The 57,671-nt window shown below is 33.7% G+C and carries 48 protein-coding genes, 1 other RNA gene and 3 pseudogenes (2 of these 52 cut by a window edge); 28 read left to right on the forward strand and 24 right to left on the reverse strand.

Features of this window, described 5'->3' with window-relative positions:
* The 4 genes from pfkA to ACHRV3_RS14620 form a co-directional block, all read left to right on the forward strand.
* Positions 1-761 carry the 3' portion of a 6-phosphofructokinase gene (gene pfkA, locus ACHRV3_RS14605; protein ID WP_047773389.1) on the forward strand. Its footprint begins 226 nt before the window's first position, so the window shows 761 of its 987 coding nt (coding positions 227-987); the start codon falls outside the window, past its left edge; the stop codon is at positions 759-761.
* Between the two features lie 83 nt (positions 762-844).
* Positions 845-1,849, forward strand: coding sequence for a type I glyceraldehyde-3-phosphate dehydrogenase (gene gap / locus ACHRV3_RS14610; protein ID WP_047773388.1), 1,005 nt, complete (start codon positions 845-847; stop codon positions 1,847-1,849).
* 131 nt (positions 1,850-1,980) lie between these two features.
* On the forward strand, positions 1,981-2,832 hold the full coding sequence (locus ACHRV3_RS14615; protein ID WP_230002462.1) for an N-acetylglucosamine kinase: 852 nt from the start codon (positions 1,981-1,983) through the stop codon (positions 2,830-2,832).
* 10 nt (positions 2,833-2,842) lie between these two features.
* A complete protein-coding gene (locus tag ACHRV3_RS14620) occupies positions 2,843-3,214 on the forward strand; it encodes a methylglyoxal synthase (RefSeq protein ID WP_047773384.1) in 372 nt (123 codons plus the stop codon).
* Between the two features lie 442 nt (positions 3,215-3,656).
* Here the strand turns inward: ACHRV3_RS14620 and ACHRV3_RS14625 are convergent, their stop codons facing one another.
* On the reverse strand, positions 3,657-4,037 hold the full coding sequence (locus ACHRV3_RS14625) for a Rid family detoxifying hydrolase (RefSeq protein WP_395435069.1): 381 nt from the start codon (positions 4,035-4,037) through the stop codon (positions 3,657-3,659).
* An 86-nt stretch (positions 4,038-4,123) separates the two neighbouring features.
* The gene (locus tag ACHRV3_RS14630; RefSeq protein ID WP_395435068.1) at positions 4,124-6,841 is read right to left on the reverse strand and encodes a putative LPS assembly protein LptD; all 2,718 of its coding nucleotides are present in this window, start codon (positions 6,839-6,841) and stop codon (positions 4,124-4,126) included.
* Between the two features lie 82 nt (positions 6,842-6,923).
* Here ACHRV3_RS14630 and ACHRV3_RS14635 point away from each other — a divergent pair, with 82 nt between their 5' ends.
* The 6 genes from ACHRV3_RS14635 to ACHRV3_RS14660 all read left to right on the forward strand — a co-directional run bounded on the left by ACHRV3_RS14635 (position 6,924) and on the right by ACHRV3_RS14660 (position 12,670).
* The gene (locus ACHRV3_RS14635) at positions 6,924-8,051 is read left to right on the forward strand and encodes an N-acetylmuramoyl-L-alanine amidase (protein ID WP_047773754.1); all 1,128 of its coding nucleotides are present in this window, start codon (positions 6,924-6,926) and stop codon (positions 8,049-8,051) included.
* Positions 8,052-8,101: 50 nt separating this feature from the next.
* The gene (locus tag ACHRV3_RS14640; RefSeq protein WP_047773381.1) at positions 8,102-9,067 is read left to right on the forward strand and encodes an MlaD family protein; all 966 of its coding nucleotides are present in this window, start codon (positions 8,102-8,104) and stop codon (positions 9,065-9,067) included.
* A gap of 5 nt (positions 9,068-9,072) precedes the next feature.
* Positions 9,073-10,410, forward strand: coding sequence for a 4Fe-4S dicluster domain-containing protein (locus ACHRV3_RS14645; protein ID WP_395435067.1), 1,338 nt, complete (start codon positions 9,073-9,075; stop codon positions 10,408-10,410).
* A gap of 98 nt (positions 10,411-10,508) precedes the next feature.
* Positions 10,509-11,300 carry a (Fe-S)-binding protein gene (locus ACHRV3_RS14650; protein ID WP_395427091.1) on the forward strand — a complete coding sequence of 264 codons (792 nt, stop codon included), beginning with the start codon at positions 10,509-10,511 and terminating at the stop codon, positions 11,298-11,300.
* A gap of 205 nt (positions 11,301-11,505) precedes the next feature.
* Complete coding sequence (locus tag ACHRV3_RS14655; protein ID WP_047773374.1) at positions 11,506-11,988, forward strand: hypothetical protein; 483 nt, start codon at positions 11,506-11,508, stop codon at positions 11,986-11,988.
* A 235-nt stretch (positions 11,989-12,223) separates the two neighbouring features.
* On the forward strand, positions 12,224-12,670 hold the full coding sequence (locus ACHRV3_RS14660) for a hypothetical protein (protein ID WP_395435066.1): 447 nt from the start codon (positions 12,224-12,226) through the stop codon (positions 12,668-12,670).
* A 54-nt stretch (positions 12,671-12,724) separates the two neighbouring features.
* On the opposite strand, the gene ACHRV3_RS14665 is transcribed toward ACHRV3_RS14660, so the two are convergent.
* Entirely contained in the window at positions 12,725-15,106 is a 2,382-nt protein-coding gene (locus tag ACHRV3_RS14665; RefSeq protein ID WP_230002455.1) for a TonB-dependent siderophore receptor, read from the reverse strand.
* Between the two features lie 76 nt (positions 15,107-15,182).
* Between ACHRV3_RS14665 and ACHRV3_RS14670 the strand changes: the two genes are divergently transcribed.
* The 3 genes from ACHRV3_RS14670 (at position 15,183) to ACHRV3_RS14680 (ending at position 17,894) form a co-directional block, all read left to right on the forward strand.
* The gene (locus ACHRV3_RS14670; RefSeq protein ID WP_395435065.1) at positions 15,183-16,229 is read left to right on the forward strand and encodes a helix-turn-helix domain-containing protein; all 1,047 of its coding nucleotides are present in this window, start codon (positions 15,183-15,185) and stop codon (positions 16,227-16,229) included.
* A 78-nt stretch (positions 16,230-16,307) separates the two neighbouring features.
* Positions 16,308-17,444 (forward strand): N-acetyl-alpha-D-glucosaminyl L-malate synthase BshA, encoded by a 1,137-nt coding sequence (gene bshA / locus ACHRV3_RS14675; RefSeq protein ID WP_230002453.1) that lies wholly within the window; start codon positions 16,308-16,310, stop codon positions 17,442-17,444.
* Between the two features lie 27 nt (positions 17,445-17,471).
* Positions 17,472-17,894, forward strand: a complete 423-nt coding sequence (locus ACHRV3_RS14680) for a protease complex subunit PrcB family protein (protein ID WP_047773369.1) — start codon at positions 17,472-17,474, stop codon at positions 17,892-17,894.
* A gap of 255 nt (positions 17,895-18,149) precedes the next feature.
* Here the strand turns inward: ACHRV3_RS14680 and ACHRV3_RS14685 are convergent, their stop codons facing one another.
* Positions 18,150-18,647: a hypothetical protein gene (locus ACHRV3_RS14685; protein ID WP_047773368.1), complete on the reverse strand. Its 498-nt coding sequence runs from the start codon at positions 18,645-18,647 to the stop codon at positions 18,150-18,152.
* 349 nt (positions 18,648-18,996) lie between these two features.
* Complete coding sequence (locus ACHRV3_RS14690) at positions 18,997-19,821, reverse strand: UDP-2,3-diacylglucosamine diphosphatase (protein ID WP_047773365.1); 825 nt, start codon at positions 19,819-19,821, stop codon at positions 18,997-18,999.
* A 188-nt stretch (positions 19,822-20,009) separates the two neighbouring features.
* Here ACHRV3_RS14690 and aroC point away from each other — a divergent pair, with 188 nt between their 5' ends.
* Positions 20,010-21,068: a chorismate synthase gene (gene aroC, locus ACHRV3_RS14695; protein WP_395435064.1), complete on the forward strand. Its 1,059-nt coding sequence runs from the start codon at positions 20,010-20,012 to the stop codon at positions 21,066-21,068.
* Positions 21,069-21,123: 55 nt separating this feature from the next.
* Positions 21,124-22,404: a dicarboxylate/amino acid:cation symporter gene (locus ACHRV3_RS14700; protein ID WP_395435063.1), complete on the forward strand. Its 1,281-nt coding sequence runs from the start codon at positions 21,124-21,126 to the stop codon at positions 22,402-22,404.
* Between the two features lie 127 nt (positions 22,405-22,531).
* On the opposite strand, the gene ACHRV3_RS14705 is transcribed toward ACHRV3_RS14700, so the two are convergent.
* Entirely contained in the window at positions 22,532-22,654 is a 123-nt protein-coding gene (locus ACHRV3_RS14705; protein ID WP_255663336.1) for a hypothetical protein, read from the reverse strand.
* 387 nt (positions 22,655-23,041) lie between these two features.
* On the opposite strand from ACHRV3_RS14705, the gene ACHRV3_RS14710 reads away from it, so the two are divergent.
* Positions 23,042-25,195, forward strand: coding sequence for a response regulator (locus tag ACHRV3_RS14710; RefSeq protein ID WP_230002451.1), 2,154 nt, complete (start codon positions 23,042-23,044; stop codon positions 25,193-25,195).
* Here ACHRV3_RS14710 and ACHRV3_RS14715 read toward each other — a convergent pair.
* Both ACHRV3_RS14715 and ACHRV3_RS14720 read right to left on the reverse strand, forming a co-directional pair.
* Positions 25,192-26,442, reverse strand: coding sequence for a DEAD/DEAH box helicase (locus tag ACHRV3_RS14715; protein ID WP_047773358.1), 1,251 nt, complete (start codon positions 26,440-26,442; stop codon positions 25,192-25,194). The genes ACHRV3_RS14710 and ACHRV3_RS14715 overlap by 4 nt on opposite strands.
* Positions 26,443-26,575: 133 nt before the next feature.
* On the reverse strand, positions 26,576-27,613 hold the full coding sequence (locus ACHRV3_RS14720) for a formimidoylglutamase (protein ID WP_047773355.1): 1,038 nt from the start codon (positions 27,611-27,613) through the stop codon (positions 26,576-26,578).
* A gap of 96 nt (positions 27,614-27,709) precedes the next feature.
* On the opposite strand from ACHRV3_RS14720, the gene ACHRV3_RS14725 reads away from it, so the two are divergent.
* The gene (locus ACHRV3_RS14725) at positions 27,710-28,588 is read left to right on the forward strand and encodes a hypothetical protein (protein WP_395427084.1); all 879 of its coding nucleotides are present in this window, start codon (positions 27,710-27,712) and stop codon (positions 28,586-28,588) included.
* 70 nt (positions 28,589-28,658) lie between these two features.
* On the opposite strand, the gene hutI is transcribed toward ACHRV3_RS14725, so the two are convergent.
* Together hutI and ACHRV3_RS14735 are read right to left on the reverse strand one after the other, a co-directional pair.
* Positions 28,659-29,897, reverse strand: coding sequence for an imidazolonepropionase (hutI, locus tag ACHRV3_RS14730; RefSeq protein WP_047773351.1), 1,239 nt, complete (start codon positions 29,895-29,897; stop codon positions 28,659-28,661).
* A gap of 6 nt (positions 29,898-29,903) precedes the next feature.
* Positions 29,904-30,953, reverse strand: coding sequence for a glutaminyl-peptide cyclotransferase (locus ACHRV3_RS14735; RefSeq protein WP_395427083.1), 1,050 nt, complete (start codon positions 30,951-30,953; stop codon positions 29,904-29,906).
* An 88-nt stretch (positions 30,954-31,041) separates the two neighbouring features.
* On the opposite strand from ACHRV3_RS14735, the gene ffs reads away from it, so the two are divergent.
* Both ffs and ACHRV3_RS14745 read left to right on the forward strand, forming a co-directional pair.
* Positions 31,042-31,139, forward strand: an RNA gene (gene ffs, locus ACHRV3_RS14740) — signal recognition particle sRNA small type.
* Between the two features lie 275 nt (positions 31,140-31,414).
* Complete coding sequence (locus ACHRV3_RS14745; protein WP_395427082.1) at positions 31,415-32,218, forward strand: SDR family oxidoreductase; 804 nt, start codon at positions 31,415-31,417, stop codon at positions 32,216-32,218.
* 342 nt (positions 32,219-32,560) lie between these two features.
* Here the strand turns inward: ACHRV3_RS14745 and ACHRV3_RS14750 are convergent, their stop codons facing one another.
* The 3 genes from ACHRV3_RS14750 to ACHRV3_RS14760 all read right to left on the reverse strand — a co-directional run bounded on the left by ACHRV3_RS14750 (position 32,561) and on the right by ACHRV3_RS14760 (position 33,885).
* Complete coding sequence (locus ACHRV3_RS14750; protein WP_395435061.1) at positions 32,561-32,932, reverse strand: hypothetical protein; 372 nt, start codon at positions 32,930-32,932, stop codon at positions 32,561-32,563.
* Between the two features lie 230 nt (positions 32,933-33,162).
* Positions 33,163-33,474, reverse strand: coding sequence for an RHS repeat domain-containing protein (locus ACHRV3_RS14755; protein WP_395435236.1), 312 nt, complete (start codon positions 33,472-33,474; stop codon positions 33,163-33,165).
* A 63-nt stretch (positions 33,475-33,537) separates the two neighbouring features.
* On the reverse strand, positions 33,538-33,885 hold the full coding sequence (locus tag ACHRV3_RS14760; protein ID WP_395435060.1) for a hypothetical protein: 348 nt from the start codon (positions 33,883-33,885) through the stop codon (positions 33,538-33,540).
* Between the two features lie 167 nt (positions 33,886-34,052).
* On the opposite strand from ACHRV3_RS14760, the pseudogene ACHRV3_RS14765 reads away from it, so the two are divergent.
* Positions 34,053-34,139, forward strand: a pseudogene (locus tag ACHRV3_RS14765) (short-chain dehydrogenase/reductase); the annotation flags it as partial.
* Between the two features lie 453 nt (positions 34,140-34,592).
* Here the strand turns inward: ACHRV3_RS14765 and ACHRV3_RS14770 are convergent.
* The 5 genes and pseudogenes from ACHRV3_RS14770 to ACHRV3_RS14790 form a co-directional block, all read right to left on the reverse strand.
* Positions 34,593-34,961, reverse strand: coding sequence for a YbbC/YhhH family protein (locus ACHRV3_RS14770; RefSeq protein WP_395435059.1), 369 nt, complete (start codon positions 34,959-34,961; stop codon positions 34,593-34,595).
* Positions 34,962-35,024: 63 nt separating this feature from the next.
* Positions 35,025-35,369: pseudogene (locus tag ACHRV3_RS14775) on the reverse strand (DUF4329 domain-containing protein); the annotation flags it as partial.
* 283 nt (positions 35,370-35,652) lie between these two features.
* Positions 35,653-36,126, reverse strand: a complete 474-nt coding sequence (locus ACHRV3_RS14780; RefSeq protein WP_395435058.1) for a DUF4348 domain-containing protein — start codon at positions 36,124-36,126, stop codon at positions 35,653-35,655.
* Between the two features lie 1,210 nt (positions 36,127-37,336).
* Complete coding sequence (locus ACHRV3_RS14785) at positions 37,337-38,008, reverse strand: hypothetical protein (protein WP_395435057.1); 672 nt, start codon at positions 38,006-38,008, stop codon at positions 37,337-37,339.
* Between the two features lie 142 nt (positions 38,009-38,150).
* On the reverse strand, positions 38,151-38,603 hold the full coding sequence (locus tag ACHRV3_RS14790) for a hypothetical protein (protein ID WP_395435056.1): 453 nt from the start codon (positions 38,601-38,603) through the stop codon (positions 38,151-38,153).
* 949 nt (positions 38,604-39,552) lie between these two features.
* On the opposite strand from ACHRV3_RS14790, the pseudogene ACHRV3_RS14795 reads away from it, so the two are divergent.
* Positions 39,553-39,639: pseudogene (locus tag ACHRV3_RS14795) on the forward strand (short-chain dehydrogenase/reductase); the annotation flags it as partial.
* 141 nt (positions 39,640-39,780) lie between these two features.
* Here the strand turns inward: ACHRV3_RS14795 and ACHRV3_RS14800 are convergent.
* The 3 genes from ACHRV3_RS14800 to ACHRV3_RS14810 are packed head-to-tail and all read right to left on the reverse strand — an operon-like array spanning position 39,781 to position 41,279.
* Positions 39,781-40,218 carry a hypothetical protein gene (locus tag ACHRV3_RS14800; RefSeq protein ID WP_395435055.1) on the reverse strand — a complete coding sequence of 146 codons (438 nt, stop codon included), beginning with the start codon at positions 40,216-40,218 and terminating at the stop codon, positions 39,781-39,783.
* Positions 40,211-40,720 carry a hypothetical protein gene (locus ACHRV3_RS14805; protein WP_395435054.1) on the reverse strand — a complete coding sequence of 170 codons (510 nt, stop codon included), beginning with the start codon at positions 40,718-40,720 and terminating at the stop codon, positions 40,211-40,213. Before ACHRV3_RS14805 ends, ACHRV3_RS14800 begins: the two co-directional genes overlap by 8 nt.
* A gap of 43 nt (positions 40,721-40,763) precedes the next feature.
* The gene (locus ACHRV3_RS14810; protein ID WP_395435053.1) at positions 40,764-41,279 is read right to left on the reverse strand and encodes a hypothetical protein; all 516 of its coding nucleotides are present in this window, start codon (positions 41,277-41,279) and stop codon (positions 40,764-40,766) included.
* A 348-nt stretch (positions 41,280-41,627) separates the two neighbouring features.
* Here ACHRV3_RS14810 and fsa point away from each other — a divergent pair, with 348 nt between their 5' ends.
* Both fsa and ACHRV3_RS14820 read left to right on the forward strand, forming a co-directional pair.
* Positions 41,628-42,284, forward strand: coding sequence for a fructose-6-phosphate aldolase (fsa, locus tag ACHRV3_RS14815; protein WP_047773337.1), 657 nt, complete (start codon positions 41,628-41,630; stop codon positions 42,282-42,284).
* Positions 42,285-42,373: 89 nt separating this feature from the next.
* On the forward strand, positions 42,374-42,868 hold the full coding sequence (locus tag ACHRV3_RS14820) for a hypothetical protein (RefSeq protein ID WP_395435052.1): 495 nt from the start codon (positions 42,374-42,376) through the stop codon (positions 42,866-42,868).
* Positions 42,869-42,944: 76 nt separating this feature from the next.
* Here ACHRV3_RS14820 and ACHRV3_RS14825 read toward each other — a convergent pair whose 3' ends face one another.
* From ACHRV3_RS14825 to ACHRV3_RS14835, 3 genes are all read right to left on the reverse strand, one after another.
* On the reverse strand, positions 42,945-44,420 hold the full coding sequence (locus ACHRV3_RS14825) for an MFS transporter (protein WP_047773332.1): 1,476 nt from the start codon (positions 44,418-44,420) through the stop codon (positions 42,945-42,947).
* Between the two features lie 179 nt (positions 44,421-44,599).
* The gene (locus ACHRV3_RS14830; RefSeq protein ID WP_047773330.1) at positions 44,600-45,301 is read right to left on the reverse strand and encodes a LytTR family DNA-binding domain-containing protein; all 702 of its coding nucleotides are present in this window, start codon (positions 45,299-45,301) and stop codon (positions 44,600-44,602) included.
* Positions 45,291-46,343 carry a sensor histidine kinase gene (locus ACHRV3_RS14835; RefSeq protein WP_230002439.1) on the reverse strand — a complete coding sequence of 351 codons (1,053 nt, stop codon included), beginning with the start codon at positions 46,341-46,343 and terminating at the stop codon, positions 45,291-45,293. The genes ACHRV3_RS14830 and ACHRV3_RS14835 overlap by 11 nt, the downstream gene beginning before the upstream one ends.
* 951 nt (positions 46,344-47,294) lie before the next feature.
* On the opposite strand from ACHRV3_RS14835, the gene ACHRV3_RS14840 reads away from it, so the two are divergent.
* The 5 genes from ACHRV3_RS14840 to ACHRV3_RS14860 all read left to right on the forward strand — a co-directional run.
* Positions 47,295-50,327: a SusC/RagA family TonB-linked outer membrane protein gene (locus ACHRV3_RS14840; protein ID WP_395435051.1), complete on the forward strand. Its 3,033-nt coding sequence runs from the start codon at positions 47,295-47,297 to the stop codon at positions 50,325-50,327.
* Between the two features lie 12 nt (positions 50,328-50,339).
* The gene (locus ACHRV3_RS14845; protein ID WP_395435050.1) at positions 50,340-51,920 is read left to right on the forward strand and encodes a RagB/SusD family nutrient uptake outer membrane protein; all 1,581 of its coding nucleotides are present in this window, start codon (positions 50,340-50,342) and stop codon (positions 51,918-51,920) included.
* Between the two features lie 113 nt (positions 51,921-52,033).
* Positions 52,034-53,971 carry a glucosamine-6-phosphate deaminase gene (gene nagB, locus ACHRV3_RS14850; protein ID WP_047773744.1) on the forward strand — a complete coding sequence of 646 codons (1,938 nt, stop codon included), beginning with the start codon at positions 52,034-52,036 and terminating at the stop codon, positions 53,969-53,971.
* A gap of 157 nt (positions 53,972-54,128) precedes the next feature.
* Complete coding sequence (locus ACHRV3_RS14855) at positions 54,129-56,213, forward strand: beta-N-acetylhexosaminidase (protein ID WP_395435049.1); 2,085 nt, start codon at positions 54,129-54,131, stop codon at positions 56,211-56,213.
* 471 nt (positions 56,214-56,684) lie between these two features.
* Positions 56,685-57,671 carry the start of a glycosyl hydrolase family 18 protein gene (locus ACHRV3_RS14860; protein ID WP_395435048.1) on the forward strand. It continues 4,008 nt past the right edge of the window, so the window shows 987 of its 4,995 coding nt (coding positions 1-987); it begins with the start codon at positions 56,685-56,687; its stop codon lies off the right edge, out of view.

Here is a 57,671-nt window from a genome sequence, read left to right on the forward strand (position 1 = left end):
GTTCTGTGGATTTTAGAACGCCGGAAGGCAGAAAAAAAGCACACGAAAATCTTGTAAAATCCGGAGTTGATGCTTTGGTTGTCATAGGTGGCGATGGAAGTTTTACCGGAGCATTACTTTTTAATACAGAATTTGGTTTTCCTGTAATGGGAATTCCGGGTACAATTGATAACGATATTTTTGGAACCAGTTTTACTTTAGGGTACGATACGGCTTTAAATACAGTTGTAGATTGTATTGATAAAATTAGAGATACTGCCAGTTCACATAACCGATTGTTTTTTGTAGAGGTTATGGGTAGAGATGCAGGTCATATTGCTCTTAATGCCGGAATTGGAGCCGGTGCAGAAGAAATTCTTATTCCTGAAGAAGATTTAGGTCTAGAGCGACTACTTGATTCTCTTCAAAAAAGTAAAGCTTCAGGAAAATCATCCAGTATAGTAGTTATTGCGGAAGGCGATAAAATTGGTAAAAACGTATTCGAATTAAAAGATTACGTTGAAGCTAATTTACCTGAATATGATGTAAGAGTATCCGTTTTAGGACATATGCAACGTGGTGGTTCTCCATCTTGTTTTGACAGGGTTTTAGCAAGCCGCTTGGGAGTAAAAGCGGTGGAGTCTTTAATCGAAGGAAAATCAAATTACATGGTTGGATTGCAACATGACAAGGTTACTTTGACGCCTCTGGAACAAGCAATTAAAGGGAAATCTGAAATTGATAGAGAGTTATTGAGAGTGTCTGATATCATGTCGACATAAAAAAATAAGTGAGAAAGAAATGAAGTTTATTGTGAGGAAATTAGACTTTAAATTAGCGTAATAAAAAACAAAAATTAAGTAAAATGTCAAAAGTAAAATTAGGAATAAACGGATTTGGACGTATTGGAAGAATCGTTTTCAGAGAATCTTTCAACAGAGATAATGTAGAAGTAGTTGCAATCAATGACTTATTAGATGTAGATCATTTAGCTTATTTATTAAAATATGATTCAGTTCACGGTCGTTTCAACGGAACTGTAGAAGTAAAAGAAGGAAAACTATACGTAAACGGAAGAAATATCCGTATTACTGCCGAAAGAGAACCAGCAAACCTGAAATGGAATGAGGTTGATGTAGATGTAGTGGCAGAATGTACCGGTTTCTTTACAACTCTTGAAACAGCAAATGCACATATTACAGGTGGTGCTAAAAAAGTAATCATTTCTGCTCCGTCTGCAGATGCTCCAATGTTTGTAATGGGAGTAAATCATGAAACGGCAAAAGCATCTGATACAGTTGTTTCGAATGCATCTTGTACAACGAACTGTTTAGCTCCTTTAGCTAAAGTTATTCACGATAATTTCGAAATTGTTGAAGGTTTAATGACTACGGTTCACGCAACAACTTCAACTCAAATGACTGCAGATGGTCCATCAAGAAAAGACTGGAGAGGTGGACGTGCAGCTTCAATAAATATCATCCCTTCTTCTACCGGTGCAGCAAAAGCAGTAGGAAAAGTAATTCCTTCTTTGAACGGAAAATTAACTGGTATGTCTTTCCGTGTTCCAACGGCTGACGTTTCTGTAGTTGATTTAACGGTAAAAGTAGCTAAAGAAACTACTTACGAAGAAATTATGGCTGTTTTGAAAAAAGCATCTGAAACTACTATGAAAGGTATTTTAGGTTATACAGAAGATGCGGTGGTGTCTCAGGATTTTATTTCTGATTCAAGAACATCTATCGTTGATGCTACTGCCGGAATTGGTTTGAATTCAAGCTTCTTCAAATTGGTGTCTTGGTACGATAATGAGTACGGATACTCTAGTAAATTAATTGATTTATCTGTGCATATTGCAGGTTTAAAATAATAAATCCTATTTTTGCAAAATCCCGTTATGTCAAAGTAACGGGATTTTGTTATATTGTTATTTCTTTAACTAATGTAGAAAGTGCACTTTTTTAATTGTTTGAAGAAAAACTAATCCAAAAACTAAATAAAATGAAATTAATAGTTGATAGTGGATCTACTAAAGCCGATTGGATTGCAATTGATGATAATGGAAAAGTATTATTCACAACACAAACCCTGGGGTTAAACCCTGAAATTCTTGACGGTCCGGAAGTTATTGCCAGAATAAGCGATCGTTTTGATATTTTGCAAAACAAAAAAAATGCTACACATTTGTTCTTCTATGGAGCAGGTTGTGGAACGGAAAGAATGCAGTCAGAATTATCGCGAATTTTTCGTGAGTTTTTTGAAAATGCAATTGTTGAAGTTCACGAAGATACCTATGCAGCGGTTTATGCAACTACTCCAAAAGGAGAATCTGCTATTGTAAGTATTCTGGGAACAGGTTCTAACTGCAGCTATTTTGATGGAAAAGTATTGCATCAGAAAGTACAATCTCTAGGGTATATTGCTATGGATGATTGTAGTGGAAATGTTTTCGGAAAAGAACTGATCAGGAAATATTATTTCAATAAAATGCCTAAAGATTTGGCAATTGAATTTGAAAAAGAATATAATTTAGAACCTGATTTTATCAAAAATAAATTATACAAAGAACCTAATCCAAACGCGTATTTAGCGACTTTTGCTAAGTTCTTAATCAAACATAAAGATACTGAGTTTTGCAGAAAAATCATTTTTAAAGGAATGAAATCGTTTGTTAAAAACTATATTAAACAATTCGATAACTGTAAAGAAGTTCCGGTACATTTTGTTGGTTCAATAGCTTTTTACTTAAAAGACGAATTGCAGGAAACATTTAATAAGTATGAACTTCAGCTAGGTAACGTATTAAGAAGACCAATCGATGGTTTGATCGCGTATCACGTTGCCAACCAATAGTTCTGTATTTATGGAGATCGCAATAATTGCACACGATGGAAAAAAAGCAGACATGGTTCAGTTTTTAAATAAAAATAAGAATCTTTTGCTTCGGGAAAATATAAAACTAATTGCAACCGGAACAACAGGAGGTAAAGCAGAAAAGGCTGGATTTAAAGTCCGAAAAATGCTTTCAGGTCCAATGGGAGGTGATGCCCAGATTGCAGCGAGAGTTGCCGAGGGTAAAACGCAGCTGGTTTTCTTTTTTAAAGACCCGTTAGCAAGTCACGCGCATGAAGTGGATATTAATATGTTGATTCGGGTTTGTGATGTACATAACGTGCCATTGGCGACAAATGAAGCTACAGCGCAATTGTTGTTAAATGCAGTTACATTGCTATAGTTTCTCTAACATAAAAGAATAGTGCAAAATTTATTTGCCATTGAAACCGTTTCATTTGTGAGGCGGTTTTTTTATGCTTTGACTTGTAATGAATCAAGTCCAAAAGATGCGGGGATGTAAATCTCGCAGAGTTGCAAAGTTTTAATGAAAAAGCAGCAAAAAAGACTTTGATACTCCGTTCCATTTAGAGTAACCCAAAGTAAGAAAGCAGAAAAGACAAGCGTAAAGCTTAAAAGTAAGAAGAAAAAACTTTGCGACTTGGCGTCTTTGCGAGATTATCAAAGCGAGAAGTTAGGAGATATAAACTTAAAAAGCCGTGATAAAAAAGTATAAGACCTGCTACTTCTGAAAAAAGAGAATAGAAAAAACAACTATTTCTGGTTGGAGTATACAAATGTGCCGCTGGTTATAAATAAAGCAACGGCACAATTGTTATTGATTGTTATTGCACAGCAATTATAGAAATTTCTACATTAACTTTTTTTGGCAAACAAGCTACCTGAACTGTTTCACGAGCCGGAGCGGTTTTTTCGTTGAAATAAGAACCGTAAACCGTATTTATCGCAGCAAAATTATTCATGTCCATAATAAAGATAGTGGCTTTCACTACGTTCTCGAAAGTCATGTCAGCTGCTTCTAAAATAGCGGCAATATTTTGCATAACCTGCTCGGTCTCGTCATTGATATTCGCAGTAATCAGTTCTCCTGAAGCAGGATTGATTGCAATCTGACCAGAAGCATAAAGAGTGTTTCCAGATAATACGGCCTGATTGTAAGGACCGATTGGAGCTGGTGCTTTTTCAGTAAAAATTATTTTTTTCATAATAGTTGATTTTAAATGCTGAAAAGAGATTTTTTGAGCAGCCTATTCCTGAGTAATAGTGTTGCTGCATCTCTTTAAATATGATTTTATCGGGTCGAAACGCTTCGTTTGTTCCATTTGATATCACTAAGAACACCTGATTTAATTCCGATGAAGAAATTCCAGTTTGCATTATCTCCAAGTGGGTTCCAGTTGAATGCCATTCTCCAGCTTAATAAATCTCTTTCAAAACGGAATTGAGTAAACGTGACTCCTTTTTGTACAAAATCGTAACCCGTAGAAACTCCACCCTTCCATTTAGGGGTAATGTCCATATTGGCAGAAATCATGATAGAGTTTCCGCTAATTTTGTTTTCACGATTGGCATTCGTATAGGTTAAGGAGTACGCAAGTGTCATGTCCCACGGAATTTTCGACTTAAAAAATTCGGTAATTACATTTTCTCCATCGTCTTTTTCGTTTGCAAATTGGCTGTTTCTACTATCATTTAGATCCGTATTGGTACCAAATAAATCATCTTTACGACCACCATTCCGTTCACTTTGCTGGTTTTCTTCTTTTCCACCCTTGTTACTGAACGAGTAATTCATCGTTACATTTGCACTGGTCATTCTGAATAAGCTTCCGCCATTGTCAATGTTAAAAGTGTTTATTTTGGTTCCGGAGTTGTCTATAGCATAAGGATCAAGAGTAGCTCCAAAATTGACATTCATTTTATTATCAAAAAATTGCGTTCCTCCACTTACAAGTACAGGCTGCCAGGCTAAAACCTGTTTTCCGTCGGCATTAAAGTTGTAACTGGTGCTAAAGTTTAAGTTGTTTAACAGCATGATTTTTTTAGCTTCTGTCTTCGTGCTGTCTTTGTCTCTTACTTTGGCTTCAAAAGTATTGCTTAAAGAGAATCCTACAATATTAGAATTGTCTTTAGATGGAGCACCGTAAACACCATTGTCAAATCGACTGTATTGAGTGGTAATAAGACCGGAAGCATCAACAGCATAACTGTCATAGTATTTTTCGAAACTTGGGGTGTAAGCGTAAGTTATCGAAGGACGCATGACGTGACGTATCGATTGAATTTTTTTATCTGCACCAAAGTTAAATGTTCCGTAAATGGTTGTTCCTAAGTTTGTGCTGAAATTATAAGTTCTGAATGAGTCAAAACCATTAACGGTTTTATCTACAACTTTACTTTGGCTTGTATCGTAACTTTTATCAATTGTTTTGGTTACCCAAGTTTCCTGATAGTTGGTAGAGGCACCGGCACTAAAATATTTAAATAACTTAAAGTTAGTGCTTAAAGGGATGCTATGTTGCATACCGATCTTGGCATCTCTGAACATTTGCGGTTTAAAAAACAGAGAATCCGTTGTTACGATTTCATTTTTACCACTTAAGTTGTATTGTAAATTGATGTTTTTAATGAATCCTTTTTTCACGCCATCTTTTCCAACAAAAGGATATACACGATCCACACTTGCCTGTAAAGTAGGTAATGTCATGTTGATTTGTTCCGTTTGCGTGTTCTGAGAGTGTGTAGCTGTCAACGAAAGACGAGCTTGCGGAATCGTATTAAAGGTTTTGTTGTAGGAGATCGATGAACTTAAGGTATTGTTCAGATTCGACCCAACGTTGGCCTGATTTATCGATTGTTTGAAGTATTTACTACTTCCCATATTTACAGAAGCAGAAAATGTTGAATTTGGATTTGATTTAGTGTCTTTTGAATGGGACCACTGAATGTTGTAAATGTTTTGTTTCGAATAATCAGGGTAACCTCTTTCGCTGTTTATTAAATTTTCAAAACGTACATTTATATTTCCTCTGTACTTGTATCTTGTGGCATATGCCGATTCGAAACGCATGGCATAACTCCCGTTGGTGTAATAATCTCCTAAAACCGTTAAGTCGTAATTATCGCTTAAAGCAAAATAATACCCCATGTTTTGGAGCGAAAATCCACGAGTATTGGAGTCATTGTAACTTGGTATAATAATCCCTGAAACACTTTTTTCCTGACTCATCGGGAAATAAGCAAAAGGTAAGGCCAATGGAGTAGGTACGTCAGCGATAACCATATAAGTTCCGCCCACTATTACTTTTTTTCCGGGAATGAATTTAACTTTGTTGGCTGTGAAATAATATTCAGGGTCGTCTATGTTTTTAGAGGTTGTAAAACGAGTATTCTTTAAAAAGTAAACAGAGTCATTTTCTTTTTTAGTAATAGAAGCCTTTACTTTAAACTCTCCTTGTTCTGTTCTTGAATTGAAGATTAAAGCTTTTTGCGTTTTAAAATTAAATCGGATAGAATCGGGCTGTACTTCACTTGCACCTTGTTTAAAGTTTGGGTATTGTACTAAAACTCCTGTAGAATCTTTTATTCTTCCGGCATATACTTCGTCTTTATCGTAATTCAGTACAATTATACCGGCTTTCAGTTCAACATCTTTGTAGTATAATTCGGCTTCGTTAAAAAGCGTAATGGTTTTCTTCTTTTGGTCAATCTTGGCATAATCTTTAGCAACATACCTTACTTTGCCATCTAAAAAAGTCTTTTTAGGTTTTACAGTATCTAATTTAATAGTGTCTGTAACAACTGCATTAGGTTTCTCTGTTTTTTTCTCGGTTTTAGTTGCTTGTTTTACAGCTGGTAACGAGTTTTTTTTTGATTTTATCTCTTGGGAATATAGATTACCACATCCTAATGTTAGGAAAAATGATATTAAAACGATATTAAATAAGTTTGTATGCAAAGGTTTAAATGCTATTTTTGTAAAAGTATGGCTTGTTTTTTGACGTGTCAAACTTACATATAATTTTTTGTCAAAAATAATCAATTATAAAAATTATAGCAGTTGCATTTTATTAAAATTAACTTTTAGATTTATGAATATATTTAACAAAACTAGACTAATATTTAGTTTTTTTCTAACGATAATTACTTTTTGTTCTTACAGTCAGTCGAATGTGTTTAAAGTAACACTGGATGCCGGACATGGAGATCACGATTTTGGGGCGGTTTATAGCGGGAGAATAGAAAAAAATATTGCTTTGGCGATTGTGTTAAAAGTTGGAAAAATATTAGAACTTAATCCAAATGTTAATGTTATCTACACCCGTAAAACCGATGTTTTTATAGATCTTGTCGAAAGAGCCAATATCGCAAACCGTGCAAATTCCAATATTTTTGTTTCTATACATTGTAATGCAAACAAAAATACAGCGGCAGACGGAACAGAAACGTATGTAATGGGTTTGAGTAAAGTAGCATCAAATCTGGAAGCGGCGAAGAAAGAGAACTCGGTAATTACGCTGGAGAAAGATTATAAACGTAAATACGAAGGTTTTGATCCGAATTCTCCCGAATCAATGATCGGAATGACGTTAATGCAAGAAGAATACTTGGACAACAGTATCTCATTGGCCAGTAAAATCGAAGATAATTTTGATAAACTTGGAAAAAAACTGCGTCAGGGAGGTGTAAAACAAGCGCCTTTTATGGTACTTCATAAAGCATATATGCCAAGAGTATTAGTAGAAACCGGTTTCGTGTCTAATCCGACAGAAGGTAATATTTTAAATTCGGAGGAAGGACAAAATGATATCGCCAGAGCTATTGCTGAAGCTATTTTAAGTTATAAAAGAGAATATTTTGGTTCAGGAGTACCTGAAATGTCAGATGTAAGACCTGCAAAAGATACGTCCAGCGCGACAAAACAAAAGGCAGTTGAAACTCCGGTTGCGAAAAAAAATGCACCTAAAGGGACTTTCTTTAAGGTACAACTTATAGCAAGTATCAAAAATACACCGTTGGAGCCTAAAAACTTTAAAGGACTGAAAAATGTAACAATGTTATTTGAAAACAATATATATAAGTACTACTATCAAGAGACTTTAAGTTATGACGCAGCGCAAAAATATCTGCAAGAAGCTAAAGATAAAGGATATGGAGCTGCTTTTTTGATTGCATATAAGGACGGAGAAAAAATCAATATCCAGGACGCAATTAAATAATAGTCGCAAGTTCGAATATTTATATTAATTTTGTACAAACACTTAGAATTTTGAAACTAACAAGAGAAATTAAAACGGCTATTTTAGTCATCGCGTCAATTTTATTATTTATTTGGGGCTACAGTTTTTTAAAAGGTAAAGATCTTTTTACGAATTATAAAACACTATACGCAGAATACGATAATGTTGAAGATTTATCAGCTTCGGCACCTGTTACTTTAAACGGGCTTGTAATTGGTAAAGTAAGTAAGATTACAATTAATGAAACCACAGGTAAATTATTAGTTGAACTTCAGTTAAAAACAGATTTTCCTATTTCTAAAACCAGTAAAATATTTTTATATTCTCCAAGTTTAATTGGAGGAAAGCAGATTAAAATTGTACCCAATTTTGCTGATAAAGAACTTGCTGAAGACGGTCAGACCTTATCTTCATCTGTTGAATTAGGATTAACAGATTCTTTAGGAGGTAAAATAGAACCAATTCAGCAAAAGCTGGAAAAAATGTTGGTCAATATTGATGTTTTAGTTTCAGGACTAAACAATGTATTGGACAAAAAAGGTCAGGATGACATCAAGAAAACGCTGGCAGAATTAAGCCAAACTATGGAGCAGTTTCATAAAGCGGCCGGAAGTATGAATTCTATTTTAGATACTAATAAAGGACAAATTAACGGAGTTGTAACTAACTTTAATAAAATGTCAAGCAACTTTGTTAAGATATCAGATTCTTTAAATAAAGCAGATTTAGGAAAAACGGTTAAAAATCTGAACCAGACTTTAGCTAAAGTTGATGGTTTAATGAGTAATCTGAATTCCGGTAAAGGGACAGCAGGTAAATTATTAAATGACGATGCGTTGTACAATAATCTGGCTAAAACTTCAAAGGAATTAGAACTATTACTTCAGGATGTACGTCTTTATCCAACTCGTTATGTAAATGTTTCTCTTTTTGGAAAGAAAAACAAACCTTATGTAGCGCCTACAGAGGAGACTAATTCAACCACTAAAAAATAATTAGAATGAGTTATTTAGATAATATTTTATTCGCCATACTTCTTATAGTTGGTTTCGGTTTTTTTGCAAGGAGTGTAAAAAAGATCATCCGAAATATTAATTTGGGAGTAGATGTAGATCGAAAAGATAATTCTAAAGCACGCTGGAAAAACATGGCTATGATTGCTCTTGGGCAATCAAAAATGGTGAGACGCCCTGTTGCCGGAATACTTCATATTTTTGTATATGTAGGTTTTATAATTATTAATATCGAGTTACTCGAAATCATTATAGACGGATTATTTGGAACACATAGAATTTTTGCTCCTTATTTAGGAGTGGTTTATGATGTTTTGATTGCCTCTTTTGAAATACTGGCACTTTTGGTTTTAGTAGCCGTAATCGTATTCTGGATCAGAAGAAATATAGTAAGACTGAAACGTTTTATCAATCCGGATTTAAAAGGATTTCCTAAAAGTGATGCCAATTACATCTTGTATTTTGAGATGGTATTAATGACCTTATTTTTATTGATGAATGCGACTGATTTGCATTTGCAAAACGTTCCGGGAGGGTTTTCGCACTTTCATAAAGCAGGAAGTTTTCCGGTAAGTCAGTTTATCGCGCCGATTTTCAATGGTATGTCGAATGAATTGGTGATGTTATTGTGTGAAGCTTTTTGGTGGTTGCACATTGTAGGGATTTTGATTTTTATGAACTATTTGTATTTCTCAAAACACTTACACATTCTTTTAGCATTCCCAAATACGTATTTTGCGAACCTGAATCCTGAAGGGCAATTTGATAATTTAGAGTCGGTTACCAAAGAAGTAAAGTTAATGATGGACCCTAATTCAGATCCGTTTGCTGCTGCTCCTGTTGATGAAAATGCTGCTCCGGCTAAGTTTGGTGCAAGTGATGTTCAGGACTTAAACTGGGTACAATTGTTAAACGCCTACACTTGTACAGAATGTGGTCGTTGTACTTCTTCATGTCCGGCAAATCAAACCGGTAAAAAATTGTCTCCTCGTAAAATTATGATGGATACAAGAGACCGTTTGCAGGAAGTAGGAAACAATATTGATGCGAATAAAGGTGTTTTTGTACCGGATAATAAAACATTATTAAACGATTATATTACAGCAGAGGAATTATGGGCCTGTACTTCTTGTAATGCCTGTGTAGAAGAATGTCCTGTAAATATTAGCCCGTTATCTATTATTATGGACATGCGTCGTTATTTGGTGATGGAACAAAGTGCTGCTCCAATGTCATTAAACGCGATGATGACCAATATTGAAAATAACGGAGCACCTTGGCAATACAGCCAACAAGACAGATTGAATTGGAAAAATGAGAATTAATTTAGGAAACTAAAAAGACTCAGGAATAAATTAAGAATTCAGATTTCAGAGTAATAAATGAAACTTTGAACTTTAAACTTTAAACAAAAGAGAGAGAAATGTCAGAAAGTTTAGTAGTGCCAACAATGGCAGAAATGCTAGCCGAAGGAAAACAGCCGGAAGTGTTGTTTTGGGTAGGTTGTGCAGGAAGTTTTGATGATAGAGCAAAGAAAATAACAAAAGCATTTGTACGTATTTTAAACCGTACCAATGTGTCTTTTGCGGTACTGGGTACAGAAGAGAGTTGTACCGGAGATCCTGCGAAGCGTGCCGGTAATGAATTTTTGTTTCAAATGCAGGCCATGATGAATATTGAGGTTTTAAATGCCTATGAAGCTAAGAAAATAGTTACTGCTTGTCCGCATTGTTTTAATACGTTGAAAAATGAATATCCTGAATTGGGTGGTCAATACGATGTAATTCATCATACGGAGTTCTTAAAAGGGTTAATTGACGATGGAAGATTGACCGTTGAAGGAGGGCAATTTAAAGGAAAACGTATTACTTTTCACGATCCTTGTTATTTAGGAAGAGCCAATAAAGTATACGAAGCGCCAAGAGAATTAATTCAGAAGTTAGACGTTGAATTGGTCGAAATGAAACGTTCTAAAGCCAATGGATTATGTTGTGGAGCAGGTGGAGCACAAATGTTTAAAGATGCCGAACCGGGAGACAAAGAAATCAACGTAGAAAGAACAGAAGATGCTTTGGAAGTTAAGCCTGATATCATTGCAGCCGGTTGTCCGTTTTGTAATACGATGTTGACTGACGGTATCAAACATCAGGAAAAAGAAGCTTCTGTAAAAGTAATGGATATTGCGGAGCTAATCGCTAATGCACAGGATCTGTAGACTAAGAGGCTAAGTTTCTGAGATACTGAGGGGCTAAGTTTTTTGAACTTGGAACTTTTTTCTTGAGGAACAAAGGTTTGAAGTTACAGAGGTTCAAAGGTTTTGGAAACGGGGATTGAAAGTTGAAATTTTAGAAAATCTAAAATCAGCAATCTAAAATCAGTAATCTAAAATCTACAGTCTAAAATCTAAAATAATAATAAAAATGTATATCCCTTTTGAAAATTTACCTGGTGAGTCTAGAATTTGGATTTATCAATCAAACAGAAAATTTTCTGATGAGGAATTTTCTGAAATAGAGTCTGATCTGAAAACGTTTGTTGAAGGTTGGGCCGCACACGGAACTAGCTTGGAAGCTTCGTATGAGATGAAATACAACCGATTTATAATCTTGGCTGTAAATCAGGACGTGCAAGCGGCAACTGGATGTTCTATTGATAGCTCAGTTGAGTTTATCCAAAGTTTAGAAAAAAAGTACAATGTTGATTTGTTAGATAAAATGAACGTTACTTTTAAATTGGGTGAGCATATTGCGCACAAACCATTAATTGATTTTAAGAAGATGGTTAAAGATAAATCGGTATCAGAGAATACGATTGTGTTTAATAATCTTGTAAATAATATAGAAGAATACAACGAATCATGGGAAGTTCCGGCAGCAGACAGCTGGCACAGTCGTTTTTTCTAAAAAAGTATTTTTAAATTATAAAAAGGCATTAAATGTATATTTTGTGCCTTTTTTTGTGGTAACAAATAAAACTGTTAGCTTAGATTTGAGTTTAAAGGGGTCAAGTTCAGAAGTTGTGGAGAAACAAAAATTTAGCAGAACTAAGAAGAAAAAACAGTGTGAAAACAGGGTCTTTAAAAGAATTAGTTAGTGAGATTTTTTTGTTTCTCTTAATTTTAAATAAATGATATTATAAATGAAAAACGATCTTGTAGGCTTCCGTTGGATGAAATATAAGAATGGAAAATCTTATTTTGCTATTGTTAATTTGGATATTAAAAAGAACGGCATTAAAAACGAAATAGTAGAGAATTATTCAGGAACAGGCTTTAGTAATCAAGGAATAGATGTGGGGGCTGAAGGAATGGGTACCTGGAAAAAAGGATTACGAAATGGTTTGGAATTTATTGTCTCGAAAAGTTCATGTTTTTGGACAATTACCATAAACGGATTGTATGGAAAACCTGTTACGGATACAAATCCTGCAATTATTGGATATACAGGTATATTGGCCTTTTTAGAAAAAGCAAAAGTTGTAATCGATGAAGTAGATCTGGAAGAATTAGAACGTTTTGTATATCATAGTTGGGATAGCGGGAATGCAGAGAAGATTCCAAATTTTGAAGAGAAGCTTTTTTTATAATTTTAAATAAAAAACAAGCCCGACAGGTTTTTAAAACCTGTCGGGTTTATTTTTTTATAAATTGTAAACAAGATTCAATCTAAAACCTTGAGGATTTACAACTCTCCATCCATAATGTTTGTACCCCCAGGCTCCCGGGTAGTAACCAACATAATTGTATCTGTTTGTTACGTTGTTTACCAATAAAGATATTTGGTATTTACTTCGCTTATAAGATATTCCGGAATCTAGTGAAAACAAATTATCCGGTAAGTACTTTTCTTTGGTTACCGGCCACGCAGCTCTTTTGGCTTGATATTCGTACCCTAAAGTAAAACCTAAACCTTCTAACGATCCTTTTGTAATCGTGTATTTAATCCAGGCATTACTGATGTGTTTAGCTGTGCCGTACAACATCATTCCTACTTTACTACGATCATTGTCTTCAGTTACTTTTGCATCTGTAAAAGCATAGTTGAACATCACGTTCCAGTTGTTACCGATTGTTCCATTCAAATCAAACTCAATACCTTTTGATAAACTCTCACCTGTTTGTTCAGACATTCCCGGATTTTCAGGACCCGCAGATGTCAACATATTGGTTTTTGTTAAATGATAGAATGTTAAACCTGTCATTAATTTGCTGTTGAACCATGTTTTTTTGGTTCCGATTTCAGTGTTTTTTCCATAAGAAGGATCAGCGCTTCCGCCACCCACTAGCATTCCGGTTTGTTCCTGAAAACTTTCGTCGTATAAGGCATAAGCTGTCCAGCTTGGAGATAGTACTCCCGTTACACTGAATCGTGGTGTAATGGCATCATTTTTTACACGTTTACCATTGTCAGCACCACTCGTTTTGACGGTATTGGTGTATCTTAAGCCTCCTGCAATTCGTAATTTATCATCCAAGAAACGTGCTTCGTCCTGAATGTGAAGTGACGTATAGCTGTAATTGGTAAGGTAGTTTGCGCCACGCTCACGTAACGATCTTGATCGGTCATAAGAAGGCAAGTCAGACTTTCTTAATTTACCATAAACAGGATTGTAAATATTAAATACCGGGCCAACTGGTTGATTTATAACAGTCCAATCGGCAACGTAGAATTTTTCTCCCATATCCAATCCTCCTAAAACAGCATGATTGACACTTCCGGTAGTGAATTTACCTCTCGTAAAAACCTGTCCTACTGTTGAAGTATTTAAGGCATCGTTTATACTGATTCCTCTTTGTACATCCCCTTTTTTCTTGTTGTTGGCAAGATCATCCACCAAAACAATGTTATTGTACATTCCGTACAAAGATTCCCCTTCCATTTCCGATTTTACATAACCAAATTGTCCAACAAGTAACCAATCCTCGTTGAAGTTATGGTTGATTGTTCCGAAAATATTCGTTTCTGCAGACTTTGTAGGATCCACAATAGGATCAGCAAAGTTAAATTCTTTTGGAACATCTTTAAATCCGTCTATTCCGTAAGAATATTTAGCAAATCCTCCAACAAATGAATTTTGAGATAAAATATACTCTAAAGTAACATTTGTGTTTTCAGAGAGATCGTATTTCAAACTAGGATTAAAAACATATTGTTCATGCTCAACATATTGTTGAAAAGATTGTTTTTTGGTTCCCATTACGTTCAGCCTTCCGGTTAATTTCCCGTCTTTGCTTAGTATCTCATCAATATCTGCCGAAGCTCTGTACAAATTGTAACTTCCTAAAGTCATTTGGAATACTTTTTTCTGAGTTCCCATTGGTTTTTTTGTGACAATATTGTAAAAACCTCCGGGTTGTGTATTTCCCATCATGAATCCCGCAGGGCCTTTTACAAACTCGATACGTTCAACAAAAGAAATGTCTTCGCGGAGTGGTCCGAAGCTTCCGCTGACGTCCATTCCGTTTCTTAAATTAGAAGCTGCAAATCCGCGAACGGCAAGTCCAACGCTACCTTCTTCCTGATGCGTAATGGTTCTTACACCACTAATATTTCGGCTAATACCGTCGGCTGTGGTTAGAATTTGTTGGTCACTTAAAACTTGTCGGTCAATTACCTGAATGTTTTGTGGTGTAAGCAATAAATTTTCACCGATTCGCAAAGTAGAGGATGGAATGGTCCTGCGGTTTGCCGACACATTCACAGTTTCTAATTCATATAGATAAGAGGACTGTGATAGGTTATAGACTAAATGTTGGTCGGTTTCTATAGTAACCGTATATGTTTTTACAAAAACCGGATTTTCTACTTGTATTTCGTATTTCCCCTTTGGTAAATTGTCAAAAATGTAGATTCCTTGTGGGTTAGTGTATGTGGTTTGTTGGCCCTGATTCAGAATTACTTTTAAGGCGTCTAGTGGTTTTTCGTCAAAATCTGTGATTTTACCTTTTATTTGTCCGGAATTTTGTGCCCAAGTCATCATTGGAAAGATGATTAGGCTAAATAAAAATATTTTAACACGCATGTTTTCTTATTTAGAATTAGTATAATTAAATTTGTTCGGCAAAAGTAGCCTTTGACTTCATTAATTAATTTTGCAATTGGCACAAAAACTATTGAATTTGGGAGTAAATAAAACAGTAGAAGTATTAGAAAAAGAAATAGTAGCTTTCTTTAAAAAAGAATCTGATGTCACCGAAAAAGACTTTTTAGAGAATGCTTTGGGGCGTTTCAAAATCAATAATATTTATGATAGCAAGGAATTTATTATCAAGGAATATTCCTGTACTTATTTTATAGACTACGATTTAAAATTCAAAACAGAAGCGTCTAATTTTATCCAGATTGCATTTTTTCTCAATGACAAAGTGTTGAAAGACAAGATTAATAATCAGGTTAATGAATATTTGCCGTATCATAACTATATCTATTATACGGAGGAGGATGCAGATGTTGACATTTATTTTAAAAAAGATGTAGAATATCGCAACCTTGATATCTATGTAGCCGAAGATTATTTTCATCACCTCGTTAATACTTCAAACGAGTTTGTTAAAAAGTTTATTCTTTTAATCAATCAGAAAAAATCCTGTAGTTTATTTGAAAATGGTATTCCGGTAAACTCGCAAATGATGAGTGCTTTAGCAGAAATAAAAAGATATACCAAAAAAGGTATTGCTAAAGATTATTATGTAAAAAGCCGTATCATGACACTTTTGCAACTAATTTTTGAGGAAGAAGAAAACAGAAGAAGCATTATTGGCGACAAAAAGCACCATACAGTAAAGGAGCAGGAAATTGAAAAAATACATGATATCAAGGATTTTATAAATAAAAATCTGCATGAGTTTTATACCATTGAAAACCTTTCAACACTTTTTGAAATTAACGATTTTAAAATTAAAAAGGGATTTAAAGAACTTTTTAATATGGGGGTTTTTGAGTACAGTACTAAAATGAGGATGAAGTATGCTCAGAATATATTAAAGACCACTAAGTTGTCTATTAAAGAAATAGCTTATAAAATTGGGTACGGATCTCCTTCTTCGTTTTCGGCAGCCTTTAAAAAAGAGTGCTTTGTAAGTCCAAATGTTTATCGGGAAAAAATGGAGTTGCCTTCTACAGACATAGTGACTGCTCCAGTTTAAGTTTAGTTGCTTTTTAACTTAATTTTCACTTCTACTAAAGGCTATTTTTGAGTACTTTCGTAATACTAAATTTAATACATGAAAATAGCTATAGTTTGTTATCCGACCTTTGGCGGTAGTGGTGTAGTAGCCACTGAGTTAGGTCTTGAATTAGCCAGACGCGGACACGAAATACATTTTATCACTTATAGTCAGCCCGTTAGACTGGCACTTTTGAATCCAAATGTACATTATCACGAAGTGAATGTTCCGGAGTATCCTCTTTTTCACTATCAGCCTTATGAATTGGCTTTATCAAGCAAATTGGTTGATATGGTGAAATTATACAAGATTGAAGTACTGCACGTGCATTACGCCATTCCACATGCTTATGCGGGCTATATGGCGAAACAAATGCTGAAAAACGAAGGGATTAATTTGCCTATGATTACGACACTTCACGGTACAGATATTACCTTAGTTGGAAATCATCCGTTTTATAAGCCGGCGGTGACTTTTAGTATCGATAAATCCGATTATGTGACTTCGGTTTCCCAAAGTTTGAAAGACGATACCTTAAAATTATTCAAAATCAAGAATAAAATAAAGGTGATTCCGAATTTTATTGAGTTGGATAAAATGGTAAAAGATCCGCAAGCACCTTGTCATCGTTATGTGATGGCGAAGGAAGACGAACGAATCATTACCCATATCAGTAATTTCAGAAAGGTAAAACGCATTCCGGATATCATTAAGATTTTCTATAACATTCAGAAAGAAATCCCTGCTAAACTAATGATGGTTGGTGATGGACCGGAAAAAGAAAAAGCCGAGATTTTGTGTCAGGAATTAGGGATTTTGGACAAAGTAATCTTCTTTGGAAACAGTAATGAAATTGATAAGATTTTGTGCATGACCGATTTGTTTTTGCTTCCATCTGAAACAGAAAGTTTCGGTTTGGCAGCACTAGAAGCAATGTCTTGCGGAGTTCCTGTAATTTCAAGTAATTCAGGAGGTCTGCCGGAGGTGAATTTTGATGGCGTTTCGGGTTATTTGAGCAATGTAGGTAATGTAGAAGAAATGGCTGCCAATGCGCTAAAAATTCTAAAAGATGATGCAACTTTGAATCAGTTTAAAGCAAATGCTTTAGAGGTGGCAAAAAAGTTTGATATCAAAAATATATTACCTGTATATGAAGCGTTGTATCAAAAAGCGATAAACGATTATAAAAATTAGAGACACTAATCTTAAAAGTAACCTTAGATGAAAAAAGTAATTTCAATTGTAACCGTTTTTGTTCTGATTTCGTGTGGAACAACAAAGACAACAGATTCGAAAGCGCTATTTGAAATTTTGACAGCGCAATCTGACGGTGGTGGAAATATTAAATTCTTTGAAATTTTGACGGAGCCCAACGAAATCAAGATGCTTGAAAATGATCCGCTTTTGAAAGATAAAATGAAACAGGATGATATTAATACTTCTAATTATATTATTCTGAATATGGGTGAAAAAAATACAGGAGGTTACTCTATTGGAGTTGAAAAAGTAGAAGAAACCGATAAAAATATTATTATAACCGTAAAAGAAAATAGCCCGGCTCCCGATGCTATGACTGCGCAGGTGATTACGTATCCGTATACAGTGGTTAAAATTCATTCGAAGAAAGAAATTATCATCAAATAAATTTCTTTTTTGATTGCCATAAAAAAAACCTGTCCTTTTGAAGAGACAGGTTTTGTTTTTTACAATTTTTTTTAGGGGCTCAAATAAAATTTTGAGCGATGTTTTTAGGGGATTTTGTTATAGCCTCTAAAAATATTTTTGCCACAGATTAAAGGATTAAAAGGATTGGATAATCTGTGAAAATCAATTTAATCTGTGGCGTTTTTTTTTAAATTCGGCCTTACAGGCTTTTAGTTTATAAAAATTTCGTTTTTATTAAAACTTAAATTTAACTGCTAAACCTACGTCAAAACCAAAGTTATCATCGTCATAATATCCTGAACCAATTTCCGGTCTTACATCTAAAGACAGTAAAATAGGCACTTTATCAAAACCATATTCTATTCCAACATCTCCGGCTGCAAAAACATAAGTACCACTATCGTTGTATCTTGAATTGTAATAACGGTAATCATATTCCCAAGCAGCTAAACCACCACCAACACCAGCATACCAGTTAAAACCACCCTCAATGTTCCAAACCCATTGATAAAGAGCTACGGCCTTAACAGCATCTACGTTGTCGCTGTTTCTCCAACCTAAATCAAATTCTAATCTGTTGTTTTTAAATAAACCGCGTTGGTAGGATACTTCTCCACCAAATCCGTTGTTATCTCCTAAACGAACACCAATTGCATTTTTGGCGATTTCCTGAGATTGAGCCGTAAATGCTAAGCCTAATAGCATAATGGCTGATAAAATAATTTTTTTCATAAAAAGGTTATTAATTTTTTCAAACTTACAAGTATTGTTTAGGCTAAGAAGTATAAGATTATTGCGAATTGTTATATAATTCACATTTGGGCTTTTTTTTTGAGGTTCAGAGATACAGAGGGGTAGAGAGGCAAAGGTTTGTGGGCCTAGAAAAAAGCTTTGAAACTTTTTTCTAATTAAAAATAAGTTTTGTCAAGTGTTAGTGCTGTCTTTATAGATTTTCTACTATTGTCACCCTGAGCGAAGTCGAAGGCTAGTTGGGTAAAAAAGGGCTTCGACTTCGCTCAGCCTGACAATTATGGTGGGGCTTTGCACCTTGATATAAGAAAAAATATTTCCGGAGGGCTGTTTATTTGGTTTTTAGAATTGAAGTAATCAAATGATTGCTTAAGTTATCTTCCATTTCAAAAAGGTTTTCCTCTTCTGCAAAATTGCTTTCGGAGTAGGAGAATAATTTCCAGCGTTTTTTATGGTATTCTAAAGCCGTTAAATTTTCGACCCAGTCCCCGGAATTCAGGTATAAAGTAGATCCGTGTTTGTTTTCTTTCTCAATTATTTTGGGTTCGTGAATATGCCCGCAGATGACATAATCGTATTTTTTTTCGATGGCCAAATCAGTGGCTGTTGTTTCGAAATCCGAAATAAATTTTACCGCTTTTTTGACACTGGCTTTTATTTTTTTAGAAAAAGAATAAGGTTCTTTTCCGAGTTTAGATAAAAACCAATTGACAAAACGGTTCATGAGAATGAGGTAATCATATCCTAAACCACCTAGTTTTGCGATCCATTTAGAGTGTTGTACGGAAGCATCAAAAACGTCTCCGTGGAAAATCCAGGCCTTTTTACCGTCAAGTTCTAAAATTAATTTATCTACCAAGGCAAAATTCCCCATGTTCATGTCGCTGAATTTCCTGAGAATTTCATCGTGGTTTCCGGTAATGTAATACACCTTAGTGCCTTTAGAAGCCATTCCGATTATTCTTTGGATAACCCTTAAATGATTTTTTGGAAAATAAGATTTTCTAAATTGCCAGGCGTCTATAATGTCACCATTTAAGACTAATATTTTGGGCTTTATGCTTGATAAATAGTTGTTTAGTTCTTTGGCGTGGCTACCGTATGTTCCTAAGTGGACATCTGAAATAATGACCAATTCAACATTTCTTTTTTTCAATTTTTCTTGATTTGAAGTTTTACAAATGAAGCAAACTCAAACCGATTTTGTTTTATGGAAAGGTTATCAATTCGACCTCAATTTTAACAAATTGTGATTTTTAAACAACTTAGTCTTTATTTAATATTACCAATTTTAAATTTTTTAATTTAATTCTTAAAACTTACATTTGCTCAAAACTAATTACAATGGCAGGAAATAGCTACGGCACCTTATATAAAGTTACCACTTTTGGGGAATCCCATGGTGAAGCTTTAGGTGGAATTATCGACGGTTGTCCATCTGGAATAGAACTTGATCTGGAAGCAATTGAAGTTGAAATGTCCCGCAGAAAACCAGGACAGTCCGCAATCGTAACACAAAGAAAAGAACCGGATAGCGTTCAGTTTTTATCCGGAATATTTGAAGGTAAAACAACCGGGACTCCGATTGGTTTTATTATTCCGAACACCAACCAAAAATCAGACGATTACTCTCATATAAAAGACAACTACAGACCAAGCCATGCTGATTACGTATACGATCAGAAGTATGGTTTTCGCGATTATCGTGGAGGAGGAAGAAGTTCTGCTCGTGAAACAGCTAGCAGGGTAGTAGCCGGAGCAATTGCAAAACAAATGTTGCCGGAAATTAAAATTAATGCTTACGTTTCTTCTGTAGGGCCAATTCACTTAGATACTCGTTATCAGGAATTGGATTTTTCGAAAACAGAAAGTAATCCCGTACGTTGTCCTGATGAAAAAGCAGCGGCAATAATGGAAGAATATATTCGTGATATTCGCAAGCAAGGAGATACCGTAGGAGGTATTGTTTCCTGCGTAATTCAGAATGTACCAGTTGGTCTGGGAGAACCTGTTTTTGATAAACTACACGCAGAATTAGGAAAAGCAATGCTTTCTATCAATGCTGTAAAAGGTTTTGAATACGGAAGCGGTTTTTCAGGATCAGAAATGAAAGGTAGTGCACATAATGATTTATACAATCCCGACGGAACTACCCAGACAAATCGTTCAGGTGGTATTCAAGGTGGAATCAGTAACGGAATGGATATTTACTTCAGAGTAGCTTTCAAACCTGTTGCGACTATCATGCAGACTCAGGACTCATTAGATAATAAAGGAAACATTACACCAATGACCGGAAAAGGACGTCATGATCCGTGTGTAGTACCTCGCGCAGTGCCAATTGTGGAAGCAATGGCGGCGATTGTTTTGGCCGATTTTTATTTAATCAACAAAACATATTAATAAATTGTAAGGCAGTGAGGGCCTTATGTTTTAATTATAAACAAAAAATAAATTAATGCAAAGTACAGAAACCAAAAAAAAATCATTTCTTTCAGGATTAACAGGGCAGATTTTAATTGCAATGATTCTTGGAGCAGTTTTAGGGATTATTTTACACAATTATATTTCGCCTGAGGCTGCGAAATCATTTAGTGTAAAAATAAATATGCTTGCAACCATTTTTATCCGTTTGGTGCAAATGATTATTTCTCCTTTAGTTTTTACAACACTTGTGGTTGGAATTGCTAAATTGGGTGATATAAAAGCAGTTGGAAGAATTGGAGGAAAAGCTTTAGGCTGGTTTTTTACAGCTTCTTTTATTTCTCTGTTAATTGGATTGTTTTATGTGAATCTTTTAGAGCCTGGATTGGGTTTGAATTTGGGACATGTTGATTTAGCAACTGCTCACGAAGTAACAGATAAAACGCAATCGATTACTTTTGAGAATTTTATCGTACACATCGTTCCTAAAAGTGTTGTGGAAGCAATGGCAACCAATGAAATTTTACAGATTGTAATCTTTTCTATTTTCTTCGGTTTGGCTGCTGCATCATTAGGAGATACGGTAAAGCCGGTTGTAAACGCTTTGGATAAGATTTCTCATATTGTTTTAAAAATGGTTAACTATGTAATGAACTTTGCACCAATAGGAGTTTTTGGAGCTATTGCAGGAGTTTTTGCAGTGAAAGACTTTCAGGAACTAGCCGTTTTCTATTTCAAATTCTTCGGATCATTTCTAATTGGAATCAGCACCTTATGGGTTGTATTGATTGTTGTGGGTTATATTTTCTTAAAAGGAAGAATGAATGAGTTGTTAAAACGCATTATAGGGCCATTAGTAATTGCTTTTGGAACAACTAGTAGTGAAGCGGTTTTTCCTAAATTAACAGAAGAATTAGAGAATTTTGGAGTAAAAGATAAAGTAGTATCGTTTATGTTGCCACTTGGTTATTCGTTTAACCTTGACGGAAGTATGATGTATATGACATTTGCGAGTATTTTTATCGCACAAGCTTATGGTATACCTTTAGATTTAGGAACTCAGATGGTAATGCTTTTGGTTTTAATGTTAACCAGTAAAGGTATTGCAGGTGTTCCAAGAGCAAGTTTGGTTGTTGTGGCAGCTACTTGTGGAATGTTTGATATTCCTGCTGCAGGTATCGCGTTAATATTGCCAATTGATCACTTCTGTGATATGTTTAGAAGTGCTACTAATGTTTTAGGGAATGCTTTGGCAACATCAGTGGTTGGACAATGGGAAAATGATAAAGAGGCTGAAACTCCGTTAGAGAATTAAAAAATAAACGAAAATAGTTATAATTAAAAAAGCCGTAATAATCACTTATTACGGCTTTTTTGTATGTTTTGGTTTTCTCCGGTTTTCTTTGAAGTTGGTTATATCGTAAAGTAAACCTTAGAAGAACTTATGCAGCAACTTTTCCTTTTCTGCCTTCTTCGGGATCTGGGACATCTCCGCCTAGAATTGTTTTTTGTTCTGCTTTACTTAGTTTTTCAATCTCGCTCAATTTTAAAAAATTTTCTATCATGTTTTTTTGGTTTTAAATGCCCCAATCTTATAAAAACACTTGGGGCTTGTGTTTATAAGGTTTGTTAAAGATAAAATTATTTTTCATTAATTATCTTAAATTACTGATTATTTTTTAATGAAATGTGTTTTTGTTAGGTTAAATATCGTAAAGCCTTGGTTTTGTTCGTGTGACCTTTATTTGTTTTTGATTTTACAAAGACGGGAAAAAAAGAGGCCGTAAACTGAAAAATACTAGTGTGGATAGTTTAAAAAGTGGAAGAAATAAGATCATTCCGGATCAAATTAATGTTGTAAAAATCAAGATATTATTTTCTGTTTTAATAATGTATATTTGAATAAATATTTTCAAATTATGTTTCGATTTCGAATCTTTTTATCATGTTTTTTGGTATTTAATTTTTTTTCATTCAATGCATTGGGACAAAGTGATTTGTCATCAGTTCAGATCGATAAACTTATACTGGAAGCACTGTCTGATTTAAGAGAATCTAATTTTGAAAAATCATTAATTCATTCAAGAGTTGCGCTGGATCATTCCACGAAAACCAAAAACGATTATTTTATTGCCCGTTCTTATAATATTATAGCAGCCAATTACAATGAATTAGGAGAACTTGATAAGGCGATTTTCTTTTATAAAAAAAGCCTGCTATATGCTTACAAAGCTAAAAATGATAGCTTTAAGAATATGTTGTATAATAACCTGGGTAATATCTATTGTTTTGAAAAGAAAGAATATAGCCGTGGTGTTGAATTTTACAAAAAATCAATTGAACTTAGTTTAAAAATTAAGGATTCAACGCAGATTTATTTTACTTATGTGAATATTGCGTGGTCGTATTTTGATGTGGGTCAGTTTAAGAATGGATATCCTTATTTGCAGTTTATCAATGCGAATCAGAAGAAGTTTCAGTTTGATGATACCATTGTTATTACAAATATGTTAAACGGAATGTACTGCAGTCATCAGGGAGACATTCAAAAAGCAGATGACTATTTTAATAATGCGATACGATTAGGAAGAAATTATATAGAAAAAACAGATTTGTCAAATGCACATCTGGAATACTCGAAATTTTTGAGTGCAAATGGCAGGTATAAAGAAGCCTATGTTAATTTAGATGCATACAATAAAATAACAGAACAGATTTACAATGATGAAAAGATTAAAAGTGCTTCTATAGCAGGTTTTAACTTGGAATTAGACGAGTATAAAAGGCAAATAGATAAAATTGAGATTGAAAAAGATTCCCAATATCAAAGTCTTAAAAAATCAAGAATTATTGTGGTTTTGTTTGTGATGACTTCCTTTGTTCTTTTGTTATTAATCATTACGCTGGTTAAAAATATCAGATTTAAAAAGAAACACAATTTAGAGCTCTTAGAGGCAAAAGAAATAGCCGAGGAGGCCTCGCTACTTAAAACGCAATTTATTTCGACTATAAGCCACGAATTGCGCACTCCGCTCTATGGTGTTGTGGGGATAACCAATATGTTACTTGAGGAACATAAAGAATTGTCAAATAGCCAGCATTTGAGTTCGTTAAAATTTTCTGCCAGATACCTGCTGTCATTGGTAAATGATATTCTTCAGATTAATAAAATTGAAGAAAATAAAGTGGTATTGGAAAGTTTAACATTCAATATCTCAGATGAAATTGCGATGATCAAAAATTCGCTTTCTTTTTTATCACAAAAGAACAACAATAAAATTTCTACAATTATTGATGATGCTATTCCGGAATATTTAATTGGTGATAAATTAAGGCTGGCACAAATTCTGATGAATTTGGTGAGTAACGCACTGAAGTTTACCAAAGAAGGAGAGGTTGAAATTATAATCAATCTGGTAAAAGTAGAAGGGAAGATGCACTTTTTAGAATTTCGAATAAAGGATAACGGAGTAGGAATTGCAGCAATAGATCAGACGAAAATTTTTGAAAAGTTTGTTCAGGTCGGAAGAAAGGATGAAGATTATCAAGGTACTGGACTTGGTTTGAGCATTGTAAAAAGACTGTTAGGGCTCTTTAATACTACGATCGATTTGAAAAGCAAGATAGGCGAAGGAACCTTATTTACCTTTACAATCCCTTTTGAATACGATCCCGAGAAAACGAAACGTATTATAGATGAAATTCAGGTTGACCTGACATCAAATGAAGTTTTTAAAATTTTAGTTGTTGAAGATAATGCGATAAATCAACTTGTTACAAAGAAAATCATTGAGAAGAATAATTACATCTGTAAAGTAGTTGATGATGGTTTTGGGGCTCTTCAAATACTGGACAACGAATATTTTGACCTTATTTTGATGGATATTAACATGCCGTTAATGAACGGTTTTGAGACTACGAAAAGAATTCGTCAATTGGGGATCAAAACGCCTATTGTGGCGCTGACTGCTTTTGATAAAGATGAAATAACAGATGAAGCAATTTCTTCGGGAATGAATGATATCATTATTAAGCCGTTTGAACCCGTTAAATTGTTCAAAATAATCAATTACTTAGTAAGTGAAACAAAAAGCGTTGGTTGTTAATACCAACGCTTTTTGTTTTGTTTAGAAGCATTTGACTTTCTTGATTTATGAGCACCACCGCTTCGGTTTGAATTTTTAGGTTTCTCTGCCGTTGCGTCCGGAGTTCCTGAATGCCAAGGGTAAGGATGATCGGTAACAATGTTTACATCTACTTTTATCAGTTTTTTGATGTCTTTCCAATAAGGCTCTTCATCTTTACTGCAAAAAGAGATGGCAATTCCGCCGTTTCCTGCACGTCCTGTACGCCCAATTCGGTGTACGTAGGTTTCAGGGATGTTTGGTAAATCAAAGTTAATTACGAATGGTAATTGATCAATGTCAATTCCTCTTGCAGCAATATCAGTAGCAACAAGAACACCCACTTCTTTGTTTTTAAAAGCGTCCAAAACACGTTGTCTGGCATTCTGCGATTTATCTCCGTGAATGGCTTCTGCAGGGATTTCTTTTTTGCGTAATGCTTTTACGACATTATCAGCACCGTGTTTGGTTCTTGAAAAAACTAATACGTTTGATAAATTTTCGTTTTTTATTAAATGATAAAGTAAATTTCTTTTTTCTGTTTTCTCCACAAAATAAATACGTTGTTCTACATTTTCAGCAGTTGATGAAACTGGTGAAACTTCAACCTTTGCAGGATCTTGTAAAAACATTTCGGCCAATTCGCGAATGGCAATCGGCATCGTAGCAGAAAACAATAAGGTTTGACGGTTTTTAGGTGTAAGTTTTACGATCTTTTTTACATCGTTTATAAAACCCATATCCAACATCTGATCCGCTTCATCCAAAACCAAAGTGTGCAAATGGTCTAAGTCAAGAAAACCTTGTTTTTGTAAATCCAATAATCTTCCCGGAGTAGCAACCAATATATCGATTCCTTTTTTTAAGGCATCCACTTGTGGATTTTGTGAAACTCCACCAAAAATCGTTAATTGTGTCAGATTGGTATATTTTGCATAAGTGTCAAAACTTTGTCCAATTTGAACCGCAAGTTCACGGGTAGGAGTAACTATAAGCGCACGGATTTGTTTGGCTTTTTTAGAAGAACCAACAATTCGGTGTAACTGATGTATGATAGGAATAGCAAATGCAGCTGTTTTTCCGGTACCGGTTTGGGCACAACCAATCAAATCTCTTCCGGCCAAAACAATCGGAATAGATTGTTCCTGGATAGGAGTAGGATTTAGGTAGCCTTCTTCAAATACGGCTTTTTGTATACTTTTTGAAAGTGATAAATCTTCGAATAACATATCTTAGGTATTAAGATTTTAGTTTTAAGTACTAAAATTCTGTGCAAAGATAGCTTTATTCAGTCAATCGTTTATTTGAATCGGGTTTTATTTGGTAAATGGTTTAATTTTCAGCTGCTCGGGTCTTTTTAAATTAAATATTCTCGTTGTTGGCTTTGATGAAATCGGTGATCAGGTACCCGATTAATTTTCCAATTAAATGATTGTTTGGAGATTGATCTAAGTCCGGTGCTCCTTCGCAGATATGCAAATAAGTAGCGTTTTTATGTTCTCCGAAAAAGGAAATAAACTGACGCAATTCTTCTATCGAAAATCCGCTGATAGTCATAGCGCTGCTGGCAATGTTAGGGATGGCGTCGAGATCAATTTCAATTCCAAAAGGATCCGATTTGACAAAATCCAAAGCATAAATCATCTCTTTGTAGAACTCTTTTTCTTTTCGGATGTTAACACTGTCATAGGTGTTATAACGCACACGGTCTTCTATCTTTTTGATGATATCCAAGACACTTTTGGAAGTGTAATTCTCGTGTAATCCAAAAATAAAATACTTTTTGAGGAAACCTTCTTCATAAGCATAAGAGAATCCATTTCCGCTGTGACGCCCTTCCAGGATTCTAAAATCAGAGTGCGCATCAAAATTAATCGCGTTTACCGGTTTTCCTTTGGCCAGAGCAGAACCTTTTATATTTCCGTAGGCATTATTGTGGCCTCCGCCAATGATAATAGGGATTTTTCCGGCTTTAACAATATTAAAGATGATGTGAGAAACTTCTTTATCAATTTTTTCTACCAACTGGCTTAATTTCGAACGATCGTCAATATCATTAAAATCCAGATGTTCTACGTCACGCATTTCCTCCGTAACATTGATTTGGCCCAAAACAATAATCTGACTGCCTTTTGCGAAACGATTGTGTTGAATGTTGGCGATGCTTTTTATCGCACTTTCCCAAGCCGATGCTGCACCGGGTCTGCCATAATTAGCACGGATGCCGATATCTTCGGGGATTCCCAGAAGGACATACTTAGCCTCGCTCTCTTTTAGGAAATTAATTTTATCAGCTCCCTTAGGAATGATAATCATTTTTTCTCCAAATTTGATTTCGCCACTTCTATGATTGGTGACTTTAGCTAAATCGTTTATTGTAAATGGTATTAATTTCTCCATAAAAAAAAATATTGTTCAAAAATAATATAATTGTATTAACTTACGTTATTACGATATATTAATTCTTAAATTTGTTTTTAAAGAAAATTATTAAATATGGAAAACCCAAAGAACAACAACTCAAGTCTAAAAGCGGTAATCGCAGTTTTAGCAGTCCTACTGATAGGTAGCTTAGTGTATATTTTTAAATTATCTTCTGATACAGAGGTGGTTAAAACGGAGCTTACAAGCACTTTAACAGAGAAAGAATCTGTTATGAAAGATTTACAGGAATTGAAAGCAACCTATGATGCTGCAATTGCGGAAAACACTTCAATGTCTGATGAATTAATTCAGGAAAGAGATAAAGTAGTAGCTTTGATGGATGATTTGAATAAATCTAAAGGAGATGTATCTAAATACAGAAATCAAGTACAGGGGATGCAGACTAAAATGAAGACTTTAGTTGCTGAAAACGACGAATTGAAAAAACAAAATGGTGTTTTGACAGTTCAGAGAGACAGTACTATTGTAGTTTTAGGTGAATCAAAAAAATTCAATGAAGTATTAGTTGGTCAGAATGAAGAACTGTCTAAAACAGTTGAAAAAGGTTCTAAATTATCAATTCTGAATACAAAAACGGCAGCTTACAAATTGAGAAGCTCAGGTAAACAAATTGAAACTGATAAAGCAAGTCGTGCAGATGTTTTGAAAGTAAGTTTTACTATTGCTGAGAATCAAATTGCTAAATCTGGAGATAAAACGTATTATGTACAGGTTATTGACAGTAAAAACAATGTTTTAGGAGATAAAAAAACAGAAAGTTTTGGTGATAAATCATTGACTTACAGTTTTAAAACAACAGTTCAATACGAAAACAAATCGGTAAATGTTGTTGAAGATTTGCCAGGTAAGAATTTTGAAAAAGGAACTTACTTTATCAATGTTTTTGATAATGACGAATTGGTTTCTAAAACAAGTTTTAGCTTGAGATAAGACAATTCAGTTTTGAATAAAAAAAAGGTCTGTGAAATTTCACAGACCTTTTTTTATGGATAAGATTTTTTTAAACTAAAATTTTACCATCCAGAAATACACTTTCGATCAAATTGCTTCCAAAAGCATAAGGAATCTGGTAGTAAGATGAAATAGGCTTTGTGAGGATTAAATTGGCTTTCTTGCCTTTTGTGATACTTCCGTGGCTTTCTGAAAGTCCCATCGCATAAGCACCGTTTATTGTAGCGGCATTGATGGCTTCTTCAGGAGTCATTTTCATTTTGATGCAGGCTGTGGCTACAACAAAATTCATGTTTCCGGATGGAGTAGAGCCCGGGTTGAAATCGGTAGCTAAAGCCAACGGTAAACCTGCTTTTATCATTTCACGTGCCGGCGTGTAGGGGATGCTAAGGAAATAAGAACAAGATGGCAAAGCTACAGGCATTGTTTCGGTGTCTTTTAAAGCCTCAATGTCTTCCGGGTTCATAATTTCAAGATGATCAACTGAAAGAGCCTTAAATTTGATTCCGGCCTGAATTCCGCCTATCGAATTAAATTGATTCACATGGATCTTCGGAATTAAACCATGTTGTATTCCTGCTTCCATGATTTTTTCGGTTTCTTCAACAGAAAAATAACCCGTTTCGCAAAAAACATCGACATAATCGGCCAGTTTGTTTTGTGCAATTTGCGGTAGCATCTTCGTTATGATCTCTTCAATATAACCCGCTTTGTTTTCTTTGTAATGTAATGGAAATGCATGAGCACCTAAGAAAGTCGATTTTATTGTGATAGGATAATTTTCTGCCAGTTTTTTAATAACGCGAAGCATTTTTAATTCGCCTTCAATAGTTAGCCCGTAACCCGATTTGATTTCTACGGCTCCGGTTCCTAAATGCATTACTTCTTCTAAGCGAACTTTAGATTGATTGTAGATCTCGTCTTCTGAAGTTTCGTTGAGTTTTTTAGCTGAATTTAAAATTCCGCCACCACGATTTGCGATTTCTTCATAAGAAAACCCATTGATACGGTCTACGAACTCTTGTTCGCGGTTACCTGCGTACACAATATGGGTGTGACTGTCGCACCAGGAAGGTAAAACGATGCGTCCCGTTGCGTCAATAATTTTGTCAGCTTTGATTTTAGGAAGTAATTCCATTTCTCCAAAATCGGTGATTAAACCGTATTCTAAAATCAAAAAGGCATTTTTGATTGTGGGAAGAACAGCCATCTCCGCTCCGGATACTTTAGTAATTGAAGTTTCACGAACCTGTAGCAGCTCTTTTATGTTGGTAATTAGTGTTATCATCTATTTTTATTCAGTAACGGTTATTTCGAACATTTTGTTCCAATTTTTACCCGTTACAAAAATAGTTTTTGTTGCAGGGTTGTAGGCAATACCGTTTAAAACATCATCTGTTTTAACGTTCACTAATTTACGAAGACCAGACATGTTCAGGATTCCTTCAACTGCACCAGTTGCGGGGTCTACAACAGCAATAGCATCTTTTAGGAAGATATTTGCATATAATTTTCCGTTGATTAATTCCAATTCATTAATAGCTTTGATTTTTGAAGTTCCGGAGTATACATTAATATAGTCGATCATTTTTTGAGTAGTAGGATCCATCTTCCAGATTTTTTCCGTTCCATCTGATTGATAAATGTATTTTCCGTCATTTGTCATTCCCCAGCCTTCAATTTCTTTGTCGAATTCAAAAGTTTTCTCCAGTTTTAAAGTTTTAGCATCATAAATGAAACCGGTTTTTTCCTGCCAGGTCAATTGAAACAATTTCCCGTTGATGAAAGTAATTCCTTCTCCAAAATATTCACTAGGAAGAGCAATTTGTTTGATTACTTTTCCGGTTTTATAATCCAGCGCTCTAAAATAAGAGTCTCCTTTTTGTCCGGTGCTTTCGTATAAAGTACCATCATGAAACTCTAGGCCTTCAGTAAAGGCAGCAGTATCGTGCGGATAGGTGTTTATGATTTTATAGTTTAGTGCTTTTGGTTCAACATTAGAAACTATTTCAATTCTTTTAGTAGCGTCCGAAGAATCTCCGCCAAAATAAATGGTAGCTTTTAAGTATTGGTACCCTAATTTTTGATCTTTTAATTCAAATTTGAATTTTTCAGCACTTTTAGTGTTACCCACTTTTTTGTCGTTTACAAAGTAAACAATGCTATCGATTTTTTTTAAATTGGGGTTTAAAATAGCAATCGAAACCGCTTCTTTTGACGTAAAATGGGCTGGAAAAGCAGCATCATCAATAGTAAATAAAGAATTTTCATCTTTTTTTATACCGTTACATCCAATTAATGTAATTCCTAATAAAATGACAGCTAGGAAGTTATGTTTTTTCATAGTTTAAAATTTGAATAAGCCAATATACAACGATAATTTTATAGCAACAAAGCTCTTGCAAAAATATAAAAAGATTGTATATTTGCACCGGCAAGTCCTACACGACCAGCTCCTGCAGACTCCCCCAGGATGGGAACATAGCAAGGGTACGTGGTTGAGCGGTGCGATGTAGGTCGCTTGCCATTTTTTATTTTATCGCATTTCTTTTTTTAGAATTAATACAAAAGTAGTCTTCCTTATGGAGGATTTTTTTATTTTTGGACCTTAGGGAAATGGGAAATGTAATGTGTGATAAGTGAAATGTGCTCACAAGATGCAGAAGGATTAATGAATATCATTTGACTTGTAAGGCCTACAATATTTTACGATTAACATATTACAATTAACATTTCACATCTCGCAGTTAACATTTCACAACCAACATCTTACATTTCATAAATAAACATTTCACAAAAAAAGCAATGAGTAAAGTCGTTTTAATTACCGGAGGATCATCAGGAATTGGAAAATCTATTGGTGAATTTTTACACCACAAAGGTTTTATAGTGTACGGAACAAGTCGAAATCCTGAAAAAGTAGTAAATTCTGTTTTTCCACTTGTAGCTTTAGATGTTCGAGATGTGACGTCGATAAAGAATGCGGTAAGCAGTATTATTGCGACAACCGGCCGTTTGGATGTTGTGATTAATAACGCAGGAGTTGGAATTACGGGACCTTTGGAAGAAATTCCGATGGAAGAAATTAAGAACAATTTCGAAACTAATTTTTTTGGGCCCATTGAGGTCATGAAAGCTGCTTTACCCCAAATGAGGGAACAGAAGTCAGGTTTGATAATTAATATTACTTCGATTGCCGGTTATATGGGTTTGCCTTACAGAAGTGTTTATTCGGCCTCAAAAGGGGCGTTGGAGCTTATCACGGAGGCCTTGCGTATGGAAGTGAAATCGTTTGGTATCAACATCACGAATGTGGCACCGGGTGATTTTGCCACTAATATTGCTGCCGGTCGTTATCATGCGCCTGTAATTAAGGGATCTGCCTATGAAAAAGTCTATGGTGAAACGCTTTCGACGATGAATGAACATGTTGATGCAGGAAGTAACCCTAACGAAATGGCGGAAGCTATTTACAAAATCATACTGACCAAAAAGCCTAATGTTCACTACAAAGTTGGAGTTTTTATGCAGAAATTTTCAATTGTATTAAAACGAATTCTTCCCGATACGGTTTATGAGAAGATGTTGATGAATCATTATAAGTTGTAGGGATGTAAAAATCTCGTGAATTAAAGCTGACAGGTTTTTAAAACCTGTCAGCTTTGGTTTTTTAAGGTATTTAATTCTTGCAGGTGCCTTAGTTTTTGGATTTAATGTTTTAAGTATCAGCCTGGTATTCTTTTGATCTTCATAGATAGTAATCTTGTTGTTTTTGCCTTCGAAGATTTTTAGTATACTTCAAGGAGCGGGGGCTTTTTTATTGTAAAACATACAAATGCCCAAGTAGATCTACTTGGGCTTTCTTGTTTTTGTTTCTGTGTGTTTGTCGTTGCGGGTGCTAAGTCAGGGACATTCGACCTCTCGCTCATTGGAAACTCTTCTGAAAATGTATTAATTCAGTTTTTTTAAAACTATTTTGTTATTAAATAAGAGCTCATTTTTGTTATTAATTTTTATTTCCTGAGTGCGAACACTCATATACCCGCTTTGTAATGTCTCATTAACATTGCTTGGTTCATCGCAGGATAATATTATTAATTTTATACTCTTGGCATATTTCCATTTTCCATTACAACCAGATTTAGCCTCTAGAGATTTAATTTTAAATTCGAAAGTACTATCAATATTTAAGAAAAGTTGGTAGTTGTAATCTTTTCCCGTTGCCATATAAGTTCCGGATAGATTATCAGTATTACTTTTAGTGATTTTACAAGAAGTTAATAAAATCATCAACACTATTGAATAAGTTATACTTTTTATCATTATTTCTTTTTTAAAGTTGTAATAGAATTATATGTGAAATTACTTGGTAGACTTTGCAATCCGGTATTATTTGGATAACCTCGTATAATATCTGCTCTTGTGGAATTTGTATTTAAAGGGGAAACAGCAGTATTTGCTGTACCTCCTCGGGCATAAATTTTATTTCCAGTAGAATCATTTACATTTTGTAGCCTATCTCTAGTACTAATAACAGCAGATTTTTGTCTATTTTATTCTTGTTGACTACCAGGTGTTACGATCATACCATCTGGGTCTATGAAAAATACAGGATTGTTCATTGCATATGCATAGGGGCTAAATCTACACGATTTTTCAGCTAAAGGGTCAATATTCATCCAACGACCAAGCGCAGGGTCATAATTCCTTGCACCATAGTCGTACAAATTTAATTTATTGCCTGAAATATCATCATCTTGCAGTTCTTTTCCATTGTCCTTATATTTATTATCTATCCCATTTACGATACCGTTGTACCCCTTTTGAGCTAATCCAAAAGCATAATAATTATTCTCCTGAACAATTTCAGCAGTATTTACAGCACCGTTATTGTCTTTGTCCCGATAACTTAATTAACCTATTCAAAATTATTTATAAATTTTGCCATTACAATCGAAATTAAAGTTTAAAATACTATCTTTTTTGTGGATACTAAAAATAAGTTCTCCTTTTCTTTTGATAATAGTGTCACCTATTTCTATGTATTCTTTATATTTAACCCACCATCTATCACTTCTAGAGGAATTGCAATTACACTCATTTTTTGTAATTGGATGAATTCCTTTATAATTGAATCTACTATCTGTATTGCTTGGTATTTTGTAGACAATCAAAAGACATTCATCTCTCTTTAAATCTTCTGCTGAAGCATCACAATCATAAGTAGGGCCGCATGAAAACAAACACATACACGCGATAATAATTTTATATTTCATAATTATAATTTCAAATAGTCTTTTTGTTTTGGTGACTCTATAATTTGCCCCAATACCGGGTTTTATATTATAGTTCAGGCTATGTGTTATGTCTCTTGGTGAAGATGTATATGTTGATTACTCCCTTTGCCAAATATAACACTTTACGAATGTGAAAGTTCCTAGTTTTTATGCAGAAATTTTCAATTGTATTAAAACGTATTCTTCCCGATACAGTTTATGAGAAGATGTTGATGAATCATTATAAGTTGTAGGGACGTAAAAATCTTGTGAATTAAAGCTGACAGGTTTTTAAAACCTGTCAGCTTTGGTTTTTTAGGGTATTTAGTTCTTGCAGTTGCCTTAGTTTTTGGATGTAATATTTTAAGTATCAGTCTGGTATTCTTTTGATCTTCATAGATAGTAATCTTGTTGTTTTTGTCTTTGAAGGCTTTTAGTATACTTTAAGGAATGGGGGTCTTATTTTATTTTAAAACATACAAAAGCTCAAGTAGATCTACTTGGGCTTTCTTCTTTTTGTTTGTTTTTGAGTGTTTGTTGTTGCGGGTGCGAAGTCAGAAGACATTCAGTTCGCTCATTAGAGCTCTTCGGATAGTTGGGGAAAAGAGGTAATAATGCACCCTTAGCCTTGTCTTCATATTTATAAATACAAAATCTAATCAATAGTTAAGAAACATTTTATCTATTTAATTATAGACAGTACAATTTTATTTTCCATGATAAATTTTTAATATTTTACAATCACTTTTTTGTATTTCTATATATGCGACACCTCCTTTAGTTCCTAGATTAGCATTTTGTAAAGTTCCTTTGATAATCCATATCCCTAAACTAGTAAGTTCTGCAGTAAATGGTTTCTCGTTATATATTTTTTTTCCGTAGATTGGTAGCCAAACTGCTTCTGCAATTTTTATAGCTGTCTCTTTATTTGGTACTAAATCATTTGGAAGAGGATCATCAGGATATGAATCTATTCTTTTGTAAACGATCTTATTTTCATCCTTTTCTTGTGCACTTACATGATAACTTACAAGTAACAAGAAAGGTATAAAAGCTAAAAAAAAAATCTTTTTCATAATTTACAAATTTAATAATTTATATTCTGTTTTTAATAACACTAGTGACATAGGATTTCTTTATTATAAACGTGGCGTATCTGGAAAATGAGTTGGCGGTTTTGGTGTTGGACTTGGCACTATCGGCATTGGAGCCAAAGGCACCACAGGCATTACAGATGGAGGCGAACTAGAATCATTGCGATCATTTTCTAAATTGTTATTAATTATGAACTCACCATCCCCATTTGGAAAGAGTATTAGCAAATTTCCACTAGGAGTTGTAAGATAACCAGTATTTCCTGATTTCCTATTACCCACTTTATTCTCATCCGAAAACCGATCATTCCATGTTTTAATGCCTCCATCATATGAACCATGACTATGAATATCTGCCGTCCTAGTTGTTTCTTTGGGTGCAGAGTTTGTAAGAACTGAGACATTCGCTACAGAATTGCATTAGAACTCTTTGTAGAGCAGGATAAACGAACTCCAGATAAGCAATGTTGTACTTTTAGAAGATAATAAGACTTTGCAAATTAAGATTAAAAAATTGGAAGAGTAAGTTTTTGATTTAGAAAATAAAAAAAGAGACAGTTTCATGGTTTTTGAAACTGTCTCTTTTTGTTTGTCCATCGTTGCGGGTACGAAGTCAGGAGACGTCGCACAACATCTCTGTATTTTAGGAAACACTTTGAGGAGCGGGTTAATCTTATGAAGACTCATCTTTTATTTTAACTAAATACCAACATCCATTTATTAGATTGAATTCATACGATATATATATACCATTATCATAGCCAAATCGAGTGTAAATCACTTTGTTTTTAGTAGTTTTTTTCTTGATAGTAAATTTGCCTGTTTTCGAATTCATTGCTTTTGAGTCATCTGCAAAATTTATATATCTGAATTCAGATTCATTTCTAATTAACTCGGTCTTTAATTCTTCATAAGAATCTTCTCCGTAATACTGTGACTTTAATGGATAAGCAATCATTCTTTTTTGATAAACACTATCCTTTGCAAATTTTTTGAAAAAAGTTTCAAAATCAGAAATACAATTTTTATTTGATATTTCCTTTACATCTACAATTTTATCTTTTGGAAGTGCTTTAGTGTTTTTATTGAATTCTTTGCAACTAAGAATTAAAGTTGCTGTTATTAATAATATAGAAGTTTTTCTCATGTTTTTATCGGTAAATGGTTTGGAATTGTTGGTAATAGTGCTGGTCTCGGAATTGGCATACGTAGTAAGCCAGGTATAAGAATTGACATAGGTAATGAGTTAGGTATCGGAGCAGGGAGTAAATAATATGGCAGATAAAAAAATGAAGTCATTATTACAATGTTCGCTATGACAACATTAAAATGCGATCCACAATTAAAGGAATATTACAATAAGAAAAGAAACTCCTTATATCAATTCTTATAAATTTGCATCTTAATTTTTTAATGATATTATTTGTTTTTTATCATAGAATGCATAGCATCCCGATTTTTAATAATATATGTTTCTTAAAGAAGACTTCGCAGAGCGGGGATATTAAGTAACTAATCCAATGATAACAAAATATACAAAAAAAGATATATGAATAAATAATGTAATATAAACTCCTTTTCTTAAAGCTTCTGTTTTAAAAAAATAAAATAAAGAGCAAATTATTGTTAAAACAAATAACCAACAAAGAGAATAGAAAATTAAAATATCATCTAAGGAATTGATTATTAATGGGGTGTTTTTTTTAGAATAAATAAGCTTATATATGTATTTAGATAAATCTGAAAATAAAAATCTAAATAAAATGATTTTAGAATCGCAAAAATAAAAAAGTATATAAAAAAGGGGTATAATTAATATTGTAATTTTTTTTAAAAGAGTTTTCATATAGTTATTGATATTTTGATAAGATGATTAAAAACTTGCGTTAGCAGAATAAACTTTTCCTTTATACATATAAACATTTTATTTTCAAAAAAAATAAATGAATTATGAAACGTTCCGTCATTAAATGTAATTTTCATTGTAGGTAATCCATATGGTGTTACTTTTAAGCCAGTCATTATACGATTCTTATCTGGTGATATATGCTCTTTTTTTTCGATAATAAAACCTACATCTTTATCAACTAAAAATCTACCATCCAAGCTTCTTTTAATTTTAAATTTTGTTTCAGAAACTCTTTCTATATTACTAATTGCACCTTTGGCTATCGAAGGTATAATATCCTCAAAATCGTCAACGTCAATTTTTGCTCCTACTTTTTCTTTTAGTACTTTTCTAGTTTTGCTTTCAACAGTTGCTCTCTGCTACTTTAGACCTTCACCATTTTCAGGATCATCTTTTGTTTCTCCTAAACTTTAAGTGTCATAGATTTAGTGTGTTGTTTCTCTGTGTTTTAGGGAACGCTTTGAGGAGCTGAGCCTTCTAAAATGTCATTAAGTTTTGAAGACATTTCATCTTTGGAAATAATTTCTCCTTTTAAAGATTCTTCATTATTAAATTCAGCGTAAAAAGATTGAAAAATTCCAAATTCCAATTCAACTTCTCCAATATCTTCAATGCCTAAATATTTTATAGATTCAATTTTTTCAATTGAGTTAGTCTTTATTTTTTCGATAAAAGAGATATCATTTGCTATATGATTAGCATCCCTAATTACAGAAGAAGTTAAAGAATCTAAAACTGTAATTATCGAAATTGCAAATTTATCATTATTAAAATTTTTGCAAAAATAAACCAAAGAACAATTAAACTGTTTTGATTTTGATGATTTATCAAAAGAAAATTCTGTGGAAACAATTGATTTTGCTTTAGAGAAACTGTCTAAGTCATAATCAGTAGTTCTCCCTAAAATTTCTCCTTGCAACATTTGCCCTGACACAAAAAAAACATCATTAATTCCAATAAATTTATAATTATAAAGTTTAGAAATTTCATTTGCCCGATTGTCAATGTTATTTTTTAAATCTGCTTTAGTTGATGTTACAACTGTAGATTTTAAAATTCCAGATACAACTTTTGTATTTTTTTTAAACAATAAAGTTACGCCAATGTTTATTTCTTCCATTATTTCTTTTTATTTGGATTTTGAGTCCAAGTTGAACCTTGTCTTTTTTTGCGTGTATTAACATGTTGTTTTCTTGCTTGTCCAACTTGATGCTTATTCTCGGTACTTTTACGATCTTCTGCTGTCGGACTTGGGACTATTTTCAAAAGACTGCTTTAGTTTTTTTTAAAGCAATGTTGTTAATTATCCAAATTCCTTCTTTCGTAAATTCCAGTGTATACTGAATACTTTTAATTTTTGCTTTTTGTTTTTTTGCAGCAAAAGTTATTTTCGCTTTTTTATCTTTAATTTCTTGAAGAAATTCATAATTATGAAATTTAAAGTTATTGGTATACTTTTTATCATTTCCTAAATTGTTAAAAAAAAACATTTGATTTATCCAAACGGCATGGGCATTCACATTTTGACTATCAATGTAACTGTGGAATGTCTTTTCTATATCAATGTATTTCTTTGCTTCAATTGTATCACTGCAATTCTCAGCTGATATATATTTTATTACAACCACAAGAGGTGAAGGTGTGATTATTTGTTTATTTTCATGATTTTTACAAGAAACTAACATTAACAATGGTATAAGGTAGTTAAATTTCATAATTTTTATGGTCTATTTGATTTACAGAAATATTCTAGATATGGTTTAGCAGTCACACTTGTTGAGCCTTTCAAATTTGTTGCTCCTTTAATTTTTAAGAGCTGCATTATAAAGACTATTAGGTGCTACAGTTTATGAATCATTATAAATTGTTCTTAAAAAACCGGACGGTTTTATAGTTTGCGAAGCATTAAGGCTCGGATAAACAGAATTTATAACCCTTTGAGCATAAGTCGAACAATTGTTATTACATCCGTTGTACTTATTTTATTATATGTTCCGTTTATGATACCGTTGTATCCTTTTTGAGTCAATCCAAAGCATAATAATTATTCTCCTGAACAATTTCGTTGGTGTTTACAGCACTATTATTGTCTTTGTGCTGATAACTTTAATTATCTTTTATTTTAGAGGATTCAAAATTATCTATAAATTTTACCATTACAATCAAAGCTAAAGCTTAACACTGTATCCTTTTTATGAATATTAAAAATTAATTCACCTTTTTTTTTAATTATGGTATCTCCAATTTCGATATGTTCCTTATAATTTGCCCACCATCAGTCACTTGTTTGTGAATTACAATTACATTCATTTTTATTAAATAAATGTATTCCCTTATAATCAAACTTTCCATCTCTTTTTCCTGGAATTTCCTTAACAATTAACAAACATTCGTCATTCTTATATGCGTTAGCGACTAGATCGCAATCATAATTAGATCCACATGAAAACAAACACATACACGCGATAATAATTTTATATTTCATAGTTATAATTTCAAATAGTCTTTTTGTTCTGGTTACTCCATAATTTACTCCAATACCGGGTTTTATATTATAGTTTAGATATGCGTTATGTCTCTTGATGAAGGTGTATATGTTGATTACTCCCTTTACCAAATATAACACTTTACGAATGTGAAAGTCCCTAGTTTTTAAAAGTAGTTTTTATGCAGAAATTTTCAATTGTATTAAAACGAATTCTTCCTGATACGGTTTATGAGAAGGTGTTGATGAATCATTATAAGTTGTAGGGAAGTAGAAAACTCGCGAATTAAATCTGACAGGTTTTTAAAACCTGTCAGATTTGGTTTTTAAGGTATTTAATTCTAGCTTAAAATTAGATTTAATGGAAGATAAACTGGAGTATAAAAACTACAGAGCAATAAACTAAACTATATTTTTATTCCCAACCACCATTTAAGTGTTTGTAATTTATCCTCTTCTATTGTTGATAGTTTCTGATTTTCGATTGCTATGATTGTTCTTTTTAAAGTCTCATTACCATAATTTTCTCTAAGCCAAAACGGGAGTTCTTCAACACTTTTATTCCAGTTCTCAAGAACTCGGTGCAGTATTGATTCTGCACTCATTTTAGTTTTTGGATTTAATGTTTTAAGTATCAATCCAGCATTCTTTTGATCTTCGTAAATTGTAGTTCTGTTGTTTTTACCTTCAAAGACTTTTAATATTCCCTCAATGATTATCTCATCGTTTGTATCTGATATGACTTTGATTAGTTGTCTAACTCTTAAATCGCCAATTTGAGATAGTTTGTTAACCGAACTATATATTTCGTTTTCGAGATCTTCGGGAGTTTTTGGTTTATGCATTTACTTTGTTTTTGCAAAGTATAATCAATTCTTCAATTTGTTGTAGTGGCATTTTAACAGCACATTCTATTTGATTTTTTTGATTGTCTATAAGTAACACTCCTTCGTTGTCTTCTTCGTAACCAATTGGAGAAATGACGTAATTGATATTTTTATTTTCAATTATTGTTCGGGCATCTTTAAACCAGCCATAATTTGCTTCGTAAATGATTTCTTCTTTAGAGAATAGTATAAGTTCTTCTCCATAAGTATTCCATAGTGCAATTCGTAGTAGATAGAATCCTAAAAGAGAAAATATTCCGATTCCTATTAGAAAACCAAAATGTAAGCCGTGGCCGGAGGTAATTGAAATCACCATGCCGGTTGTTGGAAAAATGAATGAGGCAAAAGCAACTATAAATAATATTGCTCTAATGACGAATGGCGATTTTTTAACTCTGAGTCTTAATAGGTTGTTTTCGAATGTAAAGGAAGGCATTTGGAGTGTATTAGTTTGTTTCATAAATCTATGTATTGTCTTTTCAAATTTTTACTATGACAACGAATTATTTTTTATTCACTTTAAAAATCATACGATCATTGGCCTCCCAAATATAATCTTCTGAACAAATGTATCCCCGTAGCCAAAGTGTGCCATTGGTATTTTTTATGTAAAAACCTTTTGGAAAATCGTCCTCTTCACTTAATGGTTTTGAGAAAAAGGTTATGGATCCGGGTGGGGTTTTGTTGGATTTTTTTTCGTCAGATTCTAATTGATCCTTGAATTTTAGTCTAACATAAATGGCTATTTCTAAAGGGCAATGCGATAAGTTGAGTGTTTTTAGGTGTTTTTTTATGCCTTCAAAATTCCCTCCGTTTTTAAGACCGATCTCAGACATTGATAATTCTATTAAATTGACTTCAGAACTCAAAAGTGATGGCTGAAATAAGTCACTATTAAATAACGTATGGGCATATTCGTTAAGTCCGATTTGGGCTTCTTTTAATTTTTGAAGTAATTGCGCTTTGTTTAGCCCTTCATTTTGAATAAGAGAGATGTCTTTTTTTTCAGTCCTGTCCATATGCTGTTTCTTCCGGAAGTAGTTTTTAGTTGTAAAGATAGAATTATTAAGATTAGTTGTATTCTGTTGTCTTGTGAAGTCTTTACAAAGCTGCTTTTATTTTGAATTAAAAATATAAACCTTTACTTTTACCAAGCAATTATCAGAATTGTCAAACGTTGTCTTCTGATGGATATAATCTGCAATTTTATATTGTAGTTTTTTGATATTTTGCATGAAGGAAGATTCTGTTGCAAGTAGGATCAGATTGGCTGATTCGATTTCTATAAGGAGCCAATTGAGGATTTCCGGAATATATTTTTTAATGGGACTATCCCGCATAACGAACACAATTAAATTTAAATAAATATGAAATTTTTTATCGATACAGCTAATTTAGCTCAGATTAAAGAAGCACAGGCTTTAGGAGTTTTAGATGGTGTAACTACAAATCCGTCATTGATGGCGAAAGAAGGTATTACCGGAAAAAACAATATTTTGAAACATTACGTTGACATCTGTAACCTTGTTGAAGGGGATGTAAGTGCTGAAGTAAATGCACTTGATTTTGACGGAATGGTTAAAGAAGGTGAGGAGTTGGCTGAATTACACGATCAGATCGTGGTAAAATTGCCAATGACAAAAGAAGGTGTTATGGCTGCTAAATATTTCTCTGATAAAGGGATTAAAACAAATGTTACTTTGGTGTTTTCTGCTGGCCAGGCTTTATTGGCTGCAAAAGCGGGAGCAACTTATGTATCTCCGTTTATTGGTCGTTTAGATGATGTTTCTACAGATGGTTTGAATCTTATCGAAGAGATTAGAGAAATCTATGATAACTACGGGTATGAGACTCAGATTTTAGCGGCTTCAGTACGTCACACAATGCATATTGTAAACTGTGCTAAAATTGGTGCAGATGTTATGACAGGACCACTTTCTGCAATTTACGGTTTATTAAAACACCCATTAACTGACATTGGATTGGCACAGTTTGTTGCTGATTTTGAGAAAGGTAATAAATAGTTTTTTACTAAATAATAGTTATAAATCGCTGTTTTTCATTAGAAAGACAGCGATTTTTTTTATATTTAGCTACCTTAAAATATCTATATATGAAAAAATTAATGGCAGTTTTAGTGTTTTTAATAGCGAGTTCGCAGGTAAGTGCGCAGGCTAAAGTAATAACAAGTGTAAATGATGTGGGTGATGTAGCAACGTTTGAACTGGATTGTTCTGAAAAGTTTCAGACGCTGGCAAAAGGTTTGCGCTACAACATTACACGACACGAATTTAAAGGCCCGGAAATGAAAAACTCCTATCGCCTGATGTTGGTGATGGATGGCTTTTATTCGAAAACATTAAATAAAGAAATGACTATTTCTGCAGTATTAAGTGATGGAACTGTAATGCAGGCAAAAAAAGTGATCGAAGATGATGGTTTTTTTGATGGTGCTTGTACGCTAAAGATAAAAGATCCTAAAGGGCTTTTAGCGCTTGATATTGTCAAGGTTATTGTTCATGCGGACAAAGATGTGGTTTATACTTTGTCGGATAAAAGCAAGGCAGTTTTTAAAAAGAATCTGAGTAATATTATAGCGGCGAAATAATGTACCTGTTTCATAAAAAAAGTCCCGTTTTACATTTTGTAAAACGGGACTTTTTTTATGTGATTTTTAGAAGATTTTAATGACCTCCTCCTTCACTTGCCACATGACTAACACCTTGTCTTTTTAGTATTTTAGGGCAATAGAAACCATAAAATGCTAAGTAAGCAAAACCAAGTAATGGTACGATATAAGAGAAGTGTGTGTATGTAATTCCGAATATTCCATTTGGATTGGTTAAATCTAAATCACAGATACTTCCTTGTATCAATGGAATTACCCCACCACCCAAAATCATCATGATTAAGAACGACGATGCTTTTCCTGTGTTTTTTCCTAAACCTGCAATCGCCAAATCGAAAATAGACGGCCACATGATAGATAAGAATAATCCACCCGAGATAAAGAAAAATTTAGCAATATCAGTATCCGGACAAACTAATCCGGCAAACATCATTGCGATACCTGACAGTCCGAAAAGCATTAATGTTTTACCTGCGTTTTTACCACCTACAAAACTTACGGCGATGAATAGTAAAATCCAAAGAGGGTAGATGTAGAAAGAAGAAACATCATGTGCAGCAAATACATTCGCTCCGATAATTACACCAAAAGCCAAAGCTGGAACGATAAATTTAAGAGCGGTGTTTATAAGATTTGAAGTATTGAAAACATTGACTCCACCATTCCAACGACCAATCATTAAACTTCCCCAATAAAGTGCGATAAAAGGAGAAATGGCATCTTCCAGTATGTTACCAAATTCATGGGTGTGTAAAAGTGCCGGAAGATTACTAATGATCGTAACTTCAGTTCCAACGTAAATAAAGATACCCAACATTCCTAAATACAATTGAGGGTAGTCTAAAATGCTGAATGAGGCATGTTTATGTTCGATTTTAGCCTCTTCTTCATTTGCTTTTGCCGGATCTTCGATTTTAGAAAAATACATGAAAATAGCCACTATAATAAAAGCAAGTCCTAGTATGATAAAAGGTAATTTGATATCTTCTAGAGAAAGGTTTGTTTTTTTGTTATCTCCCATTCCAAAAAGAGCAATTCCTAATAGAATTGCGCCAATAGTGGTTCCGAAAGAGTTTACACCTCCAGCCAGAGTTAAACGGTGTGCTCCGGTTGTCGGGCTTCCCATTTTAATTGCCAATGGGTTTGCTACAATTTGTTGAATAGAAAAACCTAAACCTACCGTAAACAAAGCAGTCAAGAAGAAAGGGAAACTTTCCATTGTAGCCGCCGGAACGAATAAAAAAGAACCCACTGCTGAAAGAATTAATCCTGCAGAAAGTGTTTTTTTATAGCCGAATTTTTGTAAAACGTCTGACTTTAAAGAGATTAAAAAGAAAATCATCGACCCTACAAAATAGGCAGCATAAAATGCCCAAGCCACTAATTGTGATTGAACTTGTGATAAGGTAAATACTTTTTTGAATACTGGGATGAGGATGTCATTTGCTGATCCGACAAAACCCCAAAAAAAGAAGACGATTATCAGAGAGATAAATTGCCCCCATTTGGTTTGTACATTTTCTGAACTCATAATAGTAGTAAAGGTTAATTTTTTTATTTATGTTTTTTGAAGACCGTAAATATATTTGTTAAGTAAATCAAAAAAAAATAAAATGACACAAATAATGTTAAATTTAAACCAACAACACTATTTTTTCAACAAAGTGTTAATTTTTATGTTTTTGAAAAAGGACCTTTCTAAGACTGATTTTACTCTAAAATCTTGTTTTTAACCTCTTTACTATAGTTTCGGCCAATTGGAATGGTGTAGGATTGGATCTGAATGCGATTTCCTTCAATAGATTTTACTTTATTCAAAGCAATAACATACGATTTATGAATGCGTAGAAAGCGATCGGAAGGTAATTCTTCAGATAAAGAAGTCAAAGATTTATGCGTAATATAGGTTTTGTCGGGAGTGACTACCTTGATGTATTCTTTCATGCCTTCAACAAACAGAATTTCCTCAATATTAATTTTCATCATTTTTTTATCAACTTTAATAAAAATATGAGAGTCCCCTTTGGTGGTTTCTACTTTAATATTGTTTTTTAAATTGTATTCGGTTGTGATTTTGTTAATGCATTTTATAAAGCGCGGTAATGGAATTGGTTTTACTAAATAATCTAACACATCAAGATCATAACTTTCGGCAGCAAATTCTCTAAAGGCAGTGGTAATAATGACCTTGGTTTTATTTTCAAGCAGGCTGATTAATTCAAAACCGGTCATCATTGGCATGTTGATATCCAAAAAGATAGCGTCAACAGAAGTGCTGTTTATAAAATCCAGTGCTTCCAAAGAGTTAGTGAATGTACCGATAACTTCAAAGTCTGTAAAATTAGCGAAATAATTTTGCAGCACTTTGATTGCTAATGGTTCATCATCAATCAACACGCATTTAATTTTCATTATGAATAGGTATTTGCAAACGGATTATATAGTAATTCAGTTTAGTTGCATGTGTTAGACTAAAATCGTTTTTATAAATTAATTTTAATCTCTTTTTGGTATTTGTTAATCCAATTCCACCTTTTGAATTTAGATTTTGTGAAATTACAAAATTATTTAAGATTTCAAAATCTAACTTTTTGCCATCAATAACTTTGCAGTTGATCTTTATTTTTAAGTTGCGATTGTTTAAGCCACCATGTTTAAAGGCGTTTTCTACCAATGAAATAAATATTAATGGCGGGACTATAATATCTTCTATGTTAGATTCTAGATTTATGGTGACTTCTACATTCTCAAAACGTAGCTTTTCAATTTCAATATAATTTTGAATATAGTCTATTTCCTTTATTAGTGGAACAGATTTAGTTCCTTTTACATCATACAATACATATTCCATCAAATGAGACAATTTGATAATCACGTCCGGAACTTTGTCGGAGGATTCTAAGGATAAGGCGTATAAATTATTTAAGGTGTTAAAGAAAAAGTGAGGCTGGATCTGGTTTTCAAGGTATTTTAACTTGATTTTGAATTGATTTTCTCTCAATGAACGGTTTCTTTCCCGCTCTCGCAACCAGGTTAAAGTAAGATAGACAGAAGAGGCCATGGCCACGACATACAATTCACCAATGCAAACTGCCAGAATATGATTGATGTCAAAAGGATGGTACTCGCGGTTGGCTTCCGGCCAGATATTTTCAGATATAATATAATAGGTAAGGGCGGTTTTTATTAAATAAATTCCGAGGAGACTCACTATTAAGGATAAGGTGAATTGAATGTATTTCTGTTTTAATACCAATTTTGGTACTAAAACAAACAAATTAAAATAAACCAGTGGAATGTGTAGGGAGAACTCAATAAGATTCGATTTGAATGAATAAGGATAATCATTGAAATAAGCACCCCATCTTAAAAAATTAAGAGTAAAATAGCTTCCCCAAAACCAAACGTGATTTTGAAGTTTAATATCGAATTTTAATTTTCGGATTTCGTTCAACTTTATTTTTAAAAGGTTAATGGTATTTATCCTTTGGAATAAATATTCTGCAACTTTAAACAATTAGTTGTTAAAACACAATTCTTTTAAATAAAATTTTCAAAAAAAAGAAAAGTAGCGCTTTGTTTTTGATGAAGAACGTTTTCGTAAAACAAAATCTGTAATATTTTTTAATGTTTGTTTTTGAGTGAAAGTATAGGAGTGAGGTATTAAAAGTAAAATGATATAAGTGAAATGTTAAGAGTGAGATTTTAAAAGTAAAATGTAAAAAATCAACAATAAAATCTTTTTTCATGCAAACTAAATGATTTTACAACTGTCATCCTGAGCGGGGTCGAAGGGTCATCCTGAGCGAAGTCGAAGGCTTATGAAACGAATAAGGAGTGTAAGCTTCTTTAATATATAATCTAAGAGAATGAAATATTTCGTACGAGAGGTTTTGGGAGAAAAATTGAATACGTATTTCTGAATACCGAAGGTATAACGATTTGAGAGTTGGTAATGGATTCTTTTGATGTTACATTAATATAGGTATAATGGATCGAAAGAAGGTATATAGTTTTAAAAGTTGCAACTACAGGATTATTTAGCAGTTAAAATCCTTGTGAATGAGTTGCACAATTGTTTAGATAAATTTATGATAAATATGGTTGTCTTGTTTTATTGAATTTGAGTTGAATTCAATGTAAGGTGCTTATTATTAGTGTGTTGAATCGTTTTATTGGGTTTTGTTTGAAATGTTATTATGTGTAATAAATAAGCTAAATAATTAGGTATTATATAATTATATCTTAAAATTGATATACTATAGTGATAGGAAAACGTTTTCGAGAAGCACATTATTGAATGTTTAATGTCGTTTGTTTAAAATTTTGTACCGTTTGTATAATTTATTTTTTTTAACAATACGTTAAGAATAAATTTACATCATAACTAACAAAATAAATAAACATGAAAAAAATTTTCTTAATCTTTATGATGGCTTTTACCGCGCAAGTTTCCCTTGCTCAGGTAAAAAGTGTCAAAGGTGTGATTACAGATTCTGACGGGATGCCATTACCAGGGGCATCTGTTGCGGTACAAGGAAGTCAAAAAGGTGCTACAACCGATTTTGACGGATTGTATGCAATTGAAGTACAAAAAGGACAAACATTGCTTTTTACTTATGTTGGTCTGGAAACACAAGCAATAGTTGTAGGGGATGCTACTACAATTAATGTAAAAATGCAACTAGCAGCATCGAATGCGCTTACCGAAGTTGTTGTAACTTCATTAGGTATCAAGAAAACTAGAAAATCTTTAACTTATGCAGCTCAAGAGCTTAAAGGCGAAGAGTTAACTCGTGTAAGAGATGCTAACGTTATTAATACGATCGCAGGTAAAATTGCCGGTGTAGCTGTAACAAAAAGTTCTGGTGGTACAGGTGGTTCTACAAAAGTAGTTATCCGTGGAAATTCATCTGTTGTGAATAGCCAGCCATTATATGTTATTGATGGTATTCCGATATTAAATGCTGGTTCTGGACAGCCAACTGAGTCATTTGGTAGTTTGTCAGGTGGTAATCGTGACGGTGGTGATGTTGTTTCTTTAGTTAATCCTGACGATTACGATGGGATGACTGTACTTAAAGGTGCTGCGGCTTCTGTATTGTACGGTAGCCAAGGGGCAAATGGAGTAATTTTACTTTCTTCTAAAAAAGCTAAAGCAGGGAAAGCAAATATTACCGCTTCTTCAGTAACTACTTTTGAAACAGCAGCTTATTTACCTAAGTTTCAATCAGATTACGTTGCATCTAAGGGAGCAGCAGATACATGGGGAGCAAAACAAAAAACGAATGATTATGTTGAGGATTTCTTTAATACAGGAGTTACTCAAATTACGTCATTAGGTTACTCGAATGCTAATGAAAATTCGTCTACTGCATTTTCTTATGCTAACACATCTTCTTCGGGAATTACACCGGGTAATAGTTTAAAGAAAAATAATTTTGGAATTCGTCAAACAGCTAAGTTTTTCGGAGATAAATTGACTTTTGCAGCAAATGCAAATTATACTTCTCAGTCAATCGCAAATAAACCAGTAAATGGTCTTTATTTCAATGCGCTTACTGGTGTTTATTTAATGCCAAGAGGAAATGACTTTAATTTTTATAAAGACAATTATGAAGTTTTTGATCCATCAAGAAATTTAATGGCTCAAAATTGGGTATCTAATGTAGATTTTATGCAAAATCCGTTTTGGGTAATAAACAGAAATCAATCAGAAGATAAGAATGATTTTTTTAATGGATCTTTAGCTTTAACTTATAAAGCAAATAATTGGTTAAGTATTGCCGGTAGATATAGTTATAACAGAGTATCAAGTAAGTTTGATAAATTTATCTATGCAACTACTCAGGGAGCCTTATCTCATATCAATGGTAGATATTATAATGAAGAGACTTTAAGTACACAACGTTATGCCGATTTAATAGCAACCATAAATACAAAAATCGGTTCAGATTTCTCATTCAATGCAAACATTGGAACCAGTGTAAGAAATACATTGATCAATCAAAGAACGATTCTGGATTCTGGAGTTGGTGGAGGTTTAAAATATGCAAACTGGTTTACATTGCATAATTTTAATAACAATGCCGAAAATTATCAGACAATTGATTCTAATAAAGAAATTCAATCCATATTTGCAGCTACTACGTTTGGTTATAAAGATATGTTATACTTAGATCTTACTGGTAGAAAAGACTGGTCTTCAACATTAGTAAATACAGAAGAAGGCGGATATTTTTATCCATCAGTTGGTTTAACTGCTTTAATTAGTGAGATGGTAGCTTTACCTGAATTCATTAGCTATGGTAAAGTTCGTGCAGCTTACGCTAATGCAGGTAACGATGTTGCTCCTTTTATAACATCTCCTACAAATTATTACCCACAAGGGAGCGGAACAAAATACAATCCAATAGTTGCGCCTAAAACAGGGACAAGTTTGAAACCTGAATTAAAAACAGAATACGAACTAGGTACAGAATGGAGAATGTTTAATAACAGATTAGGATTTGAGTTCTCTTATTATCATTCAGAAACTAAGAATCAGTACCTACAAGTTGTAGCGCCAATTGGAAATGTACAAGGGGTTGATTTTTATGCAATCAACGCAGGAAGTATAGAGAATAAAGGTTTTGAAGTTGTATTAAACGCAGGTATTGTTAAGGGAGATAAATTCTCTTGGGATGCATCGGTGAATTATTCTCAAAATAAAAATTTAGTAAAGGAAATTCCTAGTGAACTAGGAGGTCGTATTAACTTAACAAATGCTGGTGTAAATAGCTATAGATATGCTTTAATTGAAGGAAGACCATTTGGAGTTATTGAAGGAATCAATTTCAAGAAAGATGCGCAAGGTAGAGCTATACTAAATAATGATGGTACTTTTCAAAAAACTGGTTTTGAAGAAGTTGGAAATTCTAATCCTGATTTTATGTTAGGTCTTTCTAATTCATTCAAATATGGATCTTTCTTTGCAAGTGTATTAATTGATGGTCGTTTCGGAGGAGATGTAATGAGTTTAACTGAAGCAATAAATGATATTAATGGAGTTTCAAGAGCGTCAGGAGATGCTAGAAATGCTGGAGGAGTTGCTATAAATGCAGTTAAAGTTGATGGTACTCCTGTGACTAGTATGAGTGCAGAGTCCTACTACAAACAAGTTGGAGGTAGACAAGGGATTAGTGGAGAATATATTTATGACGCAACAAATGTGAGTGTTAGAGAGGTTTCAATCGGATATACTTTTAATCCTAAAACATTGCCTTTCCTTCAATCAGCTAGTGTTTCATTAATTGCGAGAAACTTATTCTTTATATACAAAGACGCTCCTTTTGATCCAAACATTGCATTAAGTACAGGTCAGGGTTTACAAGGTGTTGATATTTATGGTCTGCCTTCTACCAGAAGTGTAGGTCTTAACTTAAATGTAACTTTCTAAAATTTTAAAAAGATGAAACTAAATAAAATAATAAAAACAACAACTATATGTGCTTCTTTGCTTACTGTAGTTGCTTGTACAGATAATTTTGAGGAAATAAACACTAATCCAAATGGTATTACACCAGGGCTTTTTGAGCAGGATTTTAATCATATTAAAGGAGGATTTTCTCCAATGTTTAATAATATCCAGGTTTTAACTCCGCCAGATTTATATCAATTACAACAAGGATTAAATAGTGATGTATGGTCTGGTTATATGGCTACTCCTCATCCTTTTGGGAATTTGAATAATACGACTTACTATCTTCTTGATAACTGGAATGGTACTTGTTGGGAAACTGCTTACAAAAATATAATGTACAATGCCAATGATATTGGGAATAAAGCTAAAGGCAAATACGATCAGTTTTATGCTTTATCATTGATACTAAAAGTAGAAGGTATGCACAGGCTTACAGATATTTTTGGACCTATCATTTATTCTAAATTTGGTACTCTGGATACTACTATTGGTTATGATTCACAAGAAGAAGTTTACACTCAAATGTTTAGTGAGTTAGATATTGCAGTTGCAGAATTAACTAAAAGAGTTGATGCTGGTGAAGTTAGTGTTTTTGTATCGACTGATGAATCGGGGTATAAAGGTGATTATAAAGCTTGGGTAAAATTTGCTAACACTTTGCGTTTGAGATTAGCCATGCGTGTGGTAAAAGTAAAACCTGCTTTAGCAAAGGTTCAGGCTGAAAAAGCTGTGGCACATAAATTTGGAGTGATGACAGTAAATGCAGATTTGTTCAAAATTGTATCTCCTGTTTATACTAATCCAATTCAAACTATAAGTGTTGGATGGGGAGATATTGCTATGTCTGCTGATATGGAATCTATTTTAAAGGGATATAATGATCCTAGGTTGCCTGTTTATTTTGATACTTCAACGGAATTCCCAGGTCAATATAAAGGTATTCGTACAGGTATAGCTATGGCTTCAAAAAGTGATCATGAGAATTTTTCTCGAGTTGGATCAGTTATTAAGACGAAAGAAATAACTCTGATGACTACAGCAGAAGCTTATTTTCTAAGAGCTGAAGGAGCTTTGAGAGGATGGAACATGGGCGGAGACGCAAAATCATTATATGAATTAGGAATTGCAGCTTCATTTGACCAAAGAGGAGTTTCTGGTGCGGCGGCCTATACTTCAAATAATACAGATACAGCTATAGACTATGTTGATCCTAAGTTTCCGGTGAATAATGCAACAGCATTAAATAATGTTACTGTCGCTTGGGATGCGGCGGCCACTAATGAGATAAAATTACAAAAAATTATTACTCAAAAATGGATTTCCGGTTTCCCGGAAGGTCAGGAAGCATGGTCTGATTACAGAAGAACCGGATATCCTAAACTTTTCAAAGTGCTTAAAAATTACAGTGGAGGTACAATTTCTACAGAACTTGGTGTAAGAAGAATCAACTTTGTTGTGGCAGAGAAAGCTGGAAATAGTGGAGGTGTAGCAACTGGTGTAGCTAAATTAGGCGGACCAGATAATGGAGGAACCAGACTTTGGTGGGATGTTGATGCACCTAACTTCTAATAAAAGCTAAAAAAAAAGAGAATATTAAGTTTGGTTAGTAAATGGTATGGGTAATGAAAGTTGCTCATACCATTTCAAAAACCAAAATGATAAATAGTATAAAAGATAAAGAAATGAAAAGTGCTTTAGAAATAAAACCTGATATCAGCTATAAAAGCGCAGGGAAATTTGAAGAGACAAGATTTGAAAAAATTCACAACGAAATCTTCAAAAATTCTACCGAAGCTTCCTTAATTGTAGCGCAGGAAATCGCTCAATTAATCCGATCTAAACAAGAGAAAGATAAATCTTGTGTTTTAGGTTTAGCGACAGGTTCTTCTCCTATAAAAGTATATGAGGAATTAGTAAGAATGCACAGAGAAGAGGGGCTAAGTTTTAGTAATGTAATCACTTTTAATCTGGATGAATATTATCCGATGACCAAAGAGAACAATCAGAGCTATCATCATTTTATGCATCAGCATCTTTTTAATCATATTGATATCAATCCTGATAATGTTAATATTCCTGATGGTACAATCGCTATTGATGAATTGAATCAATACTGTATTGACTACGAAATGAATATTAAAAATGCAGGAGGTCTTGATTTTCAATTATTAGGTATCGGTCGTACAGGTCACGTAGGTTTCAACGAACCGGGATCTCATATCAACTCTGGTACTCGTATTATTACACTGGATCACATTACAAGAGTAGACGCTTCGTCTGATTTTAATGGTATAGATAATGTTCCTAAAAGAGCTATTACCATGGGAGTTTCTACCATTATGAGATCTAAAAGAATTGTATTAATGGCTTGGGGTCAGAACAAAGCTGACATCATAAAAAGAACAGTTCAAGGAGATATTTCTTCAGAAGTTCCGGCCACCTTTTTACAAAATCACCCTAATGCAACTTTCGTATTAGACCAATCTGCAGCTTCAGAGCTGACACGTTTCAAAACACCTTGGTTAGTAGGAGAATGTATTTGGACACAAGAATTAAAAAGTAAAGCGATTGTTTGGTTGTGCCAAAAAACAAAACAATCCATTTTAAAATTAACTGACCGTGATTATAACAATAACGGTATGTCAGATCTTTTGGCGCAAGAAGGTTCTGCTTATGATTTGAACATCAATATGTTTAATGTTTTGCAGCATACCATTACAGGATGGCCAGGCGGAAAACCCAATACAGATGATTCGCACCGTCCGGAAAGAGCCAATCCAGCTAAAAAAAGAGTGATTCTTTTTAGTCCGCACCCTGATGATGATGTCATTTCAATGGGAGGGACTTTTTCAAAATTGATAAAACAAGGACATGATGTACATGTTGTATATCAAACCTCAGGAAATATTGCAGTTACAGATGATGAAGCTTTAAAATTTGCAGAAGTAGGCAGTGATTTTATCGGTGCCGGAGCAGCAGATATTAACTTTAAATCGGTAATTGAATTTTTGAACAATAAATCAGAAAATCAAATTGATTCATTAGAAGTTCGAAAATTAAAAGGACTTATCAGAAGAAGAGAGTCTTATGCTGCCACAAGATACATCGGTTTAAAAGATGAAAATACCCATTTCTTAGACCTTCCTTTTTACGAAACAGGACAAGTTAAGAAAAATCCATTGGGACCTGATGATATTGCGATCGTAAAGGATATCATCGCCAAGATAAAACCACACCAGGTTTTTGCAGCAGGTGACCTAGCGGACCCGCATGGAACACACGAGGTTTGTCTGAATGCTATTTTTGCTGCAATGGCAGCCTTAAAACCACAAGCTTACATGGATGATTGTTGGTTGTGGCTGTACAGAGGAGCATGGCACGAATGGGACATTCACGAAATTGACATGGCCGTTCCGTTGAGTCCATCAGAAGTATTATTAAAACGTCATGCGATTTTATACCATCAATCACAAAAAGACAGAGTTATGTTTCAAGGAAATGACTCTAGAGAATTTTGGGTTAGGGCAGAAGACCGCAACAAAAATACAGCTGTCCTTTATGACGATTTAGGTTTGGCTGAATACGAAGCAATCGAAGCCTTTAAACGTTTTGATTATTAGTGTTGTTTTTTTAAGATTCGGTTAGAGCGAATCAAATGACAAAATTCAGATTGATTTTATTGCAATTAGTGAGGTTCAATTGAAGTCCTTCTGAGTTTTGTCTCTTTTATCTATTTATTAATGTTATCTCAGGATAACATCTTTCAAAAACATTCAAATGAAATATTTATTTGTCCTACTATTAGCGGGTTTAACTTCTAGTGCTCAAGTTCAAAAAGAGCAACTAAATCTTATGCCGTGGCCTCAGAGTATCGTATTAAACGATGGAAATTTTACTTTAACTAAAAATTTTAAAGTAAACATTACCGGAAATCCAAATCCAAGAATTTTTGGTGGTGTCACTCGTTTCTTGCGCCGCTTAGATGGTAGAACAGGTATTTTTTTTGAACAAGGTTTTATTACAAAACTAAATGAATTTCCTACTGCTGAATTACAGATCAATTGTGATAAAAGTGGTAAAATTGGTTTGTACGAAGATGAAAGTTATCATTTAGATATTAAAAAAGGCAAAATTACAATTAATGCAACCAGCGATTTAGGGGCTTTACATGGCCTTGAAACGTTATTGCAAATCATGCAGAATAATAACACTTCGTTCTTTTTTCCAAATGCTCAAATTTCAGATTTTCCAAGATTTACATGGAGAGGTTTAATGTTGGACGTTTCAAGACATTTTCAGCCGGTAGATGTTGTGAAAAGAAATTTGGATGGATTGGCCGCTATGAAAATGAATGTTTTTCACTGGCATTTAGTAGACGATCAGGGATGGAGAATTGAAATGAAAAAACACCCAAAGTTAATAGAATTAGCTTCAGATGGGATGTATTACACACAAGAGGAAATAAAAAATATCGTTAAATATGCTGATGAGCGCGGTATTTTAATAGTTCCGGAAATCGATGTTCCGGGCCACGGATCAGCCATTTTAACTGCTTACCCCGAAATTGGCAGTAAATTGATAACGCTGACTGGCGGAACTACAGAAAAAAATATTCAGGGAACTGCTATTGCAACCTATGGAATTGAGAGAAATGCGGGTATTTTTTCACCAACATTAGACCCTACAAATCCTAAAACCTATCAATTACTAAGTGAATTGTTTGACGAAGTATGTCCCCTATTTCCCGGGTCTTATTTTCATATCGGGGGAGATGAAAACGAAGGGAAAGACTGGGACTCAAATCCTAAAATTCAAGAATTTAAAAAGAAAAATAACTTAGCAACCAACCACGAGTTACAAACTTATTTTACCATGAAATTGATACCAATGCTTAAAAAACACGGTAAGCAATTAATGGGTTGGGAAGAGATTTTGACTAAAAACATGTCAAAAGAAGCTATTATACATGCCTGGAGAGGTCCTAATGAAGGAGTTGTGGCAGGTCAGTCTTTAATAGACGCAGTAAAAAAAGGGTATAAATCAGTTATGTCAAATGGTTTTTATATCGATTTGATGTACCCAATCGAAAGTCATTATTTGAATGATCCGATGCCAAAAGGAGCGAATTTATCAGCAGAAGAAAAAGCAAGAGTGTTAGGAGGCGAAGCTACAATGTGGTCCGAACTTGCAACACCAACAACTATAGATTCAAGAGTTTGGCCTAGAACAGCTGCAATTGCAGAAAGACTTTGGTCATCAGAGAATATTACAGACGTAGCCAATATGCGCAAGCGTCTTGAAGTGGTTTCATTCAGACTGGAAGAACTTGGATTGACACACATTCGCAATAAAGATGTTATTTTAAGAAATATAGCTAACAATCAGAATGTAGAAGCATTGAATGATTTTAGTAATGTTTGTGAACCATTAAAAGGATATAAAAGAAATAAAGGCGGAACAGAATATCAGATGTATTCTCCGTTTACACTTTTTGCAGATGCTTGTACTCCGGATGCCAAAGATGCTTTAGCTTTTGATGCTACAGTAGATCAGTATTTGGGAAATAAATCACTGGAAAATAAAATAAAAGTAACTGCATTCTTAAATAAATGGATTGCAGTGAATAAAGCATTAAATGAATTGAGTGCAAATGCACCTTTAGTTCAACCCATTTTGCCTTTAGCTAAGAAATTGAGCGATGCATCAGAACAATTAGTACTTGTTTTAGATAACAAATCAACTTTAAAAGCAGAAGAATTGAAAAATCTGATCGAACAATGTGATGCAAAAGATCATGCCGATGTTGAATTGGCAGTTTTTAAAAGTTTGAAAAAATTAATGCAAAATTTTGATTTGAATTAGGAGTTAGTAAGTTTAGTTTAAGTTACCAAGATTGTTCCTGTCTCTGCCAGAAGTTTTCTGGTGGAGATGATTTTGGTAAGCTGCTGAGCTACGTCCGTTAAAGAATTAATAAGAGTAACCAAATAAGTATTTACATTTAAAACCAAATAAGAGAATATAACAAAACATGACAAAAAGTAGAATTTTAGATTGATGAATTACCCCCCAAATTTATCCATTTTATTTATTACAATTTTTTTTTAAAAGAAGTTATACATAAATATCAATCAATGCTATTCGCTAATGATTATGGTCGAAATCAGTAATAGTAATATTTATTTATAGAAATGAATCGAATTAAAGTACAACGATTGCAATGTTTTCTATTTGCAATTGATTGAACCCTGATTGTTGTTTGTCAGATGCTGATTTTCAGTAGCTGATGTATTGCGATTGGAATATTTACTTTCTATTAACCAATATTTATTAATTATGAAACATTATTACAGATTACTGTTTTTGTTCTTGTTGTTTCCCTTACTTGCGTTAGCCCAACCAGCTCACGGTAAAAAAGTAGTAGGGTACTATGCACAATGGGCCATTTATGCCCGGGATTATAACGTTCCCAAGATAGACGGGAGCAAGTTAACCCATTTAAATTATTCTTTTTACGGGACCACTTTTGATCCTGCCCGTCCGGAGAATACAAAGTTAAAATGTTTGGATACCTATGCTGACTTTGAGCATACGGAAGGTGGAATTCCATGGGATGCTCCTGTAAAAGGGAATTTTTATGACTTGAAAAAGTTAAAAGAAAAGTATCCGCATTTGAAAATATTAATTTCTGTTGGAGGATGGACTAAAGGTCAGGATCTTTCTCCAATTGCCGCAAGCCCGGTGGCAAGAGCTGCTTTAGCTGCAGATATGGCAAACTTCATTGTAACGTATCCATTTATTGATGGATTTGATATTGACTGGGAATATCCGGTTATAGGAGGAACAGACGGAACTGAAGTAATTAACGGAGCTCCTATTCCTCCACAAAAACACAGTCCGGACGACAATAAAAACTTAGTTTATTTATTGAAAGCAATGCGCCAGGCAATGCCAAATAAATTAGTTACTATCGCAGCAGGAAATAACGTTAGAAATGTTGTTTCTCAGTATTTAGGACCTTTGAACAGAGGGCAATACGGAATGACTGAAGATATTTCGACTTATTGTGATTACATTACTTATTTTGGATATGATTTTGGTGGAAACTGGTACGATAAAACGTGTTACAACGCTCCTTTGTATGCAAGTGGAAATCCAAACGATCCTTTGTACGGTGCAAGCCAATCTGAATCATTAGATGAATTAACCAATCAGTATTTAAATGTGATCGGTTTCCCTGCCAACAAATTGATCATGGGATTACCTTATTATGGTAAGATTTTTAAGAATGTTGCTAATAATGGAACTACGCCTAATTTTCCG

The organism is Flavobacterium sp. FlaQc-49 (genome assembly GCF_044005985.1).
In the GTDB taxonomy this organism is placed as follows: domain Bacteria; phylum Bacteroidota; class Bacteroidia; order Flavobacteriales; family Flavobacteriaceae; genus Flavobacterium; species Flavobacterium cupriresistens.

Coding starts and splice junctions, on each gene's coding strand:
- aroC (WP_395435064.1), top strand. CDS start 20,010: ATGGCAGGAAATAGCTACGGCACCTTATATAAAGTTACCACTTTTGGG.
- ACHRV3_RS14725 (WP_395427084.1), top strand. CDS start 27,710: ATGGAAAACCCAAAGAACAACAACTCAAGTCTAAAAGCGGTAATCGCA.
- ACHRV3_RS14720 (WP_047773355.1), bottom strand. CDS start 27,613: ATGGAGAAATTAATACCATTTACAATAAACGATTTAGCTAAAGTCACC.
- ACHRV3_RS14680 (WP_047773369.1), top strand. CDS start 17,472: ATGAAAAAAGTAATTTCAATTGTAACCGTTTTTGTTCTGATTTCGTGT.
- ACHRV3_RS14750 (WP_395435061.1), bottom strand. CDS start 32,932: ATGATAAAAAGTATAACTTATTCAATAGTGTTGATGATTTTATTAACT.
- hutI (WP_047773351.1), bottom strand. CDS start 29,897: ATGATAACACTAATTACCAACATAAAAGAGCTGCTACAGGTTCGTGAA.
- gap (WP_047773388.1), top strand. CDS start 845: ATGTCAAAAGTAAAATTAGGAATAAACGGATTTGGACGTATTGGAAGA.
- ACHRV3_RS14620 (WP_047773384.1), top strand. CDS start 2,843: ATGGAGATCGCAATAATTGCACACGATGGAAAAAAAGCAGACATGGTT.
- ACHRV3_RS14770 (WP_395435059.1), bottom strand. CDS start 34,961: ATGAAAAAGATTTTTTTTTTAGCTTTTATACCTTTCTTGTTACTTGTA.
- ACHRV3_RS14820 (WP_395435052.1), top strand. CDS start 42,374: ATGAAAAAATTAATGGCAGTTTTAGTGTTTTTAATAGCGAGTTCGCAG.
- ACHRV3_RS14655 (WP_047773374.1), top strand. CDS start 11,506: ATGTATATCCCTTTTGAAAATTTACCTGGTGAGTCTAGAATTTGGATT.
- ACHRV3_RS14660 (WP_395435066.1), top strand. CDS start 12,224: ATGAAAAACGATCTTGTAGGCTTCCGTTGGATGAAATATAAGAATGGA.
- ACHRV3_RS14790 (WP_395435056.1), bottom strand. CDS start 38,603: ATGAAATTTAACTACCTTATACCATTGTTAATGTTAGTTTCTTGTAAA.
- ACHRV3_RS14715 (WP_047773358.1), bottom strand. CDS start 26,442: ATGTTATTCGAAGATTTATCACTTTCAAAAAGTATACAAAAAGCCGTA.
- ACHRV3_RS14735 (WP_395427083.1), bottom strand. CDS start 30,953: ATGAAAAAACATAACTTCCTAGCTGTCATTTTATTAGGAATTACATTA.
- ACHRV3_RS14665 (WP_230002455.1), bottom strand. CDS start 15,106: ATGCGTGTTAAAATATTTTTATTTAGCCTAATCATCTTTCCAATGATG.
- ACHRV3_RS14855 (WP_395435049.1), top strand. CDS start 54,129: ATGAAATATTTATTTGTCCTACTATTAGCGGGTTTAACTTCTAGTGCT.
- ACHRV3_RS14615 (WP_230002462.1), top strand. CDS start 1,981: ATGAAATTAATAGTTGATAGTGGATCTACTAAAGCCGATTGGATTGCA.
- ACHRV3_RS14745 (WP_395427082.1), top strand. CDS start 31,415: ATGAGTAAAGTCGTTTTAATTACCGGAGGATCATCAGGAATTGGAAAA.
- ACHRV3_RS14800 (WP_395435055.1), bottom strand. CDS start 40,218: ATGCATAAACCAAAAACTCCCGAAGATCTCGAAAACGAAATATATAGT.
- ACHRV3_RS14760 (WP_395435060.1), bottom strand. CDS start 33,885: ATGAAATATAAAATTATTATCGCGTGTATGTGTTTGTTTTCATGCGGC.
- bshA (WP_230002453.1), top strand. CDS start 16,308: ATGAAAATAGCTATAGTTTGTTATCCGACCTTTGGCGGTAGTGGTGTA.
- ACHRV3_RS14810 (WP_395435053.1), bottom strand. CDS start 41,279: ATGGACAGGACTGAAAAAAAAGACATCTCTCTTATTCAAAATGAAGGG.
- ACHRV3_RS14705 (WP_255663336.1), bottom strand. CDS start 22,654: ATGATAGAAAATTTTTTAAAATTGAGCGAGATTGAAAAACTAAGTAAA.
- ACHRV3_RS14635 (WP_047773754.1), top strand. CDS start 6,924: ATGAATATATTTAACAAAACTAGACTAATATTTAGTTTTTTTCTAACG.
- ACHRV3_RS14830 (WP_047773330.1), bottom strand. CDS start 45,301: ATGAAAATTAAATGCGTGTTGATTGATGATGAACCATTAGCAATCAAA.
- ACHRV3_RS14805 (WP_395435054.1), bottom strand. CDS start 40,720: ATGAAACAAACTAATACACTCCAAATGCCTTCCTTTACATTCGAAAAC.
- ACHRV3_RS14700 (WP_395435063.1), top strand. CDS start 21,124: ATGCAAAGTACAGAAACCAAAAAAAAATCATTTCTTTCAGGATTAACA.
- ACHRV3_RS14785 (WP_395435057.1), bottom strand. CDS start 38,008: ATGGAAGAAATAAACATTGGCGTAACTTTATTGTTTAAAAAAAATACA.
- ACHRV3_RS14840 (WP_395435051.1), top strand. CDS start 47,295: ATGAAAAAAATTTTCTTAATCTTTATGATGGCTTTTACCGCGCAAGTT.
- ACHRV3_RS14650 (WP_395427091.1), top strand. CDS start 10,509: ATGTCAGAAAGTTTAGTAGTGCCAACAATGGCAGAAATGCTAGCCGAA.
- nagB (WP_047773744.1), top strand. CDS start 52,034: ATGAAAAGTGCTTTAGAAATAAAACCTGATATCAGCTATAAAAGCGCA.
- fsa (WP_047773337.1), top strand. CDS start 41,628: ATGAAATTTTTTATCGATACAGCTAATTTAGCTCAGATTAAAGAAGCA.
- ACHRV3_RS14685 (WP_047773368.1), bottom strand. CDS start 18,647: ATGAAAAAAATTATTTTATCAGCCATTATGCTATTAGGCTTAGCATTT.
- ACHRV3_RS14845 (WP_395435050.1), top strand. CDS start 50,340: ATGAAACTAAATAAAATAATAAAAACAACAACTATATGTGCTTCTTTG.
- ACHRV3_RS14825 (WP_047773332.1), bottom strand. CDS start 44,420: ATGAGTTCAGAAAATGTACAAACCAAATGGGGGCAATTTATCTCTCTG.
- ACHRV3_RS14625 (WP_395435069.1), bottom strand. CDS start 4,037: ATGAAAAAAATAATTTTTACTGAAAAAGCACCAGCTCCAATCGGTCCT.
- ACHRV3_RS14645 (WP_395435067.1), top strand. CDS start 9,073: ATGAGTTATTTAGATAATATTTTATTCGCCATACTTCTTATAGTTGGT.
- ACHRV3_RS14780 (WP_395435058.1), bottom strand. CDS start 36,126: ATGAGAAAAACTTCTATATTATTAATAACAGCAACTTTAATTCTTAGT.